56 protein-coding genes (2 of these 56 running past the window's edge) are annotated in these 57671 nt (G+C 50.5%); 37 read left to right on the forward strand and 19 right to left on the reverse strand.

Going from position 1 to position 57671, the window contains the following annotated elements:
• Positions 1 to 111, forward strand: the 3' portion of a protein-coding gene (locus tag MUG09_RS02370; protein WP_244773142.1) for an AraC family transcriptional regulator. 780 nt of this gene lie to the left of the window's left edge; only the last 111 of its 891 coding nucleotides appear in the window; the start codon falls outside the window, past its left edge; its stop codon occupies positions 109 to 111.
• On the opposite strand, the gene MUG09_RS02375 is transcribed toward MUG09_RS02370, so the two are convergent.
• Entirely contained in the window at positions 92 to 1174 is a 1083-nt protein-coding gene (locus MUG09_RS02375; protein WP_244773144.1) for a phosphotransferase enzyme family protein, read from the reverse strand. The genes MUG09_RS02370 and MUG09_RS02375 overlap by 20 nt on opposite strands.
• Positions 1175 to 1270: 96 nt before the next feature.
• Here MUG09_RS02375 and MUG09_RS02380 point away from each other — a divergent pair, with 96 nt between their 5' ends.
• From MUG09_RS02380 to MUG09_RS02415, 8 genes are all read left to right on the forward strand, one after another.
• Positions 1271 to 2290, forward strand: a complete 1020-nt coding sequence (locus MUG09_RS02380) for a LacI family DNA-binding transcriptional regulator (protein WP_244773146.1) — start codon at positions 1271 to 1273, stop codon at positions 2288 to 2290.
• 30 nt (positions 2291 to 2320) lie between these two features.
• Entirely contained in the window at positions 2321 to 3601 is a 1281-nt protein-coding gene (locus tag MUG09_RS02385; RefSeq protein WP_244773148.1) for an ABC transporter substrate-binding protein, read from the forward strand.
• 53 nt (positions 3602 to 3654) lie between these two features.
• Positions 3655 to 4566, forward strand: a complete 912-nt coding sequence (locus tag MUG09_RS02390; RefSeq protein ID WP_244773150.1) for a carbohydrate ABC transporter permease — start codon at positions 3655 to 3657, stop codon at positions 4564 to 4566.
• 3 nt (positions 4567 to 4569) lie between these two features.
• Entirely contained in the window at positions 4570 to 5427 is an 858-nt protein-coding gene (locus MUG09_RS02395) for a carbohydrate ABC transporter permease (protein WP_244773152.1), read from the forward strand.
• A 13-nt stretch (positions 5428 to 5440) separates the two neighbouring features.
• Positions 5441 to 6961, forward strand: coding sequence for a sulfatase-like hydrolase/transferase (locus tag MUG09_RS02400; protein WP_244773153.1), 1521 nt, complete (start codon positions 5441 to 5443; stop codon positions 6959 to 6961).
• A 383-nt stretch (positions 6962 to 7344) separates the two neighbouring features.
• Positions 7345 to 8820 carry a hypothetical protein gene (locus tag MUG09_RS02405; RefSeq protein ID WP_244773155.1) on the forward strand — a complete coding sequence of 492 codons (1476 nt, stop codon included), beginning with the start codon at positions 7345 to 7347 and terminating at the stop codon, positions 8818 to 8820.
• Between the two features lie 42 nt (positions 8821 to 8862).
• Positions 8863 to 9960, forward strand: coding sequence for a radical SAM/SPASM domain-containing protein (locus tag MUG09_RS02410; RefSeq protein WP_244773163.1), 1098 nt, complete (start codon positions 8863 to 8865; stop codon positions 9958 to 9960).
• A 14-nt stretch (positions 9961 to 9974) separates the two neighbouring features.
• Positions 9975 to 10772 carry a sulfite exporter TauE/SafE family protein gene (locus MUG09_RS02415; RefSeq protein ID WP_244773165.1) on the forward strand — a complete coding sequence of 266 codons (798 nt, stop codon included), beginning with the start codon at positions 9975 to 9977 and terminating at the stop codon, positions 10770 to 10772.
• Between the two features lie 8 nt (positions 10773 to 10780).
• Here the strand turns inward: MUG09_RS02415 and MUG09_RS02420 are convergent, their stop codons facing one another.
• Entirely contained in the window at positions 10781 to 11440 is a 660-nt protein-coding gene (locus MUG09_RS02420) for a DUF4386 family protein (RefSeq protein WP_244773167.1), read from the reverse strand.
• Between the two features lie 113 nt (positions 11441 to 11553).
• Here MUG09_RS02420 and MUG09_RS02425 point away from each other — a divergent pair, with 113 nt between their 5' ends.
• From MUG09_RS02425 to MUG09_RS02530, 22 genes are all read left to right on the forward strand, one after another.
• Positions 11554 to 12966, forward strand: coding sequence for a sensor histidine kinase (locus tag MUG09_RS02425; RefSeq protein ID WP_244773169.1), 1413 nt, complete (start codon positions 11554 to 11556; stop codon positions 12964 to 12966).
• The gene (locus tag MUG09_RS02430) at positions 12963 to 14438 is read left to right on the forward strand and encodes a response regulator transcription factor (protein WP_244773171.1); all 1476 of its coding nucleotides are present in this window, start codon (positions 12963 to 12965) and stop codon (positions 14436 to 14438) included. Before MUG09_RS02425 ends, MUG09_RS02430 begins: the two co-directional genes overlap by 4 nt.
• A gap of 91 nt (positions 14439 to 14529) precedes the next feature.
• Positions 14530 to 15543: a TRAP transporter substrate-binding protein gene (locus tag MUG09_RS02435; protein ID WP_244773173.1), complete on the forward strand. Its 1014-nt coding sequence runs from the start codon at positions 14530 to 14532 to the stop codon at positions 15541 to 15543.
• Positions 15544 to 15596: 53 nt separating this feature from the next.
• Positions 15597 to 16088, forward strand: a complete 492-nt coding sequence (locus MUG09_RS02440) for a TRAP transporter small permease (RefSeq protein WP_244773175.1) — start codon at positions 15597 to 15599, stop codon at positions 16086 to 16088.
• On the forward strand, positions 16085 to 17371 hold the full coding sequence (locus tag MUG09_RS02445; RefSeq protein ID WP_244773177.1) for a TRAP transporter large permease: 1287 nt from the start codon (positions 16085 to 16087) through the stop codon (positions 17369 to 17371). The genes MUG09_RS02440 and MUG09_RS02445 overlap by 4 nt, the downstream gene beginning before the upstream one ends.
• A gap of 9 nt (positions 17372 to 17380) precedes the next feature.
• The gene (locus tag MUG09_RS02450) at positions 17381 to 18832 is read left to right on the forward strand and encodes a sulfatase-like hydrolase/transferase (protein WP_244773179.1); all 1452 of its coding nucleotides are present in this window, start codon (positions 17381 to 17383) and stop codon (positions 18830 to 18832) included.
• A 267-nt stretch (positions 18833 to 19099) separates the two neighbouring features.
• Entirely contained in the window at positions 19100 to 19771 is a 672-nt protein-coding gene (locus MUG09_RS02455; RefSeq protein ID WP_244773181.1) for a cyclase family protein, read from the forward strand.
• Positions 19772 to 19796: 25 nt separating this feature from the next.
• On the forward strand, positions 19797 to 20774 hold the full coding sequence (locus tag MUG09_RS02460; RefSeq protein ID WP_244773189.1) for a tripartite tricarboxylate transporter substrate binding protein: 978 nt from the start codon (positions 19797 to 19799) through the stop codon (positions 20772 to 20774).
• Positions 20775 to 20806: 32 nt separating this feature from the next.
• On the forward strand, positions 20807 to 21313 hold the full coding sequence (locus MUG09_RS02465; RefSeq protein WP_244773191.1) for a tripartite tricarboxylate transporter TctB family protein: 507 nt from the start codon (positions 20807 to 20809) through the stop codon (positions 21311 to 21313).
• Between the two features lie 11 nt (positions 21314 to 21324).
• Entirely contained in the window at positions 21325 to 22818 is a 1494-nt protein-coding gene (locus MUG09_RS02470) for a tripartite tricarboxylate transporter permease (RefSeq protein ID WP_244773193.1), read from the forward strand.
• A gap of 29 nt (positions 22819 to 22847) precedes the next feature.
• Positions 22848 to 24296, forward strand: a complete 1449-nt coding sequence (locus MUG09_RS02475) for a sulfatase family protein (RefSeq protein WP_244773195.1) — start codon at positions 22848 to 22850, stop codon at positions 24294 to 24296.
• A gap of 55 nt (positions 24297 to 24351) precedes the next feature.
• The gene (locus MUG09_RS02480; protein WP_244773197.1) at positions 24352 to 25611 is read left to right on the forward strand and encodes an ROK family protein; all 1260 of its coding nucleotides are present in this window, start codon (positions 24352 to 24354) and stop codon (positions 25609 to 25611) included.
• Between the two features lie 89 nt (positions 25612 to 25700).
• The gene (locus MUG09_RS02485; protein WP_244773210.1) at positions 25701 to 27089 is read left to right on the forward strand and encodes an amidohydrolase family protein; all 1389 of its coding nucleotides are present in this window, start codon (positions 25701 to 25703) and stop codon (positions 27087 to 27089) included.
• Positions 27090 to 27104: 15 nt separating this feature from the next.
• The gene (locus tag MUG09_RS02490) at positions 27105 to 28106 is read left to right on the forward strand and encodes a BMP family protein (RefSeq protein ID WP_244773214.1); all 1002 of its coding nucleotides are present in this window, start codon (positions 27105 to 27107) and stop codon (positions 28104 to 28106) included.
• A 12-nt stretch (positions 28107 to 28118) separates the two neighbouring features.
• Positions 28119 to 29627 (forward strand): ABC transporter ATP-binding protein, encoded by a 1509-nt coding sequence (locus tag MUG09_RS02495; RefSeq protein ID WP_244773215.1) that lies wholly within the window; start codon positions 28119 to 28121, stop codon positions 29625 to 29627.
• Positions 29628 to 29763: 136 nt separating this feature from the next.
• Positions 29764 to 30633: an ABC transporter permease gene (locus tag MUG09_RS02500; protein WP_244773216.1), complete on the forward strand. Its 870-nt coding sequence runs from the start codon at positions 29764 to 29766 to the stop codon at positions 30631 to 30633.
• Between the two features lies 1 nt (position 30634).
• Positions 30635 to 31564, forward strand: a complete 930-nt coding sequence (locus MUG09_RS02505) for an ABC transporter permease (RefSeq protein ID WP_244773218.1) — start codon at positions 30635 to 30637, stop codon at positions 31562 to 31564.
• A gap of 9 nt (positions 31565 to 31573) precedes the next feature.
• Positions 31574 to 32317, forward strand: a complete 744-nt coding sequence (locus tag MUG09_RS02510; RefSeq protein WP_244773220.1) for a MerR family transcriptional regulator — start codon at positions 31574 to 31576, stop codon at positions 32315 to 32317.
• A gap of 61 nt (positions 32318 to 32378) precedes the next feature.
• Positions 32379 to 32843 (forward strand): hydrolase, encoded by a 465-nt coding sequence (locus tag MUG09_RS02515; protein ID WP_244773222.1) that lies wholly within the window; start codon positions 32379 to 32381, stop codon positions 32841 to 32843.
• A gap of 59 nt (positions 32844 to 32902) precedes the next feature.
• Complete coding sequence (locus MUG09_RS02520) at positions 32903 to 33952, forward strand: plasmid pRiA4b ORF-3 family protein (protein WP_244773225.1); 1050 nt, start codon at positions 32903 to 32905, stop codon at positions 33950 to 33952.
• Between the two features lie 14 nt (positions 33953 to 33966).
• On the forward strand, positions 33967 to 35220 hold the full coding sequence (otnK, locus tag MUG09_RS02525; protein ID WP_244773227.1) for a 3-oxo-tetronate kinase: 1254 nt from the start codon (positions 33967 to 33969) through the stop codon (positions 35218 to 35220).
• Positions 35207 to 35824: a class II aldolase/adducin family protein gene (locus MUG09_RS02530; RefSeq protein WP_244773229.1), complete on the forward strand. Its 618-nt coding sequence runs from the start codon at positions 35207 to 35209 to the stop codon at positions 35822 to 35824. Before otnK ends, MUG09_RS02530 begins: the two co-directional genes overlap by 14 nt.
• A gap of 29 nt (positions 35825 to 35853) precedes the next feature.
• On the opposite strand, the gene MUG09_RS02535 is transcribed toward MUG09_RS02530, so the two are convergent.
• The 15 genes from MUG09_RS02535 to MUG09_RS02605 all read right to left on the reverse strand — a co-directional run bounded on the left by MUG09_RS02535 (position 35854) and on the right by MUG09_RS02605 (position 49655).
• Complete coding sequence (locus MUG09_RS02535) at positions 35854 to 36432, reverse strand: hypothetical protein (protein ID WP_244773231.1); 579 nt, start codon at positions 36430 to 36432, stop codon at positions 35854 to 35856.
• Between the two features lie 4 nt (positions 36433 to 36436).
• Entirely contained in the window at positions 36437 to 36694 is a 258-nt protein-coding gene (locus MUG09_RS02540) for a hypothetical protein (protein ID WP_244773233.1), read from the reverse strand.
• A gap of 340 nt (positions 36695 to 37034) precedes the next feature.
• Entirely contained in the window at positions 37035 to 37571 is a 537-nt protein-coding gene (locus MUG09_RS02545; RefSeq protein WP_244773235.1) for an HD domain-containing protein, read from the reverse strand.
• Positions 37568 to 38362, reverse strand: a complete 795-nt coding sequence (locus MUG09_RS02550; protein WP_244773237.1) for a PHP-associated domain-containing protein — start codon at positions 38360 to 38362, stop codon at positions 37568 to 37570. Before MUG09_RS02550 ends, MUG09_RS02545 begins: the two co-directional genes overlap by 4 nt.
• Positions 38359 to 39537: an AGE family epimerase/isomerase gene (locus tag MUG09_RS02555; RefSeq protein WP_244773239.1), complete on the reverse strand. Its 1179-nt coding sequence runs from the start codon at positions 39535 to 39537 to the stop codon at positions 38359 to 38361. Before MUG09_RS02555 ends, MUG09_RS02550 begins: the two co-directional genes overlap by 4 nt.
• Entirely contained in the window at positions 39534 to 40373 is an 840-nt protein-coding gene (locus MUG09_RS02560; protein WP_244773241.1) for a carbohydrate ABC transporter permease, read from the reverse strand. The genes MUG09_RS02555 and MUG09_RS02560 overlap by 4 nt, the downstream gene beginning before the upstream one ends.
• Entirely contained in the window at positions 40370 to 41296 is a 927-nt protein-coding gene (locus MUG09_RS02565; RefSeq protein ID WP_244773243.1) for a carbohydrate ABC transporter permease, read from the reverse strand. The genes MUG09_RS02560 and MUG09_RS02565 overlap by 4 nt, the downstream gene beginning before the upstream one ends.
• Before the next feature lie 96 nt (positions 41297 to 41392).
• Positions 41393 to 42760, reverse strand: coding sequence for an ABC transporter substrate-binding protein (locus MUG09_RS02570; protein ID WP_244773245.1), 1368 nt, complete (start codon positions 42758 to 42760; stop codon positions 41393 to 41395).
• Positions 42761 to 42912: 152 nt separating this feature from the next.
• On the reverse strand, positions 42913 to 43950 hold the full coding sequence (locus tag MUG09_RS02575; protein ID WP_244773253.1) for a substrate-binding domain-containing protein: 1038 nt from the start codon (positions 43948 to 43950) through the stop codon (positions 42913 to 42915).
• A gap of 179 nt (positions 43951 to 44129) precedes the next feature.
• Positions 44130 to 45341, reverse strand: coding sequence for an enoyl-ACP reductase FabV (fabV, locus tag MUG09_RS02580; RefSeq protein ID WP_244773255.1), 1212 nt, complete (start codon positions 45339 to 45341; stop codon positions 44130 to 44132).
• A gap of 11 nt (positions 45342 to 45352) precedes the next feature.
• Entirely contained in the window at positions 45353 to 45790 is a 438-nt protein-coding gene (gene fabZ / locus MUG09_RS02585) for a 3-hydroxyacyl-ACP dehydratase FabZ (RefSeq protein ID WP_244773257.1), read from the reverse strand.
• A gap of 12 nt (positions 45791 to 45802) precedes the next feature.
• The gene (gene fabF, locus MUG09_RS02590) at positions 45803 to 47056 is read right to left on the reverse strand and encodes a beta-ketoacyl-ACP synthase II (protein WP_244773260.1); all 1254 of its coding nucleotides are present in this window, start codon (positions 47054 to 47056) and stop codon (positions 45803 to 45805) included.
• Positions 47057 to 47068: 12 nt separating this feature from the next.
• Positions 47069 to 47776, reverse strand: coding sequence for a 3-oxoacyl-[acyl-carrier-protein] reductase (gene fabG, locus MUG09_RS02595; RefSeq protein WP_244773262.1), 708 nt, complete (start codon positions 47774 to 47776; stop codon positions 47069 to 47071).
• A complete protein-coding gene (locus tag MUG09_RS02600; protein ID WP_244773264.1) occupies positions 47773 to 48714 on the reverse strand; it encodes an ACP S-malonyltransferase in 942 nt (313 codons plus the stop codon). The genes fabG and MUG09_RS02600 overlap by 4 nt, the downstream gene beginning before the upstream one ends.
• Positions 48702 to 49655, reverse strand: a complete 954-nt coding sequence (locus MUG09_RS02605) for a beta-ketoacyl-ACP synthase III (RefSeq protein WP_244773266.1) — start codon at positions 49653 to 49655, stop codon at positions 48702 to 48704. Before MUG09_RS02605 ends, MUG09_RS02600 begins: the two co-directional genes overlap by 13 nt.
• A 153-nt stretch (positions 49656 to 49808) precedes the next feature.
• Between MUG09_RS02605 and accB the strand changes: the two genes are divergently transcribed.
• Genes accB through accA form a run of 4 tightly spaced genes read left to right on the forward strand, consistent with a single transcriptional unit; the run spans position 49809 to position 53253 of the window.
• Positions 49809 to 50252 (forward strand): acetyl-CoA carboxylase biotin carboxyl carrier protein, encoded by a 444-nt coding sequence (gene accB / locus MUG09_RS02610; RefSeq protein WP_244773268.1) that lies wholly within the window; start codon positions 49809 to 49811, stop codon positions 50250 to 50252.
• Positions 50249 to 51580: an acetyl-CoA carboxylase biotin carboxylase subunit gene (locus MUG09_RS02615; RefSeq protein ID WP_244773270.1), complete on the forward strand. Its 1332-nt coding sequence runs from the start codon at positions 50249 to 50251 to the stop codon at positions 51578 to 51580. Before accB ends, MUG09_RS02615 begins: the two co-directional genes overlap by 4 nt.
• A complete protein-coding gene (locus MUG09_RS02620) occupies positions 51573 to 52343 on the forward strand; it encodes an acetyl-CoA carboxylase carboxyltransferase subunit beta (RefSeq protein ID WP_244773277.1) in 771 nt (256 codons plus the stop codon). The genes MUG09_RS02615 and MUG09_RS02620 overlap by 8 nt, the downstream gene beginning before the upstream one ends.
• On the forward strand, positions 52336 to 53253 hold the full coding sequence (gene accA, locus MUG09_RS02625) for an acetyl-CoA carboxylase carboxyl transferase subunit alpha (RefSeq protein WP_244773278.1): 918 nt from the start codon (positions 52336 to 52338) through the stop codon (positions 53251 to 53253). The genes MUG09_RS02620 and accA overlap by 8 nt, the downstream gene beginning before the upstream one ends.
• Here accA and MUG09_RS02630 read toward each other — a convergent pair.
• Positions 53250 to 54617, reverse strand: a complete 1368-nt coding sequence (locus MUG09_RS02630; RefSeq protein WP_244773281.1) for an MATE family efflux transporter — start codon at positions 54615 to 54617, stop codon at positions 53250 to 53252. The genes accA and MUG09_RS02630 overlap by 4 nt on opposite strands.
• Positions 54607 to 55041 (reverse strand): MarR family winged helix-turn-helix transcriptional regulator, encoded by a 435-nt coding sequence (locus MUG09_RS02635; protein WP_244773288.1) that lies wholly within the window; start codon positions 55039 to 55041, stop codon positions 54607 to 54609. The genes MUG09_RS02630 and MUG09_RS02635 overlap by 11 nt, the downstream gene beginning before the upstream one ends.
• A gap of 86 nt (positions 55042 to 55127) precedes the next feature.
• On the opposite strand from MUG09_RS02635, the gene MUG09_RS02640 reads away from it, so the two are divergent.
• Together MUG09_RS02640 and MUG09_RS02645 are read left to right on the forward strand one after the other, a co-directional pair.
• Positions 55128 to 55982, forward strand: coding sequence for an HAD family hydrolase (locus MUG09_RS02640; RefSeq protein WP_244773290.1), 855 nt, complete (start codon positions 55128 to 55130; stop codon positions 55980 to 55982).
• A gap of 554 nt (positions 55983 to 56536) precedes the next feature.
• Positions 56537 to 57671: the 5' portion of a sensor histidine kinase gene (locus MUG09_RS02645; RefSeq protein ID WP_244773292.1), read on the forward strand. Its footprint extends 74 nt past the window's final position; 1135 of the gene's 1209 nt are visible here — the first part of the coding sequence; it begins with the start codon at positions 56537 to 56539; its stop codon lies beyond the right edge, outside the window.

Here is a 57671-nt window from a genome sequence, read left to right on the forward strand (position 1 = left end):
GATGATGAACTGGCTTTCTCGAAGGCCTTCAAGGAGTACCACCATCTCTCTCCCACCGATTTTCGCAAGCAGCTGCATGCTCACATTGCATCTATGAAAGACAATCCATAATGTCCTTCCATTTGCGGTCCATATCCTGCATCAGGGCGATCTGGGTTCTGGCTCGGTCGAGATTGTGGCTCGGCCGCTCGATGTGGTAGTAGACATCACCATTGAGATAATCGGTGAGGAAGCGCACCCCCATGATCTGGGTGGTCGCCCTCCCTGATTCTGCAATGAGGCTTCGCTCGGATTGTGTTAAAAAGCTGTCCGCTACAGAGCGGTACCCTTTGACCATCTGGATGAAGAGCTTCTCATCGCATTTGACCTTGCTCAGGTCCTGCTCATCCTCGCTTGCCGTGATGCTGCCGGTTCTGAGCATGTCACCGGTGTCGAAGAGGATGGTTCCGCTCATCACGGTATCGAGGTCGATCACACAAACTCCTTCGCCGCTTGTCTGGTCGAAAAGGATGTTGTTGATCTTTGTGTCATTGTGGGTCACTCTCAGCGGTACCTGTCCTGCTTCCAAGGCATTGGTGAGGACCATTCCCCGCTCTTCGTTCTCTAGAAAGAATTTCAGTTCGGCTTGCACGGAGTCGAGCCTTCCAGCTTTGTTATCGCTGACAGCCTGCCTGAGTTGGCTGTAGCGATTTCCCATGTGGTGGAATTTTGCAATCGTGGTATGCAGCTGGTCGGCCGGGAAATCCGAGAGATGCTGCTGGAAGGTCCCCACGGCCTCTCCGAAGCGATAGGCAAGGAGCCGGTCATCGAGGAAGGGGTAGGTATTCACCCCGTCGATGAAGTGGTAGGTTCGCCAGAGGTTGTCCTCATCGTCATACGCATACCACTGATGCCCCTTGGTTTGTACAAGCTTCAGGCACCGTTTGTCCTTGTCGGGAAGGTGTGCAACCTTGCTCTGGATGTGGCTTGTCACCCGCTGGATATTGTCCATGACCTCCTCGGGCCGGGTGAAGACTGCATCGTTGAGTTTCTGGTGGGTGTACTTGTAATGGTTCCCGTTCCATTTGAAGGTTGATATGAAGGTGCTGTTTATGTGCCCTTCCTTGTTTGCCTTGACTTTCTCAAGTTCGCCTTCGATGGCGAACAGGCCTATGATGTCTGCGATATCCTGCATGGTGCTCTTCCTTGCTCCTACAATTTTCCTTGACAGAATAGCACACCTGTCTTATCCTAGCAATGTACACAGGTGTGTATATTGGTGGAATCAGGCATGGAAAGCAAAAAGGACCTTCGAACCATAACGCGCAAGGACATCGCCATCGAGGCAGGGGTGACAGAGACCATCGTCTCGTATGTGATCAACGGCAATCGGTATGTGAAGGAAGAGAAGCGCAGGAAGGTGGAGGAGGCGATCGCCCGGCTCAACTACCGTCCCAATTCCATGGCCCGTGCCCTTAAGGGGAAGAAATCGAACCACATTCTTTTCATCGCCGACGACATCAAGGGTGAGTACTTCGGCAAGCTTATCAGCGAAATAGACGGTCTCGCCTATAAAGAGGACTACTTTATTACATTGTGTGCCGACCATCAGGATGAGGATTTCGTCAACCGTATCTATTCCAAATTCTTTGACGGCATCGTCATCGGTTCGGCATCCTTTCCTCTGCATAATATCCAGCGGCTGATCGATGCCGGAATACCGATTGTCCTTTTGGAAATCCGCGATTACAGCTCGATTCAGGGGGTCTATGGATTGATCAACACCGGTCTGTATGAAGGTTCTCGTCGTGTCGTACGGACCTTGTACGAGAGGGGCAGGCGCAAGCTGTTGTTTCTTGACCGTGTCAGCACCTCTGGCAATTGGAGCAGCATGGATGACTGGCGCTTGAAGGGCTTTACCGACCAGTGCAATGTGTATCGGCTGGAGCCTGTGGTTGTCAGCGGTTGCCGCACCGAGGACGAATTGAGTGCCAAGGTGATCGATCTGCTTGCGTCGGGCTATGTCCCTGACGGGATTTTCGGAAGGAACGATCCGATTGCCTTGGTGGGAATGCAGGCATGTCAAAAAATGGGCTTCAATGTTCCGGATGACATCTCGGTCATCGGCTTTGACAATACGCGTTTGTGCCGATTCTCTTCTCCTACACTTAGCTCTGTTGAGATTGAGCAGAGCGAAATTGCCCGTTGGGTGATGGATATGATGATGAGCCTTATAGACAACCGCAGCTCGTTTGAAAAGCGCTTGGAAGTCTATCTGGATACGAAACTGGTTATGCGCGAGAGCGTATAAATAGCTATACAACAAAAGGGAGTTTGAATCATGAAGAAAGTCGTAGTATTTCTGTTGGTGCTTGCAATGCTGTCTGCTTCTGTGTTTGCAGCAGGAAAGACTGAAGCCGCCCCCGCCGGTCCGGTGACCCTCAAGGTGGCGAACTATGCTCTGCTGGAGAGCGGGTATGAACCGTTCTGGAAGCAGGTGAAAGTGGATTTTGAGGCTGCCAACCCCGATATCACCATCGAGTGGGTGACCGCTCCCTATGGTGAGATCGTCAACCAGGTGGTGAATATGGCCGGCGGCGGCAACAAGGTCGACGTCATTTTCGGGGAGATCGACTGGGTTCCAGGACTTGTCGATGCAGGTTTGGCTGCCCCTGTCAGGGACATCCTTCCTCAAGCGTTTGTCGATGACTTCTATCCCGATGTCCTCAAGTCCTTCGAAGTGGAAGGCAAGCCGTACGGTATTCCGCTCTATGTCTCTCCGTATGTACTGTATTACAACAAGAACCTGTTCACCCAGGCGGGACTCGATCCGAACAAGCCGCCTAAGACCTATGATGAGATGCTCTCCTACGCCCAGAAGCTCTCCCAACTGAAGGATGCAAACGGCAACAAGGTCTATGCCTTTGGCCAGACCACTGCTTCGGTACCTGTTTCAGGAGCTTCCTTGACTGCAATGGTCTTCAATTTCGGCGGTCAGGTGCTCGATGCACAGGGAAAACTCGCTGTGGACAACCAAGGTTTCAAGGATGCCTTTACCATGGTGCAGAAGCTCGACCAGCTGGGGTACAATCCACAGAATGCCAAGCTGAAGGACCTGAGAAACCTCTTCGCCCTCGGACAGCTTGCCATGTATTACGACCAGAGCTGGGGTTTCAACGGTGTAAAGTCGATTAATCCTGATGCAGTCAACTTCACCGCCTCCGCCGAGCCCTTGAAGGGTGGAAACGGAGTAGGGGCGAGCCTGCTTCAAGCCCACTGTTTCATTTTGGTCGACAACGGACCCGCCAGAAAAGCTGCACTGTCGAAGTTTGTGGAGTTCGTGATCAGCGAACAGACACTCAGCTCCTACCTGCGTGACCTCACCCCCGCATATCCTGCAAAGAAGTCGATGGCGACCATGGAGAGTGTGGTGAACAACGGCATTCTCAAGGGTGCCTCCCCGGCTGCAGGCAGAGTGCAGGTGCAGTCGTTCATTCCCAGGATCAGCAATCTCAATCTTGAGCTGTGCTCCCTTGCGCAGGCTGTGACGGTCGGCAAGCAGGATGTTGCTGCTTCCATCGAGAAGTTCAAAAACACTGCGAGTGTAAAGATTTCCCAGTAACATAACGTATGTTTGTGGGGGCCGGTCTTCCCGGCTCCCATGGTAGGAGTGGTATGAAAAGCAGAACCTTGAAGCGGACGAGAGCAGACTTTCTTTTCTCGTTCCTCCTCGATGTCCCGGCCCTTCTGATGACGGTGTTGTTCATCATCGTTCCCATAGTGGATTCAGTGGTCAAGAGCTTTCAGGACTATGGGGTACGCAACATCATCAGCGGAAAGCCGGGCGTCTGGAACGATTTTGCAAACTATCTGTATCTAGCGAAGACCGATGCATTCACCATGGCGAGCATCCATACCTTCAGCTTTGTGCTGGGAGTGGTGTTGTTGCAGTTTATGCTTTCGCTTGTGCTCTCCCTGATTTTAAATACCGAGATCAAGGGCGCCCGATTGCTCAGAAGCGTCATGATGACTCCTTGGGTGGTGCCCACCGTCATCTCGGCCCTTATATGGATGTGGCTTTTTCAACCCCAATACGGGTTTATCAAATACTTGGTCGATCTTGTTACCTTTGGGAACGTGAAAGACTTCGCCGTGCTCAACAATCCACAGACAGCACTTGCCGGGGTGGGTATCGCCGCCCTTTGGAAGCAGATTCCCCTCATGTCCCTGCTGTTGCTGGCAGGACTTCAGAATGTTCCTCAGGAGATCAACGAAGCGGCGATGATCGACGGGGCCGGCAAGTTCAGACGTTTTGTTTCTGTTACCTTGCCCTATCTCAGTCCGGTGATCAAGGTGAGCATCTCCATGGCGATCATCGAGAACTTCAAGCAGTTCCCGCTTTTCTGGACCATGACCGGAGGCGGTCCGAACAACGCCACCACCACGCTTGCCGTACTCAGCTACCGCGAGGCGTTTGTGTCAATGAATCTGGGATCTGGGGCAGCAATAACCACCTTGTGGATGCTCATGATGGTGTTGGTGGTATTCTTCTACAACCGGATTTTCCGTGTTCAGGATCTGGGGTGACCTATGGCAAATACTTCTACACTCAAACACGATTCCCGGTTGTTCATCCTGGCCAAATACGTGCTGCTTGTCAGCATTCTACTCTTTTTGCTCTTTCCCCTCTATTGGGTTCTGGTCACCTCATTCAAGACGAATATGGAAGCCTATCAGTACCCTCCGACGTTTTTTCCGCACACTCCCGTTCTTGACAGCTTCATCAAGCTTTTTACCCAGCACAACCAGTTCTTTGTCTACTATCAGAACAACCTTATCGTCTCAGCCTGCGTGGCCTTGCTGTGTTGCATGCTGGCGATCTTTGCCGGATACTCACTTGCACGGTTCAAGAATCGTTGGAACCAAGCCTTTTTCGCCCTCCTGCTGGTAAGCCAGATGTTTCCGGTCATCAGCCGCATGATCAGCTTGTATGCAATCATGGGTAAGCTGGGGATCATCAATACCCTGGGCGGCCTGATATTCGCCCTCCTTGCAGCCCAAGTGCCTTTCTGCATAATCCTGATGGCAAGTTTCTTTGCAAACATCCCCACCGAAATCGAGGAGGCTGCGTTCGTCGATGGGGCTGGGAGATGGAGAATCCTTTTGACCATTGTGACACCCCTGGTGAAATCGGGTCTGCTTGCAGTCGGCATCTACGCTTTCTTGATGACTTGGGACGACTACCTGCATGCAGCCACCCTCATTCAGGCTGACAACCTGCGCACACTCTCGGTGGGCATAGCACTTCGCTACTTGGGTGAGCTCTCCTACGATTGGTCGTTGGTCAATGCCATCTCAATCATCGGGACCATTCCTGTTGTACTGCTGTTCTTCTTCTTCCAAAAATATATGATCAAAGGCCTGGTAGCCGGTGCTGTGAAGGGCTGAGGTGGAGTATTCAATGCCAAGACAAGTTGTGTTCATTATGACCGATACCACAAGAAAGGATATGCTGGGCTGCTACGGCGACAGTCGCATGCTGACACCCAATCTCGACAAGCTGGCCGGACAGGGCTTGCGCTACGAGCAGGCTTACTGCTGTCAGCCTGTCTGCGGACCGGCACGATCGGCCCTGTTTACCGGGACCTTTCCCCACTCCAACGGGGTGGTCTCAAACAACCTGCCTTTGGGAGATAATGTTAAGACTCTCGGACAGAGGCTGAGGGACAACGGCATCCAAGCGGCCTATACCGGCAAGTGGCACCTCGATGGCGGGGATTATTTCGGTTTAGGACAGTGCCCGGATGGGTGGGATCCAGATGCGTGGTACGATATGCACAACTACCTTGAGGAACTTTCTGTAGAAGAGAGGCTTCGTTCACGAAAGTCCGAAACCGCGTTTGATGAGGACTGGGGGGCGGAAATGACCTATGCCCACCGTGTTTCGAACAAAGCGATAGGGTATGTGCAGGAGCATGAAGGCCAGGATTTCTTCCTTGCAGTCTCCTATGACGAGCCCCATGGTCCGTTCATCTGTCCCGCTCCCTTCAACACCATGTACGATGGGTTCTCGTTTGAAGACAATCCCACCTTCCATGACAGCCTTCAGTCCAAGCCGATGCTCCAGCGCCTGTGGTCGGGGGACGACCTTCACAAGAGTCCCGAGGCGCTGCACGCGCCCTCGAAGATGCTCTCTCTTTACCTAGGATGCAACAGCTTCGTCGACCATGAGATCGGCAGGGTGTTGGATGAGGTGTATCGTCTTGCCCCGGATGCCTTGGTCATCTTTACCTCCGACCATGGCGATATGCTGGGCTCGCACCGCCTGCAGGCCAAGAATGCCGCTTTTTACAAGGAGATAACGAACATTCCGTTCATTGTGAAGCCGGGCAGAGGCCATGAGCTCAATCGCAATGTCGTGGTCTCCCATCCTGCCAGCCACATCGATGTGACCCCTACGGTGCTGGATTACTTCGGCATCCCGATTCCCAAGCTTCTTGAGGGAAAAAGCATGCTCGTCCAGTTCGAAGACCCGACGGTTCAAGTCAATGAGCATGTCTATTGTGAATTCACCCGGTACGAGGTCGACCATGACGGTTTTGGAGGCTTGCAGATGATGCGTTCCATCACCGATGGTCGCTTCAAGCTGACGATCAACCTGATGGACTGCGATGAGCTCTACGATTTGGATTCTGACCCCCATGAGGTGGTCAACCTGATTGAAGATCCTAGCAGAAGGGAAATCAGAAACAAGCTTCACGACCTGCTGATCGAGCACATGGACCGCACCCGCGATGTCTATCGAGGCTATCAGTGGGTTGCCCGGCCATGGCGGAACGACCGTCATCCAAACTGGCAGAACAGCGGCCTGACGCGCCAGCGTGAGAACGAGGAGTACGAGAGCCGGCAGTGGGACTATGATACCGGCCTTCCGATGGAGAGTGCTGTTCGGGGAAAAAAGCTCTACGATGTGAAGAAGTAACAAACAGGACCGGCTGCAAGGCTGGTCCTGATTCAAATCCACACCTAGACAAGTCTGTCCTTTTTGTCCATCAACCATACAACTTTCAGCAAAATCGCTGAAAATCTGCATTGCTTTCAAATTGGAGCAAGAGCGCACCGAAATATGATCCAATCGTTGTCTGTACTTGACTTCCATAACACCAAGCCAACGATTTACGATGGATGGTCGATTAAGAAGCTGGTGGATGATAAATCATACTAAATAAATAGGGAATAACACAAAGATAGAAGCCTCGCTGATTGTTATTTTGCAGGTTTCTTTTTACACTCTCTATAGATATTCCATTGGTTTTTGCAGGTATGACGAAGAGCGACAGCTTTTCTGTCGCAAAGGACCCTGATATGAAACGAATCAATGTGGTACGCACGATTTCTCTCGTGCTTCTGCTCTCTACTCTGTTCTTGGGCTGTGCAACCCCTATTGATCAGCAAGCTGTCCCGCCGGTTCCAGCAGCACCTGTAGAGGTTGAGCAGCAGAGCGAGGCTGTGGCGGTTGAAGAGCCGAAGCTTGCGATGGCCTCCATTGAACTACCTCCACGGTTTATACAATATCCTCCTGTTGTTCGATATGGAGAGATCATGGGGTTGGTCAATGAGACAGGGTACTCGATCAAGAGTTTCGACCTCTTCAATGACCGGATGTATCTTGCAAGCACACAAGCGCTGAATATGCTCTCTGAATCTCTTGGCGATGGGGAGCGGATGGTTATCGACCTGACGAAATTCCCTCTGCTCTCTGAAGAGATTCAGAAACGTGACGGCTCAATCTTCACCTTCAATGCCAGCGACTGGGACGATGACCTGTATTGGGGGGAGTGGGATCCAAGCGAGGATTCTTGGAATTTGGTGCTTACTTCCGATTCTCTGCTTCCGACATCGATGGACATTGATGTTGAATCCTTCGGCCCCTCGATTGTCATAGCCAACCGCAGCGGGTACCCCTTCGAGCGGCTGTATATTGAGAGGAAGAGCCCGAACGAGATGGATGGCAGTGAAACCAATCTGCTCGGAGAGCAACTGCTTTCAAGCGGACAGTTTGCCCGCATCCAGGTGGCTGACCTTGCCTACTTGCAGGAGTTCCTGACCTTCGATGCGTATGCAACGCTGACTATTACTGCCTTCGACACTGATGGAGATCGTTATACCCTGCTTTGGCATCCCACAACCGATGCTTGGTTCATCGAGCTCACCTTGGCAGAGCTGCAGTGGCCCGAGGGCGATCAGTTCTACCTGACGGTACAAAACCAGACCGGTCAGACGCTTTGGTATCTGTATGCTGTTCCCGACTCCTATTTTGTGGAAGGAGACTATGGTTCAGACCTTCTCGATTGGGACTTGATCTACGACTCTGACGAGCTCACTGTGGATTTGGCCCAACTGGACTACCTGGATGAGGCTTTGCAGGGAGATAGCGATGAAGTCATTCACCTCATCGCCAAGGATGCCGATGAAGTTCTCTATCACAAGGAGTACTATCCCAATCGGGATATCGCTTATGTAGTATTCGAGGCGGAAGCAGCTTTGGAAGAAGCCGAAAGCCTCTCTCTGTACAACGATACGCCTGCTGATTTGTGGTTTCTGTACTTGGCTACCGATGAGATGGTGCATGAGAAGAACTTTGGCAACGACCTGCTTCGTGACGGCATCTGGGAGGTGAAGGAAGAATTCACGTTCAAGGTAAGCCCTGCATTGGTGGAGAATAATCAGGTGTTGCACCTGTATGCCTATGATTACTTGGACAATGAGTACCATAAGGAGTGGAACGTCAGCGACGGTTGGACCCTTACGTTCAACGCCGATGACTTGAGTACGCAGTAGTACTCGCTTGCGAATAATTTCGATACAGGGTATACACAGAATATGGAAACTCAACGATCGCAGCTGACGATGATGATCAAACCAGCGTCGGCTGCCTGTAACCTTGCTTGTGACTACTGCTTCTACCTCGATACAGCCCATCATCGAGAAATGGGGGTTCTTCCGTTGATGAAGAACGAGGTTGCCGATGCCATTATCCAAAAGAGCCTTGCAGAGGCAAAGCACTGCAGTTTTGTTTTCCAGGGTGGTGAGCCAACCTTGGCAGGCTTAGGGTTTTTTGAACGATTTGTAGAGCAGGTTGCTTTGCTCAAGAGTGAAGACCACACTGTTTCGTATGCGTTTCAGACCAATGGACTGAAGCTGGACACAACATGGGCGCGTTTCTTCAAACAGCATGGGTTTCTCGTTGGAGTCTCTTTCGATGGAAGTCCGCGTCTTCACGATCTGCATCGTTTCGACGCTCAGAAGAGGGGAAGCGGCAGGTCGGTTGCAGCAACTATTGCCTTATTGAAGGAAGAAGACGTGCAGTTCAATGTCCTTTCAGTAGTGACCAACGAACTAGCCCAGAACATTAAACAGGCCTACAGCTACTTGGTCAATCATGAAGTGTACTATCACCAATATATTGCGTGCATGGACCCGTTGCAGGATGAGAAGAGCTATCTTTCCCCCCAATCCTACGGCCGGTTCCTCAAGGAGTTGTTCGACCTGTGGTTTGCCTCTTGGCAGCAGGGGAAGCCGGTTTCAATCCGGTTTTTTGATAATCTGGTGGGGATGCTGCTCGGCTATCCCCCTGAAAGCTGTGATATGGGCGGGGTATGCTCGGCCAACTACGTCGTGGAGAGCAACGGCACTATCTATCCGTGCGACTTCTATTGCACTGATGACCAACTTTTAGGCTCTATTGTCACCAATTCTTTTGCAGAATTGGACGCCAGGCGTACAGAGCTTCGGTTCATAGAGGATTCTCCCAATCGCATCGATGATTGTGCCGCGTGCCCATGGCGAGTGCTCTGTCGAGGCGGGTGCAAGCGGTACCGCAATGAGACGGGATACAAGTACTGCTCCTCGATGCAGGAGTTTTTCCCGTACGCCATCCAGAGGCTTGAGATAGTGGCGCGGTCGGTGCAGAAGCAATAAGTCTGGAGGGGTGTGTGGAAATACTGTTGGTTGTCATTACGTTTATAGCTACGGTCATCGGTGCCATCAGTGGTATCGGCGGCGGGGTGCTCATCAAGCCGGTCATGGATGCACTGGTCGATTATCCGGTAGCCACGATCAGCTTTCTCAGCGGCAATACGGTGCTTGCCATGACCGCCGTCTCGTTGCTTCGCAGCCGCAGGGACTCAATCAAAGTAGATGGCGTGGTGGGAACCCCGCTTGCCATTGGTGGTGCGGTCGGTGGAATTTTGGGAAAGCTGGTATTCTCAGCCATCAAGGAGGCGTACCAGAATGATGCGCTGCTCGGCTTGGTACAGAACATCCTGATGGTCCTGCTCACCGTTACGGTGTTCTTGTATATCCTGAACAAGGCGAGGATCAAGACGCTGGCTGTTCGGAACAAGGCGCTTGCGTTGGCAGCCGGCTTGGTCCTGGGGCTGTTCTCCTCCTTTCTGGGAATCGGGGGAGGGCCGATCAACATCATGTTCCTTTCCTACCTGTTCTCCATGGACAGCAAGCATGCGGCACTGAACTCGCTGTACATCATCTTTTGCAGTCAGGTGGCAAACCTCATTGCCAATATTGTTCAAAACTGCGTTCCTGCGTTCGATGTGCTGCTTCTGCTCTCCATGATGGCAAGCGGTATTGTCGGTGCAATGACAGGGAGGTCGGTATCAAAGAGGTTGGACAACGCACAGGTGGACAAGCTCTTCATGGCCCTGATGGTGGTCATCATCGTGCTCTCGCTGGGCAATGTGGTTAAGTTTGCGGGTGCTTACCAGGGATTCTGATTTTCAAATCACAGCATGTTTTTCAAAGGCTTGTACAGCAGTGCAAGGAAGAACATCCAAGGGATGAGTGAGAGGATGGAGAATACCAAGCCTATCATTCCCGCTGTTGAGGGAATGCTCATCAGTATGCCGCTTATCAGGCCTATGACGCCGATTTCTCTTGGAAGGTCGCTCTTTATGAGGGCATACGAGATGAGAATCAGGCAGATTCCGTTGAGGATGTAGTAGGAGTTGAAGGCCGTTCCCCTCCACTGCAGGATGAGGGATTCAGCAATGGTCAGCCAGGTTTGTTGTTCAATAAGGGTGGAGGCTTGTGCGTAGTTACGCTGTGCCTCCCACAGTTCGAAGGCGGGGTTGCTGCTATAGTAGGCTGCGATGCCGATGTACCCCAGGAGCAGGGCGATCTGCATCAGGGCACGGTGCTTTTCCTTTAGGATTTCATACAGACCCAGATATACCAGGGCAACCAAGGCGTTGTCGATGAGGTAGAGCAGGTCCATCTCGATGAGGCCAAGGAACCAGTTGCTTGCAAACAAGTCAAACCAGAGCTTTGCTTCGCTTGGTGGACGGTGCAGGCTGAAAACTATAATTTGTGTTGGAATGAGCACCAGCATGGCAAGGCTGCAGAAAGCAGCGGTTTTTCCGAGAAGGCGTGGACTGTTCTCCATACACTTCCTCCCTTGTGTTGAGCAGACGATACAACAGTAGCGCTCCACTGTCTAGGTGGAGGACAACGTTGACGCCATCTGAATCGGCCTGTATAGTGACTTGCACAAAACCTATGAAAAGCATTCTTCGTCTTGTCGCACTTAGTTTCATTCTTCTCCTGTTGTTTCTGGGCATCAGTCTCTCGGTTTTCTTTGTCTTGGGAACCTTGCAGGATCGTGCGCATCGGGCTTTTCTGGATAAGAACGAGGAGGTTCTCACGCTTTCAAGGACTGTCAGTCAGCTGAACGTCCTTTCCAGCACCATGTTGCGCTCTTCCTCCACCGAGCTCATTCCCGACTACCGCAATGCCATGGCCTTGCTTGATCAGCAGATTGAGCAGGTTCGCTTGATTCCCGAGGTCGATGCCGATCTCGATGCAATACTCAGGAGGCTTGCATACTTCAATGATTACCAGCGGATACTTCTCAATGATTCTTCATTAATCCCCTTTGAGACATTCACCTACATTCGTGACAGTGTCATCCAACACCAGATGGCTGTCGATGAGCTGGTTTTGGGAATTTATCGATTATCCAGTGAAACTTTTTCCGCCTATGAAAACCGGCTTGGCACGATCGAATACTCGTTCTGGCTTCTGCTGATAGCCAGCATTTTCATGATTGTCCTTACGGGAACCCGTTATGCACGGCGGATCGGGTTGCAGATCAAACAGATCCAGCATGCCGCCCATCGGCTTTCAGAACGCGATTGGGCAACAGCCGATATACCCAGTTCCGGGTTTCTTGAATTGGATGAACTTGCCACCGGTATGAACAAGATGAAGCGGGAGATTTTACTTTCAATCCAGAAGTTGCACGCACAAGCTGAGAAGGAGAAGGAGCTCGGTGAAAAGCTCATAGAGTCTGAGAAACGTGATAAACTGCTGATGCAGGCACAGCTTTCTGCACTTCGGGCCCAGATCAATCCGCACTTTCTCTTCAATGCCCTGGACATCATCGGCAAGGTCGCCTTTCTCAACAATCCTGAACTGGCTATGGAGTTGATCGAGGCCATCTCCAAGATTCTCCGGTACTCCTTGGACGCTACCGACCAATTGGTGCCGCTTTCTGAAGAGTTGTCCATCATCCAACACTACCTGTTGTTACAGAAGGTTCGGTTCGGCGAGCGGGTAGTCATCGAGTATGCAGTTGCAGAGGAAGCCAGGCAGGCTCGAATGCCGGCAATGTTGCTCCAACCTATTTTGGAGAATTGCTTCAAGCATGGGATGAAAGCACAAGCCTCGTTGCATATACGCCTAGAGGCCGATCTTGAGCAAGACATATTGAAGGTGGTCGTTCATGATACCGGGGAAGGCTTTGAAACAGGGGAGATTGTGGCCGCCCCTTCCCCTCACATCGGACTGAATAATGTCTCCTCCCGATTGAGCCTGCGTTACAAGCGGGACGATTTGTTCAGCATAGTCAGCAAGAAACATGCCTTCACCACGGTGACGTTGCGTATTCCCCAGCAAGAGGAGCCTGCATGACCATTCTGATAGTAGAGGATGAGCTGATCGAACAGCAGGCTCTTACCAAGATTCTTCTGCAGCTGTATCCCTCCAAGCAGCTGGATATCCACTATGCAAACGACGGACAGACGGCGGTGGGCATGGCTCGTTCAATTCCTGTCGATATCATATTGCTGGACATCCAGCTGCCGATCTTCAGCGGGTTGGAGGCGGCCAGAAGAATACGAAGTTGCAACGAGACCGTTGAAATTGTCATGATCACAGCCTACAGCAAGTTCGAGTACGCCCAACAGGCGGTGAAGAATAATACGTTCGACTATATCGTAAAGCCCTACTCGATCAAAACCATCCAGACCATGATGGACCGCCTGTTTGAGAAAATTGAGCAGAAGCTTCGCAAGAGCAGGCAGATTGAGGAAAACCAGAGACTGAAGGCTCTGCTGCAGCATGAGTTTCTGCAAAAGCTCTACCTGGGTTCCGAGTTCTCCGATGAACAGATAGCCGAGTATACCGAGTACCTCGACCTTGCCCCTTGTACCTATCTATTGTGCGTGCATATGGTGCAAAGCGGACAGACAGCCCTGTCCAAGTACCTTCCTTCCTTGCAGGCTTCCTTTGATGTTTCTTTCTATAGTGCTTCCTTTCAGTCCCAATCAGTATGCTTGCTTTTCGCCGAGCAGACGGAAACCCTGCAGGCAGCAAAAAGCCGGCTGGCCTCCAAGCGAGTCACCGGCCCTGTGGTGTTCAGCGAAATCCAATCCGACTGGAAGCTTCTAAGCAGGGAGTACAAGAGCTTGATGGCCCGCCTTCCTGTGGATTTGCAGAGCAGCTCATCCTCATCTGAACTGCTCATTTTCAAGATGGCGGATGCAGTGCTCTCAAAAGATGAAAAGCATTTGATGGAGTTTGCACAGGAGCTGTTGCTCGGCCCTGAGGCGCGCGATTGCAATGAATTGGAGATGCGACACTTTCTGCTTGCCATCGTGCACAAGATCATGGTCCAGGTCTACTCAATCTCCGAAGTGCAGGTATCTCAGCTATATCGGGAGATTGGATACCCAATCCAACAGGAGGCTGGGGGAGGGTTGCAACAAGCCAAGCATGAGTTCATTACCTGTCTCACACGTTTTTATGACTATTTTCAAGCCAACCTTACCAGTAGAAATGAACGACTGCTCTCCCAGGTGAAACACAGAATAACTGAGCAATATGCCAAGGCTATCTCCTTGGAAGGGCTCTCCTCGGAGATTGGGTTGAGTCCAAGCTACCTCTCCCGTCTCTTTAAATCCCAGGAAGGGATCAATCTCAAGGACTACATTCTCAATATTCGTGTTGACAAGGCCAAGCAGGCATTGCTTGAGGGGAAAACTGTGGAACAGGCAGGCAGTGAAACCGGGTTCTCCGATCCTGCCTATTTCACCAAATGCTTCAAGAGGGTTGTTGGTTTGACGCCCCGTGAGTACGTACAGGAGAAGAAGAGACTTTCATGACAATAATTTCCTGGTATTGGACAATTTTGTCTCTCACTTTTCTTTTGCTGCAGCTTCTACCATGAACCTATCTTTGAATAGGAGTTTGTCTATGAAAAAAACAGCGCTTGTATGCATGCTTGCCCTTTTGATGGCGGGATCACTTTTTGCAGGAGGTCAGACGGAGGCCTCCTCCGGTGCCGCAGTAAAGCCGACCATTCTGAAGGTCGGTCTCAATAATCCGATCACCCACCCATTGGACCAGGGGATTGTGAAGTTTGGTGAAATCCTGAAAGAGAAGTCGGGAGGTCGGTATGAACTGCAGATTTTCCCCGGCGGCCAGCTAGGAAAGCCTGCTGTACACCTGCAGTCGCTGCAGAGTGGCGTGCTCGATATGACCATGATCATGCCTGCAACCCTTGCAGACTACGGTGCCAAGGATCTGAAGGTTTTCACCCTTCCGTACCTCTTTGAGAGTGTCGCCCATGCCCGTGCCTTCCAGAAAACCGAGGCAGGCCAGAAACTGTTTGACAGCATCCAAACCAGCGGAACCCGCATGGTTGCCATCGGTTCTTATCAGGAGTCTGCACGTCACTACTTCTTCACCAAGAAGAAGGTCACTCGTGTTGCTGATATGAAGGGCATGAAGATCCGCTCGAACGAGGGAGCGATCGCCTTGGAGAATATGGCCTCCTTGGGAACCAACCCTGTCTCCATCGCCTTCACCGAGCTGTACAGCGCCCTTCAGACCGGCATCGTTGACGGGGCCGAGCAGCCGCTTTCCGGTTTCTACAACAACCAGTTCCATGAAGTCGCCAAATACATGGTCCTTGACGGGCACGAGCTGAGTCCGAACATTGTCTTGTTCTCCGAGATTACCTGGAACAAGCTGTCCTCCGAAGACCAGAAGTTGATCAAGGCGTGCTTTGCCGAGTCGGTCCCGTATTTCAACCAGCTTTCCGATTCCGAGGACTCGGTTTTAATGAAGAAGATACTGGCAGCCGGTGTCGAAGTGTACGAGCCTGCCGACCCCTCCGAGTGGAGAGCTGCTGTGAAAAGTGTATATGACAAGTATGGCACCGAGTACGCTGCCACCATCGAGCAAATCATAAATACCACGTATTAAGTTTCAAAGCCGGGCAGCCAAGCTGCCTGGCGATCTATGAAGGGAGACCATCAATGCTTACTTCGTTATCAGCCGGACTGCAAACCGTATCCCGGTATCTGTATACTGTCTTGGAGCTGCTTGCAAAGCTCATTTTCGTGATTATGGTCGTCTCGGTTTCCATAGCTGTCGTCGGCAGGTTCGTCTTCAGCAAGTCTCCGAGCTGGACCGAGGAAGTCGGTATCCTGAGCCTTGTTTGGCTCTGCTTTCTGACCGCAGCAATGGGCATACGCGATGGATCGCACATGCGCATGACAATCATCGAGTACATCTTCAGCCCCAAGGTTTGTAATGTAATGCATCGCATTGCTTATGTAGTATTGCTTGTGTTGTATATGCTGTTTATCAAAATTGGACTTGATGCAATTCTCATGATGTCAAAATCCATTCTTCCCTCAACCAAGCTCCCTTTGTCAGTCATGTACGGCTCTGTGTTCGTATCGGGGATTCTGGGACTTGTAATGGCACTTGCCAAGTTATTTGACAAGGAGAGTTTTAAATTATGAATGTACAGGCAATACTCTTGCTTCTAGGATCGTTCGCTGTTCTTATCTTAGGTGGTATTCATATTGCTTATGCAATGATCGCCTCGGCGGTATTCACCATCGTGTTCCTCAATATTTCTTTAATTGCCGTGGTGACCACCCTGATCGACGGTATCAACGGGTTCACCTTTCTTGCCATCCCGTTCTTCGTACTGGCAGGGGAAATTATGGCACAAGGGGGTATCTCGGACCGCCTCATCAAGCTCTCCAATGCACTGGTAGGTTGGATGCGCGGCGGCCTTGCAATGGTGAACATCATCGCCAGTGTCTTTTTCGGCGGTATCAGCGGAAGTGCAACTGCCGATACTGCTTCATTGGGATCGATTCTCATTCCTATGATGAAGAAAAGCGGATACGACGGGGAGTTCTCCACTGCAGTCACCATGGCCAGTTCAATCGAGGGGCTTTTGATTCCACCCAGCCACAACATGATCATCTATGCCATGGCTGCAGGAGGTCTTTCCATCGGAAAACTCTTTCTGGGGGGCTTGGTTCCTGGTCTGTTGCTTGCCCTGGCGTTGATGATTTTCTCGTTCTTTGTCTCGAGAAAACGCAAATACCCCAAGGGGGATGCCTTCCATGTGAAGAATGTGCTTGTCTCGCTCAAGGACTCCATCTGGGCTCTGATGACCATCCTTATCGTAGTGGTGGGAGTTATAACAGGGGTCTTCACAGCTACAGAGTCTGCTGCAATATCAACTGTATGGGCTTTTATTGTGACCTTCTTCATTTATAAGGAGATTCCGCTGAAAGCGTTCGGAGGAATCCTGAAAAAGGCTCTGAAGGTCTTGTCCAACATTCTGATTCTTATTGCTGCTGCGGGCACTTTTGGATTTGTGGTTGCTTACCTGCAGATTCCAACTTTCATCTCAGATCTTATCCTGGGAGTCACTTCCAACAAAATCATTATACTCTTGCTTGTCAACCTGATACTCCTTCTGCTTGGTATGATCATGGGTATGGCATCGATCATAGTTATCATGACCCCGATCCTGCTCCCCATCGTAACCCAGCTTGGGATGGACCCGATTCAGTTTGGTGCCATCATGATTCTCAACTGCGGTATCGGCTTGATCACACCTCCAGTCGGCGGCGTCCTCTTTGTAGGCAGCGGTATTTCGGGTATCAAGATCGAGCGGCTCACCAAGGAGCTGCTGCCGTTCTATCTGGTCATGGTCTTGGTGCTTCTGATGGTGACCTTCATCCCTCAGATCACCATGTTCGTTCCCAATTTTCTCATGTAGGAGGACTCCATGGCGCAGAACCATGTATTATTTATTTGTACCGACCATTGGCCTGCAGCATTGCTGGGAAGTCATGGCAATAGCGATATAATGACACCGACTCTCGATGCGTTGGCACGCGATGGCATAGATTTCACGCAATGCTACAGCACCTGTCCTGTGTGCATTCCCGCACGGCGTTCGATGATGACCGGCACGTTCCCCAAGACCCATGGAGACCGTGTATACAGCGACCACATGGAGATGCCGGACATTCCCACGCTGGCACAGACCTTCCGCGATGCCGGGTATCAGGCGTACGGGGTGGGCAAACTTCATGTCTATCCCCAACGCAACCGTATCGGGTTCGACGATGTAGTGTTGATGGAGGAGGGACGTTACGAGCTGGGCGTGGTGGATGACTACCAGGTCTGGTTGGGGGAAAATGGGTATGCAGGGGCAGAGTTCGCCCACTCTATGGGCAGCAATACCTATTACACCAGGCCGTGGCACCTGAACGAGGAGGCTCATCCTACTACATGGGCCACCAAACAGATGTGCAGGACCATCAAGCGCATCGATCCCACCCGTCCAGGTTTTTTCTACATCTCCTACCAAGCCCCCCATCCTCCGCTTGTCCCGCTGCAGACGTATCTGGATATGTATGACGAGCCTTCCATGCCGCTTCCTGTTTTGGGTGATTGGGAGAAAGAGCACCCGATCTACCAAGCATTGCAGGAGCTGGCTGATGAGTACTCAGAGCGAGACATTAGAAGGGCGCTCAGGGCGTTCTATGCGCAGTGCACCCATATCGATCACCAGATACGCCTGCTCATCGGTACCCTGAGGGAATGCAATCTTCTGGATGACACCATCATTGTCTTTACCAGCGACCACGGGGATATGCTGTTCGATCATGGCATGGTGGCAAAGCGCTTGTTCTACGAACAGGCAGCCCATGTTCCCTTGCTTTTTTCCGGTAAACCGCTGCACAAGCGACGGGGTGAGGTCAATGACAAACTGGTCTGCCTGGAAGACATCATGCCGACTCTGCTGTCCCTGTGCGGTATCAGCATTCCTGCTTCAGTCGAAGGCATCGATATCTGTTCAGAAACCCGACGTGACTACCTCTATGGAGAGTGCGGCGAGGGCGAGAAAGCAACGCGTATGATTCGAAAGGGGGAGCATAAGCTGATCTACTACCCGTGGGGAAACCATCTGCATTTGTTCAACCTTCAGCAAGACCCTGACGAGTTGCACGATTGTGTACATGATGGCCAGTACGCTGCAATATTGAAGGAGCTGGAACAGCTGTTGATAACCAACCTTCACGGATCAGACCTATCCTGGGTAAAGGACGGGAAGCTGATAGGGCTTGGTGAGAAGGAGTTTGAACCAAAGCCGCACTACGGATTGTACAACCAGCGGGGACTTCATTGGCCTGCTCCGAGTGGGTATTCCAATATTGGAAAGAATGCTTGATTGATGCACCGCCTCCTTTCGGGGGCGGTGCTGCTTGGTATGAAAGGTTTCGATACTGTAAGGTTTGTTCTCCTATATTTTTTGTTTCATAGACAGCAAAAATCTCTTGACTTCATAAGAGGTTCGATTTACTATCTCTCTATAGTTATTGACAGAATGTAAAAAACTAATAAGAAATACACGTTTTTTATGCCTGAAAATTGCAGAAACCATAACTAAATTGTGATAGAAATTAACAAAAAGAAAAAAACAAAAAGAGGGAATTAGATGAAGCCTTACAAAGTAATTGATCTGTCTAAAATCTTAGATCCGGCAACAGAGACGAGGCGGTGTAAAATCCGTAGGTTCAACACTGGTGGACCAATTCCTGATTTTCATACAGATATGGATCTCACAACTCACCTTGGAACCCATGTGGAGACTCCCTATCATCACAATGATAATTGGAAGGATGTCGTTCAGCTTCCCATCGAGCATTTCCTTGGGCGCTGTGTATATTTGAATTTCACTCATCTTGCTCCCAATTCCTATATTACAGCAGACGATCTCGAGAAGGTCTGCAGAGGAAGGGTGGGTAAGAATGATGTTGTGATTCTCGATTCTCCCCATAAGCTTCCCCCCTTCACACCGAAGACCAATACTGCAGAAGACAAGCGTCTCTTTATTAGCAGAGAGACTGCTCAGTGGCTAGCCGATATCGGCGTGAAATGCGTGGGTTTCGGCGACGGGGTTTCCATCGAAAACTCGAATAAAGATGTCTGTGCATTCCACGATGTATTGATGGAACAAGATGTGACGTTTTTGGAAGTGCTGAAAAATCTCGACCAACTTAGCGAAGAGGTGTTTTTCATTGCATTTTTACCGCTTCCGATCAAGGGTATTGATTCAAGTCCAGTTCGTGTTGTCGCAATTGAAGGTTTGCCTGGATTTGGCGCCTGATAAATAGTGTTAAAGGAGTTTATGTATGAAAAAGGCATTGATGGTAGTACTGAGCATTCTTATGGCGTGTTCCCTTCTTTTTGCTGCAGGTTCCTCTGAAGCTGCTGTAGCTGCTGATTTGAAATGGCCTGAAAGACCGATTCAGGTGTATGTGGGAGCTAATGCAGGTGGGGGAATCGATACTGCAGCACGTCTTATGGGAAAGTATCTTGAGAAAGAACTTGGTGCAACAATCGTAGTTTCGAATATGTCCGGTGGAGCCGGAAGCATCGCTGCAACGAAGGTAAAGGAGTCCAAGCCCGATGGTTATACTATGCTGGTCTGTCATGAAGCTCTGCTTACCAACAAGATCAGTGGTATTACAGATTTTGACTATGGTGCTTTTACTAGTGGCGGCATTGCCTTGAAAGTGTTCACAACCTGTCTCTTGAGCAGGGATTACAAATCTTTCGATGAACTGTTGGCTGCTGCCAAGAGTAATCCTGGAAAAATTAAGTTCGGAACAGAAGCGGCAACCAATGATACTCATATCATTGCTATGATGCAAAAGGAATTCGGTACTAAAATTCAGATTGTTGACTCTGGTGCCATTTCAAACCAGATAGCTTCGATGATGGGTGGCCATATCGATTTCATGAAGTCACCTGTTGGTTTGGTAAAGGATTATGTGAGAACTGGTGAATTCAATTTGCTTGGATTCTTCAATGATAACAGGAACTCAGATTATCCTGATATTCCTACCCTGAAGGAAAAAGGACTTCCCTTTGTCGTGGATAAGTTCTTCTATGCAGGATTCCCAAAAGGGACTCCCAATGAGATTATCGAAAAATTCTCTTCTGCTCTCGAAAGAGTCTCTCAGAATCCAGAATTCATTGCAGATGCCAAAAAAATTGACTACGCAGTTGAATATGTGAGTCCTGCTGAGATCCCGGCTTATTTTGAAGCAGCAAAAAAGAATCTTGTTGAGTATCAGAAGATCTATGACGAGGTCATGGGCAACTAATTTCTACGATGAAGGAGAAGGGTGGAATACATATGAATAGCAAGAAATATAATAATCTAATTTCTGGACTAGTTGTTATGGTATTAGGAGTTGCATATTATATCCAATCCTTCTCCATTCGTGTTACACGTGTTGGGGGTGACTACAACTCCCGGATGTTCCCCCAACTAATCGCTATCGTATTCATCGTGATGGGGCTCCTTCTGGCTCTTCGAAATGTGCGTTCTCTTTTCGAGAGACCAACTGTTCAAGATCAGCCGGATACAGGGGCGGTGGCTGCAAAAATATCTTTTTGGGCACTCCATAAGAAAGTGATAATCATCTTTTTGATTTCTTTTGCCTATGTAGGATTGATGATGGTTTTCGGATACCTGATTGCTACTCCGATATTTATGTTTTGCTTCATGCTGATTTTGACTCCCAAGACACTGAACCATAGGTTTGTGTTCAATATTGTGCTTTCTCTCGCTTCATCCTTTCTGTTTTATGTAATGTTCCGCTATGGATTCACCATGATTCTTCCGAAAGGCATTTTTTAAAGGAGTCAAGTATGTTTGATATGTTTGTAACCGGCTTTTCCATGATTGCGAATCCAATGGCATATCTATTGATATTGATTGGCTCGATTCTTGGGATTTTCTTTGGTGCTGTTCCAGGAATGACGTCTTCTATGGGAATTGCACTCGTATTACCCGTAACATACAGTATGGGTATCGTTGAGGGGATGGCCATACTGCTGGGTATCTATATCGGCAGTATTTCAGGAGGTCTGATTACAGCGATTCTTTTTAACATCCCTGGGACTCCTGCGTCCATAGCAACAACCTTTGATGGATATCCCATGGCTATGCGGGGAGAGGGTGGAAAAGCCCTACGAGTTGGCATGTTCTATTCGTTCCTTGGTGGAATGTTCAGCTTGCTGGTTTTGTTCTATGTTTCTCCGCCCTTGGCAAAATTCGCCTTGAAATTCGGTCCTGTTGAATACTTCTCCATTGGTATTCTCTCATTAACCTTGATTGCCAGTCTAAGCGGCGATGATTTAGTGAAAGGCATTATTAGTGCGATGATCGGTGTTGCTCTGACTACCATCGGGATGGCTCCCATCGATAGTGTGAAGCGCTTTACGTTCGGAATCGGGGCCCTGAATGGTGGTGTACAGCTTTTACCGGTTCTTATCGGTGTATATGCAGTATTGGAAATTTTGAAGTCTGCTGAAAATAGTGATGCAGGATATGGGGAGATTCCTGCATTCAAAGCGAAAGGCTTAGGCGTCAGTCTGAAAGAGTTCAAACAACAATTTGTAAATTTCGTCCGTTCTTCAGTCGTAGGTACTGTTATTGGCATTCTCCCGGGTTTGGGTGCCACCATTTCCAATATTCTTGCATATTCCATTGCCAAGGACTCTAGCAACCACCCGGAGAAGTTCGGTACTGGAGTAGTAGATGGCCTTATTGCTTCCGAGACCGCAAATAATGCTGTCTCCGGCGGTGCAATGATTCCAATGCTTACCATGGGTATTCCTGGTGATGCTGGTACCGCTATGTTGCTTGCAGCCTTCATGTTGCACGGCATTACGCCGGGACCTCTGTTGTTTCGGGAGCATGGCCCCATCGTGTATTCAATTTTTGCAATTCTGATTGTTGCGAATGTCTTTACCCTTATCATTGAAATGTATGGATTGAAAGTATTTCTGAAGCTCTTGGATATCCCGAAGCAGTTTCTCTACCCGATCATCATTGTACTTGCAACCATCGGCGCATATGGATTGAACAACAGATTGTTCGACGTACTCTGTATCTTCATCTTTGCCGTGTTGGGATATGTTTTGGACAAGAATGAATTCCCATTGGCTCCACTTGTACTGGGATTTGTCATTGGCCCGATCATCGAACTGAATCTGAGAAGAGGTTTGATGTCCACCTATGGTAGTTTTGGGGCCTTCTTTACCAGACCGATTTCTGCTGTAGTGCTCGTCATGACGTTGGTTCTTCTTGTGTTCTCATCACTGAAGAGCCGAAAGAGGCAGAAAACAGCACGCACTTGATCTTTATACATTTCTCCAAGGAGTTATCGATGTCGAATGTTCGGCCTAAAAATATGATTGTGATCATGAGCGATCAGCATAACAAACATATGCTGGGTTGCTATGGAAATCCCGTAATAGAGACACCAAATATTGATGCTCTGGCAACCAGGGGCGTAAGGTTTACGGATGCATACTGCAATAATCCTGTCTGTGTCCCGTCGCGTTCCAGCATGGTAACTGGGCAATACTCGCATACACATGGATATTGGGACAATGCTCATGCGTATGGAGGCGGTGAAGACAGTTTTGGTACAAAATTGCACCAAAATGGATACACTGTGACTACAATCGGCAAAATGCACCTGCGTAATGATTCTGCTGAGACAGGATTTCACGACCAACGAATTCCATTGCATATGGTCAATGGAATCGGGGATGTGTATGGTTCGATCAGAGATAAGAAGATTGCAAGACCACAATTTTTGAAAGCTTTGGAATCTGCAGGTCCTGGAGAAACTGATTACACAAGGTATGATCGAGAAATTACACGGCAGGCACGTGAGTATCTTTTGCACGAAGCTCCTTCCAAAGAAAAACCCTTCGTCCTCTACTTAGGATTTGTTTCACCTCATTTTCCACTTACAGTACCACAAGAGTATTTTGATAAATATATTAATCAATCACTGGTTAAACCTATACAATCTGATCCTGAACAGTGGCCCTCTCATCCTGTACTCAATGATTATCGTCGGTATTGTAATATGGAGCATGTTTCGTCAGAGGTAGCACAGAGAGCTTTAGCTACCTATTACGGTATGTGCACATTTCTTGACGACCAAATCGGCACTGTCCTCAATGCATTGCAGGAAGCAGGCTTGGAAGAGGATACAAGGATTCTCTACACAACCGACCATGGCGATACTATGGGAGAACATGGGCTATTTTTTAAATCCACCATGTATGAAGGCAGTGTAGGCGTTCCCATGATTCTTGCTGGTTCTGACCTTCCCCAACATACAGTAAGCAGTGCATTAGTGTCTCTCATTGATCTTTATCCAACGATTCTCGATTCGGTCGGGCTTTCTTCTTTCTATGCAGAGGAGCGTCTTCCAGGTAATTCTCTCTTTGAGGTACTAATAGATCCAAGCCTGCATAATCGACCGGTTTTTTCAGAGTATCATGCTTTTGGGTCCTACACATCCCAATTCATGCTGCGATTAGGCCCCTATAAATATATCCATTATGTGGGGGAACCGAGTCAGCTTTTCAACTTGGAAAATGATCCTGATGAATTGCATGATCTTTGTTCGCAAAGCGCATATGCTGGAGTACTTGAAAGTATGGAACAACACCTTAGATCAATCGTTGATCCCGAAGCTCTGGCGCAACAAGCAAAAGCCAGTCAGTTGCAGCTTTTGGAAACCTATGGTGGAGAGGAGGAGTTCTTAAAAGGCTTTAAACCCGCACTCTTTTCTCCGATACCAAAAGGTGTGTAATTCTGCTTGAGTCGTATTGCTAATAGTGTGATAATCTGTATGAAGAGAGGGAATGATGGGCGTCTTTCGATTTGAAGAAGGTTCGGCAAAGCATCCATTTTTTACACTGCCTGAGAACAGTCTTATCGTTTTTGGGCTTATTCATCAATTTGGGCCGATCAGCAAGACCGATCTCTGCAATATCCTGCAAAAGAAAATGACACCCATCAACAGGATGCTTCAACCACTGGAGCTGCATAATTTTGTCATCGTACACAGCAAAGGCGATTCCACCGGTGGTCGAAAGCCCATGCTCTATGATATCAACCCACATCAGCACTATTTATTGGGAATCAACTTTTCCACTACGTATTGTGAAGTGGCCTTGGTTAATCTTCGCTTGGAAACTCTTGCAATAGAACGCTTCCAAGTTGATGTTGCAACCCATCCTGATTCTGTGGTAGAGAAGGCTTCAGCTCTTTGCTATAGGTTTGTTCAGTCGGAAAATATCTCAATGCATCAAGTCTTGGGAGTGGGAGTCAGTGTTTTTAGCTCATTCAACGAAAGTACCGGTTTCATTTGCCGTCCCATTAAACTCTATGCACATGAGAGATGGGTTGAATACCCCATATTACAGGAGGTGCAAAAACGTATTCCTCTTCCTGTGCATATAGAGAAGGGGACTAATGCAGCAGCATTGCTTGAATATGTGCACGGCAAGGGAATGCATTCGAAGAAGATGTTTTACCTCCTCTGTGCAATGAATATCCGCTCAGCCATGCTTTTTGAGGGAAAGCTTATCAATACTGCTCCGAATTATGAAGATGCTTTCGGACATATGACCATCGACTATGATGGTGATCGTTGTGATTGTGGTTGGTATGGTTGTGTTGCAGCCTATGCTACCATTCCAGCTGTTGTTAAAGCTTTCCTTACCGGATTGAAAATGGGCCGAACTTCATCGGTGCAAAAGCCTATTGAAACCATCACATTCCCGGATATCTGCGATGCCGTCCACACAGGAGATTTGCTCGCCAGAGAAGTAATAGAACGATCTGCATCCATGCTTGGATTGGCTTTGGCGAACTACATTAATTTGTTCGCTCCTGAGTTGATTATCTTATCTGGTCTTATTCCCCAGAATTGTCCCTTGTATTACGAGATTGCAGTGGAGACTGCAAAGAAAAAAGTCGAATTGTTGCAGGTTCCTACTAATATTCGATTTGAACAGAATGGAATGTACTCCACCCCCATTACCATAGGAGCGGCTGCTTTGATACTCGATCAAGCGTTCCACTTGCGACCTCCGCTCGACTATAAAAGTATTGACCTCTAAAAACATCTTTTCTTAATGCAATTTTCTCTTGACCCTATAGTAACTATAGGCTTTATCGTTCACTCATCACGCAAGCGGAGTGAGGAACCATGGGTCAAAAGAAACTTATTCGGAATGCTCGTGCAATTGTAAGCTGCGATGCCTTGGACACTGTGTATTACGACAGTGATGTACTGATCGAAGGATTTCAGATCAAGCAAATTGGAAAAAATCTTTCCTCTGAAGGGTGCGAGATCATCGACGGCTCTTCCTATTTCATCTACCCCGGTTTGGTGAACACCCATCATCACTTTTTCCAAACCTTTGTGCGCAATCTGATCACCATCGATTATCCAAACCTGTTGGTTGTCGATTGGCTGGATTTGATCTATCCCATCTTCGCTCAGATCGACAGCGAAGTGATCTATTACTCCTCCCTGACAGCAATGGCCGACCTGCTCAAGCATGGCTGCACCACAGCCTTCGACCATCAATACTGCTACACCAAAAAGACCGGCAAGAGTGCAGTCGACCGTCAAATGGAAGCTGCTTCAGCGTTAGGCATCCGCTACCATGCAGGCCGAGGTTGCAACACGCTGGAAAAAAGCAAAGGCAGCACCATTCCCGATGAAATGTTGGAAACCACCGATGAGTTCCTCAAGGACTGTGAACGCCTTATCAAAGCGTATCACAATCCTGGACCAAACAGCATGTCCCAAATTGTTCTGGCACCGTGTCAGCCCATCAACAGCTATGAAGAGACATTCACCGAGTCGGTTGCTCTGGCACGAAAACTAGGGGTGCGCCTGCATACCCATCTCGGGGAAGGGGAGAATCCCATCATGCTTGAGCGTATGGGAAAGAGAACCCTGACCTGGGCCCAGGAGATTGGATTTACGGGAAAGGATGTCTGGTATGCCCATGGCTGGGAACTGCAGCCGGATGAATATGCTGTCATGGGTAAGAGCGGCACCGCTCTCTCCCATTGTCCTGCCCCGGCGGTACTCGGCGGGTTCCCCATCATCGACATCCCTGCAATGCAGAGAGCAGGTATGACCGTCTCGTTGGGCTGTGATGGTTCGGCAACCAATGACAGCTCCAATCTTCTTGACTCACTGAGGATGGCGTATCTCGCACAATCCTACCATAGCAAGATTCGTGAAGGGGCGCCCTCTTCCTATGAGATGCTGAAGATTGCCACAGTCAACGGGGCCAAGACCTTGGGAAGAGAGGATATCGGGTCCCTTGAAGTTGGCAAGGCAGCCGATCTGTTTGCCATCGATGTTTCCCGCCTTGAGCTTGCAGGAACCCTCCATGATCCGAAGAACCTTCTGGCTCGGTGTGGAGCTACAGGTGAAGCGGCACTGACCATGGTCGGGGGACAGGTAGTCTTTCAGGATGGCCGGCTGCTCAAGGTGGATGAGCAACAGCTTGCTTGTATGGCTGAAGAGGCGTGTACCGAGCGCCTACGCACACAGTTTCCGACCATCTTTGGTTGAGATAGAGGAGTAATCATGAAAAAAACATTAGTGGTAGTGTGTTTGGTCCTGGCTCTGGGCACGATGCTGCTCACTGCAGGGGGAGCGAAGGAAGCTGGTACTTCCGGTGGGAAGCTCAAGGTGGCACTGCTCTTAAGTGGTCCGGCAAACGACCAAGGGTGGAATGCCGTAGCCTATGCCGGTTTGCAGGAAGCACAGCAGAAGTTCAACATCGAGACGGCATACTCTGAGAATGTCGGAATTGCTGACGGCGAGGCTGCCTTTCGCGATTATGCTGCACAGGGCTACGGCTTGGTGATCGGCCATGGCTTCCAATTCGGTGAGCCCGCCGTCCGCATCTCCTCACAGTTTCCCAATACCAAGTTCATGGCCATCGAGTCGAATACCTACTCCAAGAACGCCGCCTCCTATGTGATGGCTTGTGAAGAAGCGGGATATTTGATGGGCATGCTTGCAGGCTCCATGTCCAAGAGCGGTGTCATCGGTATTGTCGGCGGCTTTGAACAGCCTTCGATCGTCAAGGTATTGGAAGCCTATAAACTGGGTGCAAAGAGTGTGAATCCCTCGATCAAGGTACTGGAAGCGTATGTAAGCAGCTTCACCGATGTAGCCTTGGGCAAGGAGGCAGCCCTGTCGATGGCCGACCAAGGAGCCGATGTGCTCTCCCACTGTGCAAACCAGGCAGGTACCGGCGTTATCAAGGCGGCGGAGGAGCGCGGTCTGCTCTCCACCGGGGACTCCTACGACCAGAACTCCATAGCACCGAATACCGTCATGGCTTCGACCATCTACAGTGTGCCGGCATTGGTGCTGACAGCCGTGGAGAAGGTATTGGGTAATACCTATGAGGGTGGAGTTTTCAATCTCGGTATGAAGGACGGGGTTGTTGACATCTCCGGCTACAACAGCTTCGAGGCCAAGATCCCCCAGACTGTGAAGGATGCGATTGCAGCCAAGCGCAATGAGATTCTTGGCGGCAGCTTCAAGGTACCCTTGATCGAAACCCGTTCGAAGTAACCAGGAGTGAACATGCCGACGTTGAGGATGTCCAAAATCGACAAGCAGTTCTTTGGCAAGATGGCCAATGAACAAGTGGATTTCACCTTGGAACAAGGGGAGATTCATGCCCTGCTTGGAGAGAACGGGGCGGGTAAGACCACCCTGATGAACATTCTTTACGGCATCTATCAGGCAGATTCGGGCTGTATTGAACTTGACGGGAAACCGGTAAGCATCAAGAGTCCCAAGGATGCCATTGCGCTGCAAATCGGGATGGTGCACCAGCACTTTACGCTGGTGCCCACCCTTACCGTACGCCAGAACATTACCCTCGGGCTTAAAAGCAAAGGGTATCCTTTCGTCAATGCGAAGGAACTCGATCGCAGCATCCGCACCTTGAGCGAACGCTACAACCTCACCGTAGACCCTGCTGCACTGGTGGGTTCCCTCTCGGTAGGCCAGCAACAGCGGGTGGAGATCATGAAAGTACTCTACCGCAACGCCCGGCTTATTATTTTGGATGAACCTACCGCCGTCCTTACGCCACAGGAGGTGGAGAGTCTGTTCATCGTTCTCAGGCGCCTGCGTGAGGAAGGGCATTCAGTCATCATCATTACGCATCATATCGATGAAGTATTGGCCATAACCGACCGTGTCACGGTCCTTCGGGCTGCGAGAAATGCCGGACACGTTGTAACTCGTGAAACCAGTGAAGAAGAGCTTTCTTCCCTGATGATTGGTCGGAAGCTCCAAAAAATTGAACGCAAACCACTGCCGTTCTCGTTTGCCTCCAAAGGTCTGCAGCTTGATTCGATTCAGAGTAAAAACGGACCGTTGGGGCCTCTGTCCCTCTCGATTCCCGCCGGCTCCATCGTGGGAATCGCCGGTGTGGATGGAAACGGACAGAAGGCTCTTGCCGAGGTGATAATGGGAATTCGGGATATCGAGAGCGGGACGATTACGCTTGATGGAAAGCCCTTGCAGCATCTGAGTGTAAAAGAGCGCAAGGCCTTGGGCATCGGGTATATCTCGGACGACCGGCTCAAGGATGGCTTGGTGTTGGATATGGATGTACGGGACAATTTCCTGCTCTCTTCATATGACAAGAGGGAGTACACATCCCATGCTCTTATCGATACCAAGCGCGTACAACAGGCGACCGAGCAGGCGGTTTTTTTGTATGCCATCAAGACGGCATCACTTTCGACGCCCGTACGTTATCTATCCGGGGGAAACCAGCAAAAGCTGATAGTAGCCAGGGAGCTGGGTGACCAACCGAAGGTGGTGGTCGCCTGCCAGCCCACCCGGGGCTTGGACATCGGCAGCACCGAGGAAGTGCACTCCATTCTTCTCGACTTGCGCAGTCAGGGATGCTCGGTATTGCTTATTTCCTCGGATCTCGATGAAATCCTCACTCTCAGCGATAAGATCGCGGTTATCTATCAGGGAACGATTATGGATGTACTTGATCACGACAAGGTGGACATGACCCATCTAGGGCTGTTGATGGCAGGTTCCAAGACGCGGAGGAGCGTATGAAACGGACCATACTCTCCTTTGCCGTAATGATCATTGTAATCCTGCTTGTCTCTTTCCTGCTTATTGCCATGGTAGGAAGCGACATCCCGACCTCTTTGGCAAGTTTTTTCGTGGAATTGGAGGGTCGACGTATGCAATGGCTGAAGTCCTGGTACGTGCTACCCCGCTCATGCTGGCCGCCTTGGGTGTCTCGGTGGGGTTTCGTACCGGCTTTCTGAATATCGGGGCCGAAGGACAGCTCTATCTGGGGGCCATATCCATCACCTGGCTTGGTATGACATTCCCCACGTTGCCTGCGCCGCTTATGCTGGTACTCTCGCTTGTACTCGGCTTTTTGAGCGGAGGACTTTGGGCCTTGATTCCAGGGCTCCTGAAAGCAAAGTTCGGCCTTTCCGAGGTGATAAACACGATTATGCTCAACTACATAGCCATCAATTTGGTGGGGATCCTGGTTCGCACCTCGCTTAAGGATCCTACCTATCCCTATCCAATGTCCCCTATGCTTCCTGCCTCGACCAATTTCCTTCAGCTGCTTTCTCCCACCCGCCTGCATGCAGGACTATTGCTTGCTTTGGTTTGTGCTGCGTTGGTCTACTTGCTGATGTTTCAAACAACTCTAGGGTTTTGCATGCGGGCTGTGGGTTTGAATGCACGTGCTTGCCAGTGCAGCGGAATTGCTGTCAGCAAGTATGTGATTATCTCCTCCTTGATCAGCGGAGGTTTGAGCGGCCTGGCCGGGGTGTCGGAAATCGCCGGGTTGCATCATCGACTCATCGAAGGTATCAGTCCAAGCTATGGGTACCTTGCCATCATCGTTTCCTTGTTGGGGCGCAATAATCCGGTGGGTATTGTGTTTGCCTCCTTGGGTATTGCCGCCTTGCAGGTGGGCAGCATGTCCATGCAACGTTCCAGCGGGGTTCCCACCTCGATAGCTTCCATTATTATGGGTTTGGTGGTCATTATGATTCTTTCACGTAAAAGCCTGTTCAGGTGCAAGGAGGCTTAGCATGGAACTGGTGGTACTCTCCAGCTTTCTCGCCGCCACAGTCAGAATGGCCGCTCCGATCGCCCTTGCCGCTCTTGGGGAGACCATCAGCGAGAAAGCGGGTGTCAGCAACATCGGGGTTGAAGCCATAATGCTCAGCGGAGCATACTTCAGCTTCTGGGCGATGTTTCAAAGTGGAAACGTCTATGTGGCGGTATTCGCGGGCATTTTGGGAGGAGCAGGTACGAGTCTTATCCATGCCTTCCTCTCTCTGAGGTGCAAAGCAGATCAGACCATTGCCGGATTGGCGTTGAATTTCCTGTTTCTTGGTTTGACCAGCTTTTTGTTTTTAATGCAATTTGGAAAAACGACCACGCTTCCTTCCATTACTGTACTCAAGCCGGTGGCGCTTCCCTTGCTCTCCAACATCCCGATAATCGGAGAGGCCCTGTTCGCTCAGGATCCCTTCGTCTATGTACTGTATCTGATGGTCATCCTTTTGATGGTTTTCTTCTATAAGACAGAGTGGGGTGTCATCCTCCATGCCGTAGGAGAGGCTCCTCGTGCCGCCGATACTGCGGGTATCAAGGTACATGCAGTTCGCTATCTTGCTTGTACGGCCAACGGCGTGCTCGGCGGGCTTGGAGGAGCATACCTTACCTTGGTCAAGCTTGGCTTCTTCCAGGAGAACCTCACCGGCGGCAAGGGCTACATAGCCCTGGTGGCTGTCATTCTTGGCAGGCGCAACCCGTTGGGGGTATTGATTGCTGCGCTGGTAATCGGCTCGGCCGAAGCCTTGCAGATACGCCTGCAAACCCTTGGCTCGACCATCCCATCACAGGCTTTCAGCATGCTTCCCTATGTTGTTACCGTATTGGTATTGATGCTTTCGATGGGAAAGGGTCACAATCCTGCAGCCTTGGGGCTTCCGTATGAAAGGGACAAACGGTAGTATTTTTGCATGAAGGACTATTTCACCATAGGCGAGCTTGCAAACCTTTTTGCCATCGATGTACAGACGTTGCGGTACTACGATTCCATCGGACTCCTGGTTCCTTCACATCGGGATGCCCATAATGGCTATCGATTATACAAGTTCGACCAGATCTACCAAGTTGCCTCAATCCGCTATCTCAAGCGCATCGGGTACTCCCTGAACCAAATACGTCAGTATTTGGACAGCAGGACGCTGGAGCACACCATGCAGCACCTGCATGACCAATCACAGGAGTTGAAGCGGCGGTGGAATGAGCTCATCGATATTGATGCCACCATTGGTCGCAAACTGGAGTTCATCAAGCAGCAACTCCCTCTGGTGGATCTTCAGCATATTGTTGTGAAAACCTTCGAAGACCGTTACTACCTCAATATAGGTTCCGAGGAGAGCCTGTATGGCTCCGATGTCTTTTACTTCCATCCGACTATGGTATTTTACCATGGCAGGGAAAAAACCTTCGGAGCCTACCTTTTTGCATCAGAAAAACCAGAGGATGCCTTGGTTCTCCCTCGCGGGCAGTTCCTGTGCGCCTATCATCAAGGTCCATACGAAACAATCCATGAGAGAATAGCCTTTATTCGAGCACACGCCCAAGGCCTACACTTGGCCGATTGGGAGGTGAACTTCAATATCCTCGATCAGTTCGTAGAACGCGACAGTAATCATTTCATCACAGAGATTCAAATACCAATACTCTCGCAACAATAACTGAACATCTTGTAGATTCTGATATTCGGTTGTAATCTAACTTATTGGAGGTTAACAATCTATGGAAGAACAAGTGTGCTGCCCGAAGTTCGACCCAAAACCTTGGGAAAAGAGGTTCGTTTCCTTTGATGACCAGTATTTCATGAAGGTAAAGGTTCGAACCTTCAATCACATTCCCCTTAACTTCGGATCGGTGATGACAAAAGCCCAGAAGCAGATTGAAGCCAGCGGAGCCAAGGTGGTGAACAACATCGCCCTATCCAACCATGTCTCAAGGTGGACCATGGAAGTCTACATTGCAATAGACAAGGAAGTGGCTGAACTGAAGCCGATCAGATTGTCGGGGAAGTTCCTTTCCAATGTGTACGAGGGGCCCTTCAAGGATACAGCCATCTGGTGCAAGGATTTTGAACGGCTGGCCAAGGAGAAGGAGTTCGTCATCAACACATGGTACATGTGGTACACCACCTGTCCTAAGTGTGCCAAGAAGTATGGGAAGAATTACGTGGTAGTGCTCGCGCGCTAGAAAACTCTAGTCATTGCGAAAGCTCTCGGCTACTATGATTGCATGCACAGGAGGTTTGCATGCTGATTAGTTGTACGCGCAAGATGTATGGTTATGTCGGTGGTTCAGAAAGGATAGGCTCGCATGAGTATGATTCTCTGTTCACCTGGTCGGGGGAGCTGTTCCATGCAGATGATGGAAACGCATACGTTATGCTCCGCAACCTTTATACTGGATTTCCCATCTTGTTTCAGGTATCAAGAAAAACCCTTGTGATCAACAGCGAACAGATTCTTGCTGAGATTCGTAAGGCTTTTCTAGCCCAAGGCTATGACAATAATGCAATCGAGGTCTATCTGAAGGAAGGTGAGGCTGTCCGATTTACCCGAAAGAGTGACCAGCCTGTCAAGAAGAAGCTCGACGCCCTTATTGCTTCTACCTGCGAAATTGGATTTGACAAGGCGCCCTCCATGCTCCCCAAGCAGGTGACGACACAGAACAGGAAGAAGGTGGTCAGCTCTGATTTGATGAGGGAGGCTCTTGATGAACAAAGGGTGGAAATTACCAAGAAACTGAATTTGGTTGTTCCTTTGAAGGCAACCCTTCAGCTGACTCCCGGCTACAATGTTTGGCGGAGTTTTCTCCTCCCTCCGACACTTACCATGTATGAAGTGCATCGTGTGTTGCAGATTGCCTTCGCTTGGGACGACGATCATCTGCACGAATTCAGAGTAGGCAAGCATATCCGCATAGGTGAGAAAAACGAGGAGAAGGACGGATGGTTTGACCGTGATGAGATATACGATGAAAGTGAAGTGCAGTTGCAACAAGTAGTCGGCCTTGCCCCTACCTTCACCTATATTTATGATTTCGGCGATTATTGGGTCCATACCATCAAGGTTGAAAAACCGAAGTTCATACCTGAAGAACCCGTTGCAGTGTGTACGGGTGGAAAAGGTGCGAGTCCTTGGGAGGATTGCGGCGGAGCCTATGGATTTGATGAAATGATGGGAATTCTCGCTGATCCCGAGCATGAGCAATATGAAGAAATCCTGGATTGGTCCGGTGGAATTGAGGAACGGGAGTTCGATCAGCTGTACATCAATGCACGTCTTTTGCAAGAATTCTGATTGAGGAGCGTTGTATGCGTTTAGGTGTTATTGCCGATGATTTTACCGGGGCTGTCGATATAGCCGGCTTTCTGGTGGCGGGGGGAATGAGGACTGTCATGTGCAGCCGTGCGGTCCAGACGGGTGACTGTGATGCAATCGTCATGAGTTTGAAGATACGCAGCATCCCCAAGGAGCAGGCAGTCGAGCAAGCCCTTGCTGCTCTTGCTTTTCTCAAGGAATGCGGCTGTGACCGGTTCTATTACAAGTACTGCTCCACCTTCGATAGTACCGCTGAAGGGAATATCGGACCGGTTTCCGATGCCCTCAGACAGGCTCTGCATTGTAGTGCCACCCTGATCTGTCCGGCCCTTCCGGTCAACAAAAGGACTGTGTTCCATGGCTATCTCTTTGTAAACGATGAGCTGCTCAGCGATTCGCCGATGCGCCACCATCCGCTCAATCCGATGCACGACTCCAAACTCGCGAGGATTCTCTCCTCGCAAAGCCCGGCCAAGAATGGACATATCTACCATGATGTCATAAAGAGGGGAAGTGATGCCGTCCGTCAGGCGATTGACGGCTTGAAAGACGAGGGGGTAAACAACATTATCGTCGATGTCGTCGATGATGAGGACCTTGCTTGCATTGCAGAGGCAACCCAGGATTTTACCCTGGTGACCGGAGGCTCAGGCCTTGCCCAGGGAATAACAGAGGTTTGGAGACGAACTGAGAAGCGTGGAGGCAATGAAGCCGCCTTTGTCGTGGAAAAACGAAAGGCGGTGGTTATAGCCGGCTCCTGCTCGGCGATGATGCAGAAGCAGGTTGCGTACTACAAAAAGCTCGCTCCTTCGTTGAGCATCGATGAACAGGCCTGCTTGGATGATCCAGAGTATGGCAAGAACATAGCAACTTGGGTTTTGGATCATCAAGACCAGGATCTCGCACCGTTGGTGTACGCAACCAGGTCGCCGATTGAGCTTGAAGAGAATCGAAAGAAGTTCGGCGACGTTGATGTCTCATCGGCCATCGAGCACTTGTTCGCCCGCCTGACCGCATTGCTTGCAGAGAAGGGCGTACAAACTTTCATCGTAGGGGGAGGCGAGACCAGCGGGGTGGTGGCTACCACCTTGGGAGTCGATGCCTACCGTATCGGAGCTCAAATCGACCCGGGTGTCTCCTGGGTGCGATCGTTGGATGGAACATATCAGTTGGTGCTCAAGAGCGGCAACTTCGGTTCCGAGCAGTTCTTGTTGAAGGCGCAGGAGATGTACGATGGAAATACGTGAGATGAAGCAGCAGTTGGTGGAAGTCGCCCTCAGTCTCTATCAGAGAGGATTGGTCGTCGGAAGTGCGGGCAACATGTCGGTGTCCCTCGATGACGGTACCTTTTTGGCAACTCCCACCGGGTCATCCTTCGGTTCGCTGAGAGAGGGGGATGTTTCGCACTTCACCAAGGAGGGAACCATACTCTGCGGCAAAGCCCCCACCAAGGAAGTGCCTTTTCACCTCGCCTGTTATGCATCGCATCCACAGGCAAAGGCGGTGGTGCATTTGCACTCAACCTATGCAACCTTGCTTGCAAGTTGTGAACATCTGGTCGATGGACAGCCCTTTGTGCCCTTCACTCCCTACTTTGTGATGAAGGTCAGCAAGGTGGGCATTCTTCCTTACCGCAAGCCGGGATCGCCTCTGATTGCCACCGACATCCTGGCAAAGCCGCAATACAGCACCTATCTGATGCAGAACCATGGCCTGATCGTCTGTGGCGCCACCTTGAACGAAGCCCTCTATAGTGCAGAGGAATTTGAGGAGAGTGCAAAGCTCTGGTACCTTGGCAGGACTTTGCCTATCAGGCATTTGACCGAGGAGCAATTGAAGGAGCTGAGATGATGGCAGGCCTCGATGTGTTTGTAGGCTTACTACGAAGGTTGTTGAATCAATGGCCATATCTTGGGATCGAATGCTTCTTTTATCTTTGCTGAGATGATCCAAAGAAGCTTTGCGTCCTTTCTTTGTAAAAGTTGAATTTTCCCTGCTTTGATGGCTTGGATGATATCGATGAGTCTCAGGCAGGTTATTTTGTGGAGTTCTGTGTTCAATAATTCATCTACGATTGTCTGCAGGTGCATTTCATCAGTGGCGAAGATGGCGATGTCCATTGTTTTTGCATACGCAAGGGAACTCACTTCACCCAAATTCTTCCTTGGATATCGGGGATCAATCATTCTCTTGGACAGTAGTTTGAATGTCGCATGATACAATAGTTGTTCCTGTACCGGTAACACGGCTTCACTGACAATTTTCAAGGTTCCTGAATCCAGTAATGATTTGATTTGTCTTTTTGCTGATGTCGATTGCCTGATTTCGTTATAGACAGTTTCATGAATGAGGGCGACATCTGCCAGAAGCGGTAACATTTTGGTCAGATACGGATAACTATCGCTACACCCAAGTTTGATGCAGAAGTCGGCATCAACCAGTATTTGATTATAATGCAATAGATTATATCTCCATCAGACTTGATAGCTCCTCATTTGATGGAAGTTGAGGTTGTTCTGGTGACTTTATTCCCACTTGCCCAGCTTGCAAGCCTGACAAGGAGAGCAGGTATTCCAAGCGTTCAAAGGTGATCCGGTGCTGTTCATAGGCACGAACAGTGTATTCGACTAACCTATCCAGAGAAATCGTATTGGTACGTTCCAGTGATTCCAATCCCAACCTCTTCTTCCACATTTTCAGGTGATTCTTATCAAGTTGCACGAAAGAAAGGTAGGTACTTTGGGATATTGCTTCAATCTCTCTCAAGCGCTCAATCCAGTGTCTGCATTCTCAATGGATTCTTCGCATCCGGCCAGTACCAGTGCAAGTACCAGCATGCTGAGTATGCTCAGAGAGACGTATGCTCGTTTCATTGCGTCCTCCAGGTAGTATGGTATTGTTAGGATACGGTACCTGACATGACACATCAAGGAATATGTATGGCAAAAACTCTCAAAGTGCCAACACAATCTTATAATTGTACAATAAGCGCTTAGAATTCACTTATTGCCATGTTGGTGTGGATAATAAAATTCCAGGCTGGGATTGGACTTTTTCAATCCTAGATAAACCCATAGTCCTGGTGAGAGTACCTATTCAAGCCAAAGATCTGGATACACCAGTTTTTACCGGTTCTTGTCTTGAAGATGGTATTGCAGGTGCTTTGGATGGACTGGCTGGGAGTGTTCTTCTCTTGGAGATTGACCAGGAAGTCACTCTCTACCAGAATCTGGTAATCGAGTCCTTGGATGTCGGTGTAGGTGTGGTGGTGCCCGACCAAGTAGGCTACCCGTTCTATTGTCTTGGCATCGAAGCCCAATTCTGAGAGCAATGCCGTTGCCACCGGAGGGCCTTCGATCTCCTGCAGATGTCCCGAGCTCTTTCCTTCGTACTTTGCTTCACATGTCTTTATACCGATGTCATGCACAATTGCTGCGGCTTCCAAAGTGAATTGGGTCTCTTCGTCAAGTCCTTCCAGTAATCCGATGGCTCGGGCATAACCATGGACTTTCACCAAATGAGCAATTCTTCGACTGTCGGGGCTGTCGTAGGCGATGGCTCGATCGAGCAATCTGGCAAGCATGAGGTTTTTTGTCATAGCTGGCTCCATGTGTTGTATGCATGCACCCTCTTTTTCGAGCCGGATGCATCGTAGAGATAGACAGGGATATCGGAATCAGAGCTTTTGGGAGGCTGCACATGGGTCTCATCCGATAGGATTTCGTACCCCTTTCTCTCCTTGATCGCTTTCACGAAATCGGCAATCGTGTGAAGTGGATGGTCGAAGGCCATGCCTCCGGGGACGAGCCCTACTTTTGCTGCATCGTGTATGTCGCTGCCGCTGGTCATTGCAAGCTCGTACTTCTGTGCATAGGCACAAGCCTTTCGATCGAACTCTGCGTCATTCTCTGCGTTCACCGCCTCTATGCCGTGTACGGCAAAGGGACGTAGATGGATGGCAGAGAGATAGAATCGTTCCCGAAAAGGATGGGCTTGGATCATACACCCACCGCTATTGTCCACCGCCTCAAAGAGCTGAAGGTGGTCCCACTCCATAATCTGGGGATGGGCAAGCAACCATGTCTTGTCCAGGCCATAGATGAGGTATTCATCGTTGCCGAAGGAGTGTTCCCAGCCGAAGAAGACAGCGAGGCCGGCTTGTTCCCCAGCCTGTTTTGCATTCTCATAGCCTTTGCAGAACTGCTGGATTTTCTGCTCCCAAGGCAGGGAGCGCGATATGCAGGAGTTGCCGTTGAAGAAATGGTCGGTAACGATAATGCCGCTGTATCCGGCATTCACGTAGGGTTGTATATACTCGCAAGCCCAGCTGACCGAGCAGGCACTGGCTTCCTTGGTATGGAGGTGGGTCTCATAGAGAAACTGGTTCATATGTTCTGAGTATACCTTTTTATGAGCTCCATGCACATCCTTCCGTTGTTGTAAGGACCTTTCCATGACCAAACAAGTGCATGCGGTTCGGTAACGGTTCCCTTTTCATCAACTTGGTAAAGCCACTCGCTCTGACTTCTTTGGTCAACCAAATGCATCTGGATGAAAGTCCAGATTCCATTGGCAGCTTCAAGATACTCCTTTTTATCGGGGTGCCTCTCATAGGCTGAAATGAAACCGAGAACAGCTTCGGCCTGGACCCAGTGCACACGCCTCGCTTGTACCTTTTCGTTGTGAGTCTCATCTACGACAGAGTTATACTTGTAGGCGTGTTCATATACTTGTTGGACGAGAGTGTCACACAGCGAAATCAGGTACTCTGTGTGGGTTCCCATTGCACAGCTGCTGAGCATCCAGCTTGCTTCAATCTCATGGCCGAACGAGCGGTAATCACTCGCTTTGTTCAGTGAGCCGTCAAAGTAGATGGTCAGTGCTTTGCGCTCCTTATCATAGACTTGGGTCGCAAACAACGAGCAGAGCATATGGATTTTCTGCAGCAGCTTCGCATCGGGACTCGCCTGATGAAGCGTGTGATAGGCTTCCAGAAGATGCAGCATCGTATTCATAGTTTTTTCTCCTCCGAAGTTACCTTTGGAGAAGCGGGTGTCGTCATTGGGATTTGCCTTGAAATCTTGTGAAAGGACCTCTTTGTATCCGATTTCATCGGCGAAATGCAACTCTACCAACTCTTGCAACTCTTGTGCCTTTTGCAGCGCTTCAAGCTTTCCCGTCAGCCGATAATAGGAAGTGAGCGCAAGAATTCCATAGGCAAAGCTGAAACTGCTTTTCACTGGATCTTCAATTTCTCCGTTATACGTCAGGGACCAGTAGAGCCCTCCGTACTCAGAGTCGAAGCAATGGTGCATCAGAAATTGATAGGCGTGATCGGCTGAGCGGCGGCAATCTTCGCGGTTAAGCAACATTGCCGCCTCACTGAAGAAGTACAAGATCCGGCTTGTTTGCACACTGCCCTTGGAAGCCTTCTTGTACCATGTAAGATCGAACCCGACCTTGCCGTAGTATCCTCCATACTCTTCATCCTTCAGACTCACCCAGAATGGGATTATTGTCTTTTCAAGATGCTCCTTGGCTTGATGTGCTAGTAAATTCATCATTCTTTAACCGCTCCTCGAGCAATGCCGTTGTAGATATAGCGTTGTAAAAATAAAAAAGCAATCAAGATTGGGATGATGGTAATCATTACCCCGGCACAGATATAATTATACTGGTTTCCATACTCTCCCGTAAATGTATATAAAGAGGTCGAAATCGTGACATATCGCGTTTTCGACTGCAAGTACAGATTGGCAAGATAGTACTCTTTATAGACTGAGACACCCTTGAGGATAAGGACCGTAACTGTAGCCGGTTTAACCAAAGGAAAGAGAATCCGGAAGAATATTGTAAAGTAGGATGCCCCATCAATGTATGCAGCTTCATCAAGGGAACGGGGAATGCTCTCAAAGAATTGCAGGAATATGTAAATGGCAATAATGTCGGTACCGGTATAGAGGATGACAATGCCCGGGATCGAGTTGACCAAACCCAGTGCGGTCATGATCTGATAAGTACTTACCTGCATCGTTACCCCGGGAATGAGATTGGCTACTAAAAAGGCTGCTTTGACCAAATTTCTTCCCTTGAAGGAGAAGCGATTGATAATGTAGGCGACCATGGTCCCAGTGATTACCGAACCGATGAGGGTAAAAAAGAGGATGAGCGAGGTATTCCAAAATGCAAGAGGCATTTTGGCCTTGGTCCAAGCGGTGGCATAGTTTTGCAGGTAAAGCCAACTCTTAGGTAAGTCGAGTGCTCCTGAGAGTCCGAACTCCTTTACATCCTTGAATGAAGCCAACAGGACCGTTACCAAAGGCAGCAAGGAGACAAAAGCCCCAAGAGCAAGTGTTGCATAGGTTGCCAGACGCAGGATACTCATTGGTTTTGATCTCATATCCTCCCCCCTGCTTTTTCACCGAACAAGAGGTTGTACAGTACTTTCTGTAGAACGGTTCCGACAAGAATGATGAATAGGAGAACAATGGCCATGGCTGAGGCAAGACCGACCTTACCGGCCTCATGGGCAAGTTGATGCATCAAGACTACAAAGGTGGCTGTCCCATTCATCCCATTGGTGATGACATACGGGCCTTCGAACGCGCTGAAGGAGCCTTTGACCATCAACATGATGTTCAGCGTGACAATAGGTTTGAGCATGGGAAAAATGATGTAGCGAAACTGCTGGACTTTTGTTGCCCCGTCGATTTCGGCGGCCTCATAGAATTCCGGACTAATGGATTGGATCGCTCCTATGAATAGAACCATGCTCTGACCCATATAGCGCCAGATGGAGGTCGCGGCGATGCTGTAGTTGTTGATCGAGCGTTCTTTCAGCCAGTAGGGTAGCTCGGCTTTATCGAAACCGATGATGCTCAGTACAGAGTCGAGCACGAGGCCACGTGTGTAGAAATATCGGAAAATGAAGCCCATAGCGATACCACAGACAAGGTAGGGGAAAAATAGGGTGGCTTTAAAGAAATTCCCCATTCGTACCTTGAAGCTGAGGATGGTGGCAAAGTAGAGAGCCAGAGTAAGCTGTATAACGCCGGCTCCCATATAATAAAAACTGTTTACCAACGCAGCCTTGGTATCGGTGCGGGAGAAAACATCTTGGTAGTTCTTCAGACCGATAAAGGTTCTAGGACCGAGGTATTTCATTTTGAAGAAACTGAATTCAATCATTTTGACAAACGGAAGGTAGGTAAAGGTGACCAGCAATGCCATAGGAACCAAGGTGAAGGTGATTATTACCAACCATTTCTGTACTTCTCGCTGTTGGAAAAAGTATTGCAGTGCAGGTTTCTGCTGTCGTTCCATGAAAATCCGCCTTTAGGAGAAGGTGTAGAGCGCCCTCCTGCATTGCTGCAGGAGAGCAAGATTCACTATTGTTAGATGCAGGAGGTAAACTGCACGCTAATACCGATTCTTTGTTGCGTAGTCCTTTCCAATGATGGAGATTTGAGCGGCAGTCCATCGCTTGTTCCAATCCTCCATAATAGAGTCAAAGCTCTCCTTGGTCTGTCCCATCGCAGCTTCGACGATACGAGCCTTCTGGGGATACTTACCCAGATACAACTCTGATTCTGCATTCAACTCATCAAATAGGCCGATGTCCTGGGGATGGGGAGGATTGTCGAGTACCAAGGTGACTCCAGCATCCTGCAAGGCCTTGAGTGTCTGCGGATATGCTTCACCCTTCATGATGGGAATACCCCCGTAGGTGAAGGAATAGCCGGATTTTTCGGTAAGGAACAGAATATAGTCACGGGCGACCTGATACCGGTCGGCAGAGATGTTCTTGTTGATTGCATATGCATAGTCAGCTGCAATGGTTGCGTACTGCTTGCCATTGTTGTTCCAAGGGAAGGCTGCGAAGACGATATCCGAGGGATCCTCCGCTGCTTTCTGGGTATCGACGGTTGCCCATGAACCGATGACTGTTGCAGCAACTTTGCCTTGAGCCAACAGGTTCTTGCAGGTATCCCAGTTTGAGGTTGCAGGATCGTCTTCCACCAAATCCTGAGCAACCACATCGTAGAGCATCTTCATTACAGTATAATAAGGCTTGCCTGGCGAGAACGGGTTCTCCATATACACCAGCTTATTCTTATAGTTTCCATCGGCGGTGAGGCTTCCACGGGCATTCCACTCCCAGTCGGCGAGCCGCGAACCGGCACCATAGTTGCAGTACAGAGGTATGGCAGCGGTATTAGCCTTTACTTTCCTCAGTGCGTCAAAGAAGGCTTCGGGAGACTTGGGAATTTCAGTGACACCGGCCTGCTGGAGCACTTTCTTATTATACAGTACACCGTAGGCGGTTCCTGTCGAAGAGATGCCGTATACATCGCCTTCGATTGAGAATGCTGAGGCAAACTCATATTTTTTTTCGAATTCTTCAACCTTCCCCAGTGGTGCAAACAACTCGGGAAGCTGGGTTTCACTGATGAACATATGGGGAATCATGCACATATCTCCCCAGTTGTTGCTGGTCCACCTGATTTCAATGTTTTTCTTGTAGTCTCCAATAGGTTCATAGATGACTTGCACGTTTGGATAGATTTTGTTGAATTCCACCTGATATTTGGCAAATTCCTCTTCCAAGCCCTGCTTGTGGGTGAGAAACGTAAGCTTCATCGAAACATTCTTGTCCACTGGTTGCTCGATTACCGAGTCTTGGGCTGGTGTCTGAGCGGTGGTTGCTTCTGATTTTCCTGAGGCAAACAGGACTGCCGGGATTAATGCACAGAGACAGAACAATACCACGAGAACCTTCTTTTTCATACATAACTCCTTTTTATTAAGTTTACGATAACTTAATATTAGGTTATGAACAGAAAATTCATGATGTCAACCTTATGGTGAGAAAATTAACCAACCTCTTTAAACGAAGAAAAGGCGGAGAGTTTCTCCGCCCTGTACCCTGCTGAAATCACTTATCCGAACCTGCTCAAGGAATCCCACTCCGCCGGGGTGATCCGCGCCGAGGATTTGCGTACTGCAAGCGATCCGCAAATGGTCTTTCTCCCAAAGTGGGATTCTGGATTCTCTATTTTGTTTATGATGCTCTCGGCTGCACTCAATGCCATAAGCGGAATATCGACGGAAAACGTCGTAAGTGGGGGATTGGAAAGAGTTGTATACAGATCTTCGTCGAATCCAACGATGGATATTTGTTCGGGTACCTGCAGGCCTTGCCCTTGGAGGAGCTGCATGAGCCGATAGGCTGTCTCACAACTTGCACACACATAGGCGGTAGTGCCTTTCTTGGGGAGTGAGAGAGCAACACGTTGTCCCAGCTCATTGCAGTCATGGAGAACCAGCGCCTCGTCGAGAACGATTCCCTGCTCCATCAAAGCCTTGTAGTATCCAAGGTATCGATCCATGACGACATTGGAGTACATGGGGTTTCCGACAAAAGCAATCGTGCGATGCCCGAGCGAAAGCAAATGATTGGTCAGCGAGTACCCGCCGTACATATTGTCGCTGATCACTGCATCGGCTTGGTAGTTTTCATAGAAGAAGTCGACAAACACATAGGGAAGGCCGAAGGCCAGGATGGTTTTTACATAGGAAGGACGAAGCTGGCCGAGAAGGACCAAAGCGTCGACTTTGTTGTCACAGACAAGCCGGGGAGCCTCGCCTGTTTCCTCATCGTCCGCCGATATGAGTTCCACGATCCCATAGTATCCTTGGTTGAGCAGGTGTTTGTTCAGCTCCTGCTGGATGCGCATATAGGCGCAGTCTCCCTGCATGTGACGCTCACCGATGAGAATACCCACGTTGTGGGTGGTCCCATCGCGCATGTCCTTTGCAATGAGGTTCTTCCGGTACCCCATCTCTTTGGCGACTTGGATGATGTGTTGGCGCAGTTCCTCACTCACTCCTTCCTTTCCCCCAAGTGCCTTGGAAACGGTTACAGAGCTCACAGAGAGTCTATTTGCGATGTCCTTCATGGTTACTTGCTTGTTCATGATACATCCATAGTAACGTAAGTACAGGCGGAGGGAAATCGGCAAATGCACTAAATCAGTGTATAGTAATACCTTGGATTCATAGTATAAATACTATAAATAATCCTAATTAGGAACAAAAAAAGCTAATATTATAATATTTGGACAAAAATTGGAGGCCCTTTCGGGCCCCTCGCTTGCTACACGATTCTAGGATCGATGTCCTTGGAGTAGTCGATATCGCCAAAGCCGAAACCGTGAATCTGCTCGTACTCCTCCCAAACACCGCCAAGGTCTCCTTGGACGAGGCTCTTGCCTTCTTGTTGCAATGCCCAACGTCTTTCAACCTCTGCCTGAATATCGCTTCTCATCTCCCAGTCATCAACCCGTACCCGACCGTCGTTGTCGGTGGGTACTGCGTTGCCCGAGAAGAGCATGGTTGTGAAGAGGCGGTAAATCTGTTGGGTGCAGTGCTCATGCAGACCCTTCTCCTTCATCACCTGATAGAGCAGGGCCATGTAGAGAGGCACTACGGGAATGACAGCGCTTGCACGGGTGACCAGAGCCTTGTTCACTGAAACATACGCTTGGCCGTTGATGGCCTTCAGTTTGTTTGTGAGTTCTTCTGCGCTGTTCTCAAGATGCTCCTTCGCCTTGCCGATGGTACCTTCACGGTAGACCGGGTAGGTGATCTTCGGCCCGATGTAGGAGTAGGCGACAGTCATCGCCTCGTGTGCAAGAAGATTTCTTTGCAACAAGAAATCAATCCACAGGCTCCAATCCTCGCCGCCCATCACCTTCACCGTCTCTGCTACCTGTTCCTCGGTCGCGGGTTCAATGGTCGCCTGCTTGACGATATCACTTTCCAAATCCACAGAGAGGGCGGTGAAGGCGTCTCCAATGGGTTTGAGTACTGATTTGTACGCTTGGCCGGTTACCGGGTCATTTCTGAGCGGACTGGCCAGCGAGTATATGACCAAGTCGATTTGTCCGAGCTCTTGCTCGATTTTCCGTGCCACTGCTTCTTTGGTCTGATTGCTGAAGGCATCGCCAAAAACAGAAAAAGCTTTCAAGCCTTTGCGCTTGGCCAGGTTTTCGAAGGCCATGGTATTGTACCAGCCGGGGGTGGCGGTCTTATTCTCACTCGGCTCGCGTTCAAAGCTCACATTGATGGTATCACTATTGTGTCCGAATGCGGCAACGATGCGTGACGAAAGACCATAGCCGGTGGAACCTCCAAGGACGAGCACACGCTTGGGCATGTGTAGGCCCGTCGTACTCGGATAGTGTGGATTATCGCTTTGCTTGGCATGCTCCTCAACCCAGGCGATCTGGTCTTCGACATACCGCCTGCACCCTTTTGGGTGGGCGGTAAGGCTCACATTTCTCAACACTTTCTTGGTAATAATCACATCTGCCTCTTTTATGCTTTATTGTCGCCGACGATGCACATCCACGTAGCTTCGGCAGCTACCTTCCCGTTTACCGTGATAGTCCCGCTCTGGCGGACCATGACCTGGGAAACACGAGCGTTGTGCACCTCGATGATGGCCGTGTCATCGGGTTTTACCTGGCTGCGGAACTTCGCCTTTTCAATGGTCGCCAGAACGAAAAAAGCTCCATGGGGAAGAATACCGGCCTGCACCAACCCCGCACCTCCGCATTGTGCCATGGTCTCGACGAGAATGACACCGGGAACTACAGGGTAGCCGGGAAAATGGCCCTTGAAGAAGAAGTGGTCGGAAGTGAACACCCGCTTGGCAACTGTGTGTTTCTCATCGACTTCCAAGAGCTCATCCAAGAAAATGAACGGATCTCGGTGGGGGATTAAATCAACCGGCGATTCAAATGATTCAGACATTGTCAGCACTCCTTACAATGGTTTAAAGGCTTTGAAGACAAGCACACCGTTATGCCCTCCAAAACCAAGAGAATTACTCATGGCATAGCGAATTGTACCCTCTCTTCCTTGGTTGGGTACATAGTCAAGATCACACTCAGTGTCTGGATTTGTCAGGTTGAGCGTGCAGGGGAAGTACTGGTCGCGGATGGCCAGCAGGCAGACAATCGCCTCTACAGCGCCTGCAGCTGCGATAAGGTGGCTGGTCATCGATTTTGTGGATGAAACCTTGAGATTGTAAGCATGGCTTCCAAAGGTGCTCTTGATGGCCTTGGTCTCCATGGAGTCATTGGCGGCGGTACTGGTACCGTGGGCGTTGATATAGTCGACTTCCTCAAGTTTTGCACCAGCCATCTCAACGGCGGCTTTCATCGCCCTGGCAGCCCCTTCGCCGTCTGGATTCGGGGCGGTGAGATGGAAGGCGTCACAGGTCATGCTGTATCCGGCAATCTCGCCAAGAATTACAGCACCGCGTGCCTTTGCATGGGATAGGGATTCGAGCACAAGCATACCCGCGCCCTCTCCCATGACAAAGCCGTCGCGTTCCTTGTCAAAGGGACGGCTGGCGATTTGGGGTGTATCGTTGTACTTGGTTGCCAGAGCCTGCAGGCGGCAGAAACCAGCGACGCTGAGCTTGGTGATGGCGGCCTCGGTTCCGCCGGTGAGCGCTACATCGACCTGGCCGAAACGGATTGCGTTGAAAGCATCCCCGATGGCATCGGTTCCGCTTGCACATGCGGTGACGGTGGTGTGGCAGGGCCCCTTGAAGTTGTAATGAATGGCGATATTACCGGCTGCCTCGTTGCTGATGAGTTTGGGAATCGTGAGCGGAGCCACGGCGTGCGGACCGCGTTCAAAAAGCTTGGCCATATTCTCCTCAACCACCTCGAAGCCGCCGATTCCGTTCCCCAGGTAGACTCCGCTGCGGTAGGGGTCATAGCCTCCCTTGTCCAGACCCGCCTGCTGCATTGCCTGTACACTTGCGTGAACGGCAAACTTGGTGAAGTCGGCCATACCACGGGTTTCCTTGCGGTCGAGCAGGTCGGAAGGGTCGAAGTCCCTCACTTCACCTGCAATCTTGGCAGGGTAGTCGGCGGTGTCGAACTTGGTGATCGGACCGACTCCCGAAACGCCCGCCTTGATATTGTCCCAGAACTGCGTAATGCTCGTTCCCAAGGGATTTACGGTTCCCATACCGGTTACTACTACTCGTTCAAGCTCTATCATACTGTTTCCCCCTTACATTGCCATGCCGCCATCGACCGCCAGAACCTGGCCGGTGATGTAGGACGCTTTCTCTGATGCTAAAAATGCCACTGTCTGTGCAACTTCCTCAGCCTTGCCGATACGCCCGAGTGGTATCTGGGTGGCAATCTGCTCCTTGAGCGTCTGGGAGAGTGCATCGGTCATGGCTGTCTCGATGAAGCCCGGAGCCACGACATTCACCCGTACGTTTCGGCCTGACAACTCACGGGCCAAACTCTTGGAAAAGCCGATGATGCCGGCCTTGCTTGCCGCATAGTTGGTCTGCCCCCCGTTGCCCATGATTCCTACGACGCTGGAGATGTTGATGATTGCCCCCCTTCGTTGGGTGGCCATGAGCCTGCTGATTCGTCGGCAGGTGAGGAAAACCGAAGTCAAATTGACCGACAGTACTTCGTCCCACGCCTCATCCTTCATCCGCATGATCAAGCCGTCACGCGTGATGCCTGCATTGTTGACCAGCACATCTACCGTTCCCGCTTGCTTGACCACGGCCTCCAAGGCGGCTTCGACGCTGCTGCGGTCGGCCATATCGCAGCTGATGTAATGCAGATTTTCAGCATCTTCGCCTGTGGTCCGCGAAAGCGACCAAACTTCATAGCCCTCCGAGAGCAGGACCTTGACGATCTCGCTTCCAATTCCTCGTGAGCCACCGGTTACCAGGGCATGTTTTCGTTCACTCATACTGCTCGTTCCTTTGCATACGCTTGTATTGTTGTCTCTTCACCCAGACTGAGGCAGGATGACTGTATTCCATTATTTTTGCACAACCCGCTCAGGACCGTGCCGGATCCTACTTCCGCGATATCGAAGCCGGCCATTGTATTGATACGCTGCATTACAGCAGTCCACCGTACCGGCCTGGCCAGTTGTTGACTGAGGTGCTCGCGCGCTTGGCGGACATTCGTGATAGGGCTGCCGTCGACGCTGGAGATGACCAAGTCTTTGGGATCGGTCATCTCGAGTTCGTCAAGAAACGTTCTGAAAGGCTGACTCGCCTCCTCCATGAACGGGGTGTGGAAGGGTCCCGAGACTTTCAGCGGGATGAACCGCTTGGCTCCCTTTTCCAAGAATGCAGCCTTGGCCCGTGCGATGCTTTCACTCAGGCCTGAGACCACCACCTGGTTTGGTGCATTGTCATTGGCGGCATAGAGGCGAGGCAGGTTGAGCTCCAGCAGGAGCTGATGTACTGTTTGGTAGTCGAGGCCGATGACGGCCGCCATACCAAGTTCTCCCAACGTTTCTCGTGCCCTTGCCGACATTTCGTCCATCAAGGCAGTTCTTCTCTGTACGATGGTAAAGAGCGTTTCGTCGTTAAAAATGTTTGCACTCGCATAGGCGCTGAGCTCGCCGAGGCTGAAACCGCTGTGGACGTGTGACTGGATGCCCAGTTCAGCAAGGCGAACCTGGGCTGAGCGGCTTGCCAACGTGATGGCGGTCTGGGCGTGTGCGGTAAGCTCCTCTTCGCTTCCCTCACTAAGCAGTGCATACAGATTCCGCCTTGCGATATCACTTGCCAACTCGAAGAGATTGCGTACCTTGGCGCTGGCTTGGTACAGGTCGATGGCCATGCCTTGTTTCTGGGACCCTTGACCGGGATAGAGAGCAATTATTGGTGCCATGTCAGTAGTGTTCCTCCATAGGTGAGTCCCGCTCCGAAGCCAACGAGCAATAGTTTTTGTCCATCCTTGAGCAGGCCTTTCTCCTGCATTTCTGCAAGGGCAAGAGGGATGGAGGCCGCCGATGTATTTGCATACTGTTCGATGTTCAAATAGAACTTCTGCACATCGATGCCCAGACGCTTTGCACATGCTGAGATGATGCGCTGGTTTGCCTGGTGCGGGACGATCCAGGCGACATCGTCGATGGTCAAACTGTTTCTCTCAAGCAGGGTCTCGATGGTCTGTCCGATCGAGCGGACGGCAAAGGAGTAGACAGCCCTTCCATCCATCTTGATCGCACGACTCTTGGGGTCGATCACCAAAGCCTCTGCTCCGGCAGCCTCTGCCTTCAAATAGGTGTCGACTATGCCCTCACCCTCTTCAAAGCTTTCGAGCAGTGCGCAGCCTGCACCGTCTCCGAAGAGAACGCAGGTATTGCGGTCATCCCAGTCGACTACCGTCGAAAGAGTCTCCGACCCCACCACCAAAGCATTTCTCATGGCGCCGCTGGCGATCATCGCCCGTCCAACCTCAAGTGCGTATATGAAGCCCGTGCATCCTGCACTGACATCCAAGGCTGGGCCGGTGATGCCAAACCGCTGGGCGAGCAGACATGCGGTGGAAGGGAAGCCGGGGTAGTCGGGTGTGGCGGTCGCCACCACGATGCCATCGATGTCCCCGACATGTTTGCCGCTGGCTTTAAGGAGATTTTCCACTGCCTTGGTTGCCAGGTCGGTCGTTGTTTCATCTTCAGCGGCAATATGTCGGGTCCCGATGCCGGTGTGACTTCGTATCCACTCATCACTGGTGTTGACCCGCTTTGATAGTTCTTCATTGGTGACCACTTTTACCGGGCTGTAGGAGCCCAGGGCGGTGATCTGTATCGATTGTGGAGGCTTCAAGGTCTCCCTCCTTGGTTTCATAACATAGGCCTATAATTATTACAAAATAGAAATATTTGTCAATATTGACACTAAACATCCGTACTGTTATTATTAAAACAGGTTGGATGTACCCTATTTGCATCCCATCCCCATACGTAATGAGGAACGTTCATGAATACAATCGACAACCCCGATCTACAGCAGATTATTACCATGTTTGACAACAGTACACTTTCCGAGCTCGAGTTCTCCTCGGCCGGTTATACCTTTAAGCTGAAGCGCAATACTGCAAGCAGTGCCATTGCAGCAGCTGTACCCGTCGCTGAAGCAGCCAAGAGTGCGAAGACGGAAACGAAGCAGGAAAGCCCTGCATCCTATGAAGTGATCACCAGCCCCATCGTCGGCACCTTTTATCTGACGCCCGCCCCTGATGCCCCTCCCTACGTCCGGGTGGGAAACACCGTGGAAACAGGTTCAGTGCTCTGCACCATCGAGGCAATGAAGCTGATGAACCAACTGGAAGCGGACTTTGCCTGTGAGATCGTGGAGGTTCTGGCCAAGCCCGAGCAGATGGTTGAATTCGGGCAACCCCTCTTCAAGGTCAAACGCGTATGATTGCATCGATTCTTATCGCCAACCGGGGCGAAATCGCCGTGCGGGTGGTTCGTGCCTGCAAGGACTTGGGACTGCGCTCGGTGGTTGCCTACTCGACTGCAGACAAGGATACGCTGGCAGTACGCATGGCCGACCAGGCGGTGTGTATCGGCGGACCTGCGACAAAAGAGAGTTATCTCCAAAGTCGCAACATCATTATGGCCGCCTGTCTGACCCGTTGTGATGCAATCCATCCCGGAGTAGGATTTCTCAGTGAGAATGCCGGCTTTGCCAGGCAGGTGGAGGATGCCGGTCTTATCTTCATCGGTCCGAAAAGTGAGACCATCGCCCTCTTGGGTAATAAAGTCGAGGCCCGCAAGGTCGCCTTGAAGGCAGGCCTGCCCATAACCCCTGGAAGCAAGGAAGCAATCATCGACCTTGAGGATGCCAAGCAGACTGCACAGTCAATCGGCTATCCGATCATTCTCAAGGCTGCAGCCGGCGGCGGGGGAAGGGGCATGCGCATCGTACGCAAGGAGGCCGACCTTGCTGCCAATCTTGCTGTGGCCAAGAAGGAAGCACTGCTTTTTTTCGGCGATGACGCCGTACACATGGAACGGTATTTGGAACAACCAAGACACTTGGAAGTCCAGCTTCTCAGTGATGGGCAGGGTACGGTTCTGCACCTAGGCGAGCGTGACTGCTCGGTACAGAAAAACCATCAGAAGCTCTTGGAGGAGAGCCCGTCCCCTGTACTCAGTGATAGCCTGAGAAATGCAATGTGCAATGATGCAGTGAGGCTTTTTCAGGAATTGGGCTATCGTGGAGCCGGGACAGTGGAATTCCTTCTTGACGGAGATGCCTACTACTTCATGGAAGTAAATGCAAGGCTGCAGGTCGAGCATCCGGTCAGCGAACTTGTCTCGGGCATAGATCTCGTCCACGCCCAGATTGACATCGCCCAAGGCAAGACCCTCTCGTATTCCCAGTCCGATGTACGTTGCAAGGGCTATAGCCTGGAATGCAGGATCAACGGCTTGAGTGCAGGCGAAATCAAGAATTTTGTCATGCCTTGCGGCCCTCATGTCCGTGTCGATACCTATCTTCAGAGCGGATCGGTGCTCAGCCCGTACTATGACTCACTGATAGCAAAAATCATCGTTTACACCCCGACTCGTGAAATGGGCCTCTCTGTCATGCTGCGAGCCCTTGACGAGGTGGTCATCGAGGGTGTGAAGACCAATATCGAGGAGCAGAAACTGCTCATCAAAAGCCGTCCGTTCTCAAGCGGACGATTCTCAACCGACCTGTATACGAAGGTCATCACCCAGGAGAAAAACCATGGATGAACTCTGCCCACAATGTCAGAAGGATGTGGAAGTCGGTCCGTACCGAATCTGCCCCTCCTGCAATCACTATTTCCCGCTCAGCCCCCAACAGCGCATCGCCCTCTTTGCCGACCCAGACTCCTTTGTGGAGATGGCAAAGGAGATGAAATCGATGAATCCCATCTCCCTTGCAGGCTATGAGGACAAGCTGAAGGAGAATGAGAAAAAGTCATCGCTCAGCGATGCGGTTACCATCGGCAGCTGCACCATCGAACAACAGCCTGTCATCGTGGGCATCATGTCCTTCGCTTTCATGGGTGGAAGCATGGGCTCGGTTGTCGGTGAGAAGATCACCCAGGCGATCATCGAAGGTGCCCTTCGGGGGGAGCCGGTTATCATCTTCACCGCAAGCGGAGGCGCTCGTATGCAGGAAGGCATCTTCAGCCTGATGCAGATGGCCAAAACCGCCAGTGCCGCCGCCCTGTTGGAGGATACCCGAACCCCGCTTTTCTTGGTGCTTACCAATCCCACCACCGGGGGGGTGACAGCATCGTTCGCAATGCTCGGGGATGTCATATTGGCAGAGCCTGGCGCGGTCATCGGCTTTGCAGGTCCGCGGGTTATCGAAGGGACCATCGGACAGAAGCTGCCTGATGGATTCCAGCGTTCGGAGTTCCAACTCAAGAAGGGCTTTGTAGACGCTTTGGTGGAGCGCAAGAATCTTCGGTCGACCCTTTCGTTCTTGATCAAGACCCATGTAAAAGGGGGTGGTGCACATGCATGAAGAAGAAAAACCGGTGCTTAAACAGACACTGGACCAAATAGAGACCCTGGCCAAGAGCCATGATCGTTGTGAAGGTTCCTCCTCCTGGGAGTGCGTCCTGCGCTCGCGTCAGCAGGGCAGGCCAGGAGCAAAGCTTTTCATCGAAATGATTTGCGACTCCTTCATGGAGATGCACGGCGACCGCCTCTATGGCGATGATCCCGCCATGATCGGGGGAGTCGGGCTGGTCGAAGGCAGGCCGGTCACCTTCATCGGAAACCGCAAGGGAGCCAACCTGAAGGAGAATGTGCTGTGCAACTACGGCATGAGCAATCCGGAGGGGTATCGCAAGGCCCTCAGGCTTGCAAAACAGGCTGAAAAATTCGGCCGTCCTGTAGTCTGCTTCATCGATACTCCCGGTGCCTATCCCGGCCTTGGTGCCGAAGAGCGGGGGATCGGGGAGGCCATTGCCCAGAACCTGAAGGTGTTCTCCACACTCAAGACCCCCATATTGTGCTTCATCATCGGTGAAGGCGGCAGCGGCGGGGCATTAGGTATAGGAGTGGGGGACAAGCTCTACATGCTCGAGCATGCAGTCTATTCGGTCATCACCCCCGAAGGGTTTGCCTCGATACTGCTGCGTGACCCTTCCAAGGCCAAGGAGGCGGCGGAGGCGATGAAGATGACCAGCCATCATCTCAAGGAGTTCTCCGTCATCCACGACATCATTGCCGAAGGCAGTGCCGAGGAAACCGCCTCCCGGATCAAGCAGACGATTCTGCGTGATTTGGATGTATTGTGTTCCAAGCCCGCCGAACACCTGGTCCGTTACCGGATCAAGAAAATCCGGGGCATCGGAGAGGTGTCGGGAGGAAAGGAGTGGTGGCAGCCGCTTCTGGAAGTGTTCAAGAAAACCCAGAGTCTGAATTAGATTCTTGCTGCTTTCTTCTCCAGGTCCCTGAGGCCCCTGAAAAAGAAGAAGGCGGTCACAACGGTGGCAAGGGCATCTGAAACAGGTGCCGACCAGAGTATTCCTTCCATGCCGAAGAAGTGGGCGAAGATGAGGATGGAGGGAATCAAGAAGAGGCCTTGGCGGGAGAGCGTGAGTGTCATGGCGATTTTGCTCTTGCCGATGGCCTGGAAGAAACTCCCTGCGATGATTTGGAACCCAACCAAGGGAGTGAAGAGGAACCATCGCTTCAAGGCGAAGGTTCCCAGCTCCAGCAACTCGGGTTCCCGGTTGAACATGCCCACCATGGCAACAGGGAAGAGGCGGGTGGCCAAATACCCTGCCATGATGACCAAGGTTGCGCTGAAGATGCCCAGCTTGGCTGCCTCCCTGACCCGGTCGTACTGTCTGGCCCCGAAGTTGAAGCTGATCAGCGGTTGCACCCCTTGGTTTATGCCGATGACCGGCAGGATGAGCAGGGTTTGAAGGCTGTGCACGATTCCCATGGCCGAGATTCCCAAATCTCCTCCATGGGCGATCAGGGTCTTGTTCAAGATCACGTTGAGCAGGCTTGAGGCAATCTGAAGGGTGAATGGGGGAATTCCCAAGGTGATGATCAGCTTGATCACCGTCCACTCGGGCTTCAGTGCCTTCAAGCTCAGCTTGACCTTGCTTTTCTTGCCGATGAAGTATGATACAACCCAGATGAAGGAGAAGGTTTGGCTGATGATGGTAGCCAAGGCCGCTCCCTCCATGCCCCAGTCGAGTACGTAGATGAAAATCGGGTCAAGAATTATGTTGGTGCCGGCTCCCAGGAACATGGAGAGCATGGCGACCTTGGGATTACCGTCTGCACGAATGAAGTGGTTCAAACCCATGCTGGTCACTCCGAACACCGAGCCGAAGAGTATGAAGCGCAGGTAGCCCGTTGCATACGGAAGCACCTCTTGGCTTGCCCCAAAGAGAACGAGAATATCAGTGAGGAAGATTTGTCCGATTATCAGGAAGACCAAGCCGCCGCTGGTCAAGAGCAGAAAGGCATTTTCCAGCACATGGGCTGCCTCTGCTTCTTTTTTCTGACCCAAGCGGATCGAGAAGAGGGTGGCCCCTCCGATGCCAAAGAGCACCCCCATTGCCATCAGGATGATCATGATGGGGAAGGCGATGGTAATGCCCGCTATACCGTTCGCTCCCAAGGAGGGGCTGTTTCCGATGTACATGCGGTCGACGACGTTGTACAGCGCGTTGACCATCATGCCCACGATGGCGGGAATGGAGAAGCGCATCAGCAGCTTGAAAATAGGTTCAGTACCCAAGGGATTGGAGTGTATGGCTTCAGATTCCATGGTTCTGCTCCGATTTCATGTTCTGGAGAATGGTTTCCAGATTGGTACAGACGTTCTGGTAGGTTTGCTCTCCTACAAGCTCTGAAGCACCTGTATTCCAAGCACGCACTTCGGTGGTGATGCTGTTTCGAAGCTCCTTTGCCTTTTCGGTAAGGTATATGCACTTGCACCGTTTGTCCTGTTCGTTGACCTGCCGTGTGATGTATCCCTTGTTCTCGAGAGAACAGAGACCACGCGTGGCAGCGGCCTTGTCAATGGCAAGGATGCTGCACAGTTGCTCCTGGGTTCGGCCCTCGGTTTGGTAGAGGGTCATCAAAAAGCCAACCTCGCCGCTGGTGATGTTCCACTGTTTGAGAACCCGATTGACGTACATTGCATGGCTTCTATGAAGAATGGCCACAAGACGCGATAAACTCTGTTGCATGGCAGACACTGTAGAAGTTTATAGTTGATATGTCAACTAATATTTGCCTGCTTCCCATCCATCCTTCATGGTATACTGTCTCCACTATGGAAACACGACCGACGATAGCCATCATGTACGATTTTGATAAAACCCTGACCACCCGTGATATGCAGGAGTACACCTTCATTCCCAATTTGGGGCTCAGTGCAGCTGAGTTCTGGCAGAAGGCGAACACCCTTGCCCGAACGCAGGGTATGGACAGCATTCTTTCCTACATGAAATTGATGCTTGATGAGTCCAAGAGACAGGCAAAGCCGATCAGGAGAAGCGACTTTGTCGCCCTGGGGCGCGAGCTTGAGTTCTTCCCAGGTGTCCTGGATTGGTTCTCGCTCGTCAACAACCTGGGAGAAGAGCTTGGCCTGGTCATCGAGCACTACATCATCTCCTCCGGGCTCAAGGAGATCATCGAAGGGTCGGCGATCGGTGGTGCATTCCGTCGCATCTATGCCTGCGAGTATCTGTACGACGAAAATGGTGTTGCGGTGTGGCCGAAGCTTTCGGTCAACTATACGGCAAAGACGCAATTTCTCTTTCGGATCAACAAGGGTGTGCTCGATGTCCATGAGGATCAGGCCCTGAATGCCTATAAGGCCGAGACTGAGCGCACCGTACCGTTTCGCAATATGATTTATATCGGGGATGGCCTTACCGATGTGCCTTGCATGAAGCTGGTAAAGCAGAACGGTGGAAAGAGCATTGCCGTCTACATGCAGGGTAAGGAGGAGACAGCCTATCGCCTGATGGCCGAGGATCGGATCAACTTCTATACACCAGCCGATTATACCCAGGCGGGAGCTCTCTTTGGTTTGGTCAGGACCATTCTTGAAGAGATGAAAGCCTGTAATCGTTTGGAAACTTTAAGCATTGAAATGAAATACAAAGCAAGCAAGACTGGATGAAAGAATTGAAAACTGTTGCAGGGTGGATTGACAGACTTTATTTGATAAACCTTATCTGCAATGCTGATAAAGTTCTGTTCAAACTAAATCAGCCTCAGCCGTATATTGCATCCTTACAGGGATTGAATCTACATTTCAAGCTCTTATTTGTTGTTCATCATCAACACTGTGCTCATTAGGTTTTCTTCTTCGAGATTTCAAAAATGACGCTCACTCGACCCCTGGTGCAGGGCTTGTTCGTCCACCTGGGCAGGGTGCTTACCGATATGGACATTCTCTCCAAACGCTACCCCCAGTATTTCAAGGCTTGATGTGTTTGGTGCATCGCTCGCTGCCGAGCTTTGCCTCAAGGAGAGTAGTCACCTCGTTTCTGTTTTCAAGCACATCATGCGGGAGTAGGAACGCCTTGTCCTTGGTCAGGAACAGGTAGATGCTCTCCTTCTCGAAATACGCATGGTATACATCCTGCCACCGATAGCTTGCCTTCTCTTTCTCGTTGAAGATGTCCAGTACATCCGAGTCCTGCGAAAACTGCAGCGTGTAGACAAGTCGGGGTGGAGCAGTACCTTCTGGTGCAGGCGGTGAATACCACCTACAACAACTATCGCACCTATCTTTCGGCCATGCAGGACCAACTGCTTAAAAATAACATCGACAAGGCATCGACGATGTACTACTCCAATCTCGAACCAAGGCTCAACTACCTCTACCTCTACGTGCAGCAGCTGATCGAACGGGCCATCATGGACAACCAATCCGCCTACGACAGGTTGATACGGCTCAACGATGATTTGGACGCGGTATACGGCCTTACGGTTCTTGTGATGATTCTCTTCGGTTTCGCCGCTTTCAAGGAAGTGATTCGGATACTCGCCACTGTCCAGGAGATGGCGCGCTCCTCCAAGGCGATAACCGCGGGGGATTATGACAGGCCCGAGATTTCGGTGCATCGCAAGGATGAAATCGGGGATATGGCCCGGGCGTTCAATGAGATGAAGAAGGCGATGCGCAACCAGGTGCGATTGCTCACGGCGAACAATGAGATGGAGAAGGAGATTCACAAGAAAAATACTGAGGCGTTGGCTATGCAGAATCTGCTCGAACGAGAGAAGCTGCAGCTTCTACGAAGCCAGATAAACCCCCATTTCCTCTTCAACACCATCAATGTGATCAAATACACCGCCCAGGAGGAGAATGCTGAAGAAACCGATGCATTGCTCTCCTCCCTTGCCCGTCTGTTCCGGTACGCACTCGCCGACAATGAGGTGCAGGTTCCTCTTTCGAGGGAGATCCAGATTGTAGATGAGTACTACAGTCTCTACAAAGCCAGGTTCAAGGAAAAGATGTCGCTTTATTGGGATATCTCTCCCTCCTTGGTGTTGACCGAGACGCTGGTGCCATCCTTCTTTCTCCAACCTTTGGTGGAGAACTCCTTCAAGCATGGGCTTGGTCCGAAAGAGAGTGCCGGCAGCGTTTGGCTCACCTTGGAAGAGAAGGATGGCATCCTCTTCGTACAGGTCAGGGATGACGGGGTGGGGATGAAGAACGAGGCCTTGGAGGCGCTTCATTCCCGGCTGCTCGACTCTCCGGTCACCGGAGAGCATATAGGTTTGTATACCGTCGCCGCCCGATTGAAGCTGCTGGATGCCCGGTGTTCCCTGAAGGTGAGTTCCGAGGAAGGGTATGGCA

Source organism: Sphaerochaeta associata (assembly GCF_022869165.1).
GTDB lineage: Bacteria > Spirochaetota > Spirochaetia > Sphaerochaetales > Sphaerochaetaceae > Sphaerochaeta > Sphaerochaeta associata.

Excerpts from the sequence above, each read along its gene's own strand:
- MUG09_RS02375 (WP_244773144.1), bottom strand. The coding sequence starts at position 1,174 with ATGCAGGATATCGCAGACATCATAGGCCTGTTCGCCATCGAAGGCGAA.
- MUG09_RS02380 (WP_244773146.1), top strand. The coding sequence starts at position 1,271 with ATGGAAAGCAAAAAGGACCTTCGAACCATAACGCGCAAGGACATCGCC.
- MUG09_RS02385 (WP_244773148.1), top strand. The coding sequence starts at position 2,321 with ATGAAGAAAGTCGTAGTATTTCTGTTGGTGCTTGCAATGCTGTCTGCT.
- MUG09_RS02390 (WP_244773150.1), top strand. The coding sequence starts at position 3,655 with ATGAAAAGCAGAACCTTGAAGCGGACGAGAGCAGACTTTCTTTTCTCG.
- MUG09_RS02395 (WP_244773152.1), top strand. The coding sequence starts at position 4,570 with ATGGCAAATACTTCTACACTCAAACACGATTCCCGGTTGTTCATCCTG.
- MUG09_RS02400 (WP_244773153.1), top strand. The coding sequence starts at position 5,441 with ATGCCAAGACAAGTTGTGTTCATTATGACCGATACCACAAGAAAGGAT.
- MUG09_RS02405 (WP_244773155.1), top strand. The coding sequence starts at position 7,345 with ATGAAACGAATCAATGTGGTACGCACGATTTCTCTCGTGCTTCTGCTC.
- MUG09_RS02410 (WP_244773163.1), top strand. The coding sequence starts at position 8,863 with ATGGAAACTCAACGATCGCAGCTGACGATGATGATCAAACCAGCGTCG.
- MUG09_RS02420 (WP_244773167.1), bottom strand. The coding sequence starts at position 11,440 with ATGGAGAACAGTCCACGCCTTCTCGGAAAAACCGCTGCTTTCTGCAGC.
- MUG09_RS02425 (WP_244773169.1), top strand. The coding sequence starts at position 11,554 with ATGAAAAGCATTCTTCGTCTTGTCGCACTTAGTTTCATTCTTCTCCTG.
- MUG09_RS02430 (WP_244773171.1), top strand. The coding sequence starts at position 12,963 with ATGACCATTCTGATAGTAGAGGATGAGCTGATCGAACAGCAGGCTCTT.
- MUG09_RS02435 (WP_244773173.1), top strand. The coding sequence starts at position 14,530 with ATGAAAAAAACAGCGCTTGTATGCATGCTTGCCCTTTTGATGGCGGGA.
- MUG09_RS02440 (WP_244773175.1), top strand. The coding sequence starts at position 15,597 with ATGCTTACTTCGTTATCAGCCGGACTGCAAACCGTATCCCGGTATCTG.
- MUG09_RS02445 (WP_244773177.1), top strand. The coding sequence starts at position 16,085 with ATGAATGTACAGGCAATACTCTTGCTTCTAGGATCGTTCGCTGTTCTT.
- MUG09_RS02450 (WP_244773179.1), top strand. The coding sequence starts at position 17,381 with ATGGCGCAGAACCATGTATTATTTATTTGTACCGACCATTGGCCTGCA.
- MUG09_RS02455 (WP_244773181.1), top strand. The coding sequence starts at position 19,100 with ATGAAGCCTTACAAAGTAATTGATCTGTCTAAAATCTTAGATCCGGCA.
- MUG09_RS02460 (WP_244773189.1), top strand. The coding sequence starts at position 19,797 with ATGAAAAAGGCATTGATGGTAGTACTGAGCATTCTTATGGCGTGTTCC.
- MUG09_RS02465 (WP_244773191.1), top strand. The coding sequence starts at position 20,807 with ATGAATAGCAAGAAATATAATAATCTAATTTCTGGACTAGTTGTTATG.
- MUG09_RS02470 (WP_244773193.1), top strand. The coding sequence starts at position 21,325 with ATGTTTGATATGTTTGTAACCGGCTTTTCCATGATTGCGAATCCAATG.
- MUG09_RS02475 (WP_244773195.1), top strand. The coding sequence starts at position 22,848 with ATGTCGAATGTTCGGCCTAAAAATATGATTGTGATCATGAGCGATCAG.
- MUG09_RS02480 (WP_244773197.1), top strand. The coding sequence starts at position 24,352 with ATGGGCGTCTTTCGATTTGAAGAAGGTTCGGCAAAGCATCCATTTTTT.
- MUG09_RS02485 (WP_244773210.1), top strand. The coding sequence starts at position 25,701 with ATGGGTCAAAAGAAACTTATTCGGAATGCTCGTGCAATTGTAAGCTGC.
- MUG09_RS02490 (WP_244773214.1), top strand. The coding sequence starts at position 27,105 with ATGAAAAAAACATTAGTGGTAGTGTGTTTGGTCCTGGCTCTGGGCACG.
- MUG09_RS02495 (WP_244773215.1), top strand. The coding sequence starts at position 28,119 with ATGCCGACGTTGAGGATGTCCAAAATCGACAAGCAGTTCTTTGGCAAG.
- MUG09_RS02500 (WP_244773216.1), top strand. The coding sequence starts at position 29,764 with ATGGCTGAAGTCCTGGTACGTGCTACCCCGCTCATGCTGGCCGCCTTG.
- MUG09_RS02505 (WP_244773218.1), top strand. The coding sequence starts at position 30,635 with ATGGAACTGGTGGTACTCTCCAGCTTTCTCGCCGCCACAGTCAGAATG.
- MUG09_RS02510 (WP_244773220.1), top strand. The coding sequence starts at position 31,574 with ATGAAGGACTATTTCACCATAGGCGAGCTTGCAAACCTTTTTGCCATC.
- MUG09_RS02515 (WP_244773222.1), top strand. The coding sequence starts at position 32,379 with ATGGAAGAACAAGTGTGCTGCCCGAAGTTCGACCCAAAACCTTGGGAA.
- MUG09_RS02520 (WP_244773225.1), top strand. The coding sequence starts at position 32,903 with ATGCTGATTAGTTGTACGCGCAAGATGTATGGTTATGTCGGTGGTTCA.
- otnK (WP_244773227.1), top strand. The coding sequence starts at position 33,967 with ATGCGTTTAGGTGTTATTGCCGATGATTTTACCGGGGCTGTCGATATA.
- MUG09_RS02530 (WP_244773229.1), top strand. The coding sequence starts at position 35,207 with ATGGAAATACGTGAGATGAAGCAGCAGTTGGTGGAAGTCGCCCTCAGT.
- MUG09_RS02545 (WP_244773235.1), bottom strand. The coding sequence starts at position 37,571 with ATGACAAAAAACCTCATGCTTGCCAGATTGCTCGATCGAGCCATCGCC.
- MUG09_RS02550 (WP_244773237.1), bottom strand. The coding sequence starts at position 38,362 with ATGAACCAGTTTCTCTATGAGACCCACCTCCATACCAAGGAAGCCAGT.
- MUG09_RS02555 (WP_244773239.1), bottom strand. The coding sequence starts at position 39,537 with ATGATGAATTTACTAGCACATCAAGCCAAGGAGCATCTTGAAAAGACA.
- MUG09_RS02560 (WP_244773241.1), bottom strand. The coding sequence starts at position 40,373 with ATGAGATCAAAACCAATGAGTATCCTGCGTCTGGCAACCTATGCAACA.
- MUG09_RS02565 (WP_244773243.1), bottom strand. The coding sequence starts at position 41,296 with ATGGAACGACAGCAGAAACCTGCACTGCAATACTTTTTCCAACAGCGA.
- MUG09_RS02570 (WP_244773245.1), bottom strand. The coding sequence starts at position 42,760 with ATGAAAAAGAAGGTTCTCGTGGTATTGTTCTGTCTCTGTGCATTAATC.
- MUG09_RS02575 (WP_244773253.1), bottom strand. The coding sequence starts at position 43,950 with ATGAACAAGCAAGTAACCATGAAGGACATCGCAAATAGACTCTCTGTG.
- fabZ (WP_244773257.1), bottom strand. The coding sequence starts at position 45,790 with ATGTCTGAATCATTTGAATCGCCGGTTGATTTAATCCCCCACCGAGAT.
- fabF (WP_244773260.1), bottom strand. The coding sequence starts at position 47,056 with ATGATAGAGCTTGAACGAGTAGTAGTAACCGGTATGGGAACCGTAAAT.
- fabG (WP_244773262.1), bottom strand. The coding sequence starts at position 47,776 with ATGAGTGAACGAAAACATGCCCTGGTAACCGGTGGCTCACGAGGAATT.
- MUG09_RS02600 (WP_244773264.1), bottom strand. The coding sequence starts at position 48,714 with ATGGCACCAATAATTGCTCTCTATCCCGGTCAAGGGTCCCAGAAACAA.
- accB (WP_244773268.1), top strand. The coding sequence starts at position 49,809 with ATGAATACAATCGACAACCCCGATCTACAGCAGATTATTACCATGTTT.
- MUG09_RS02615 (WP_244773270.1), top strand. The coding sequence starts at position 50,249 with ATGATTGCATCGATTCTTATCGCCAACCGGGGCGAAATCGCCGTGCGG.
- MUG09_RS02620 (WP_244773277.1), top strand. The coding sequence starts at position 51,573 with ATGGATGAACTCTGCCCACAATGTCAGAAGGATGTGGAAGTCGGTCCG.
- accA (WP_244773278.1), top strand. The coding sequence starts at position 52,336 with ATGCATGAAGAAGAAAAACCGGTGCTTAAACAGACACTGGACCAAATA.
- MUG09_RS02630 (WP_244773281.1), bottom strand. The coding sequence starts at position 54,617 with ATGGAATCTGAAGCCATACACTCCAATCCCTTGGGTACTGAACCTATT.
- MUG09_RS02635 (WP_244773288.1), bottom strand. The coding sequence starts at position 55,041 with ATGCAACAGAGTTTATCGCGTCTTGTGGCCATTCTTCATAGAAGCCAT.
- MUG09_RS02640 (WP_244773290.1), top strand. The coding sequence starts at position 55,128 with ATGGAAACACGACCGACGATAGCCATCATGTACGATTTTGATAAAACC.